This is a genomic window from Methylobacterium sp. (assembly GCF_028290105.1).
In the GTDB taxonomy this organism is placed as follows: Bacteria; Pseudomonadota; Alphaproteobacteria; order Rhizobiales; family Beijerinckiaceae; genus Methylobacterium.
Genome location: NZ_JAQGKL010000187.1, coordinates 1 through 46707, shown reverse-complemented (window position 1 = coordinate 46707; position 46707 = coordinate 1). Strand labels below are relative to the sequence as shown.

Genomic DNA, 46707 nt, shown 5'->3' with positions numbered 1-46707 from the left:
CAGCCGGTCTTCGCGGGGCGGCCACGTGACGGAGACCTCGGCCCGTGCGCCGAAACCTTGCGGCAGGCGACGCGAGGCGCGTCCGGACCCATGATCCTGGCGGACCCATCACCCCGGCGGACCTCGGGTGGAGACGAGCCGCTCCATCCGGCGTGTCAGGACAGGTCCTCGCGCGGATCGGGTGATCGCGCGGGGGCGACGAACGAAGCGACCACCGCCACGCGGTTTCCGGCATCCGTACCCCGACGCGCGGGCTTCCGATCGCGGTGGCGCGGCCTTCAGGCTAAGTACTCAGGCGAAGTGCTTCGACAGCTTCAGCCCTTGGGCCTGATAGTTCGAGCCGGCGCCCGTCCCGTAGAGCGTGGCAGGGCGCTCGATCATGCGCTCGTAGACGAGACGGCCGACGATCTGCCCGTCCTCCAGGAGGAACGGCACGTCGCGCGAGCGCACTTCGAGCACGGCGCGCGCGCCCGATCCGCCCGCGGCGGCAAAGCCGAAGCCCGGATCGAAGAAGCCCGCGTAATGGACCCGGAACTCTCCCACCAGGGGGTCGAAGGGCACCATCTCGGCGGCGTAATCCGGCGGCACCTGCACCGCCTCCTTCGAGGCCAGGATGTAGAACTGGCCCGGATCGAGGATCAGCGCCCGCGAGGCGTCGGCCCCAAGGGGCTCCCAGAAATCGGCGGTGCGATGGGCGCCCGGGGCATCGACGTCGACGAGGCCGGTGTGGCGCCGGGCGCGGTAGCCGACGAGCCCCGAGAAGCCAGAAAGATCGATGGAGACGCCGATGCCGCCCTGGAAGGTCGGGGCCGGGGCGTCGACCAGGGGCGAGACGGCATGGAGCCCCGCGAGGTCCGCGTCGCTGAGGCGGGGCTCGCCCCGGCGGAACCGGATCTGCGAGAGGCGCGATCCGGTGCGCACCTTCACCGGGAAGGTGCGGGGCGAGATCTCGGCATAGAGCGGCCCGTGATAGCCGGCCTCGACCTGGTCGAACGCCGCGCCCCGATCGGTGATGACGCGGGTGAACACGTCGATGCGGCCCGTCGAGCTCTTCGGGTTGGCGCTGGCCGCGAGGTCGGCCGGCAGGGCGAGGTGCTCCTGCAATTCGGCGATGTACACGCAGCCCGTCTCCAGCACGGCCCCCTCGGTCAGGTCCATCGCGTGCAGCACGAAGGCCTCGATGCAGGCGGCCACCGTGCGGGTGCCGGGCAGGAAGCTGGTGCGCACGCGGTAGACCTTGGCGCCGAGGCGCAGGTCCAGGCTCGCGGGCTGGATCTGGTCGGCGGCATAGGGCGTGTCGGGGAGAATCGCGCCCGAGCGCGTCAGGGCCTCGATCCCTTGCGCCGCCAGAATCCCGTGACGGCTCTTCGCTGACGTCTCTCGCGCTGACGTGTCCTGCATCCGCTTGGGCCCTACCCGCTCACGACTCGGGTGCCACCCCGCCGGACGGGGCGGGAACGCCGCATGGGCCGCGAGTGTCGCGTCGATTGGGCTAAGACCGGGTTAAGCCTCTGGTTCCTCGCGGATGCGCAGGACCATCCAGGCGAGGACGAGGCGGGCGATGGCGCCCATGGCGACGAGCCCCGCGAGCGCGCTGGCGAGCGGCGGAAAGCCGGCGGGCCAGGCCAGCAGCGCCAGGGCGAACAGCACCGTGCCGAGGCCGGCCCCCGGGCCGAAGGCGAGCACCAGGGAGGGCAGGCCGGCGATGCGCGGCGGTCCCCCGCCGCGCCGGGCGAGCCAGGCTCCCGCGAGCCGCGCCAGCCCGTCGAGGCCGAGGGCGAGGGCAAGGGCGAGAGCGGCCCAGCCGTTCCGCTCGGGCGCCTGCCACGCGAAGGCGCAAGCCAGGACCGCGATCCCGAGGCTGGCGAGGAGGGCCCGGCCGGGGAGCGGAACGGCGCTGCGCGAAACGGTCTCCTCGACCACGGGGACAGACCTCGATTTTTTCTGCGGGCACCCCCGCATTCGTCACGATTGACGCGGTTTTCGCAGGGCCGTACCACGGCGCCCTGGGCTTGTCGCGGACTCAGCGCGCTCGGGGTTCAGGTCCGGCCAGGGAGGCATGACGGCGATGTACAAGGCTCAGACGCGCGGAATCAGCGTGACCGTGATGCCGCGCTTCGTCGAGGAAGAGTCGTCGCCGGCCGAGAGCCGCTACTTCTTCGCCTATACGGTCGAGATCGTGAACAACGGCTCGGAGCAGGTGCAGCTGCGCTCGCGCCACTGGCGCATCGTCGACGGGCGCGGAGAGACGCAGGAGGTGCGCGGCGCCGGCGTCGTCGGCAAGCAGCCGGTGCTCGAGCCCGGCGAGTCGTTCAGCTACACCAGCGGCTGCCCGCTCACCACGCCGGACGGCCTGATGGCCGGCAGCTACACCATGGCGACGGATGCGGGCGAGAGCTTCGAGGCCGAGATCCCGGCCTTCTCCCTCGATTCGCCGCACGTTCGCCGCAGCGTGCACTGAAACGATGCCCGCCGAAGGCCCGCGTTCGGAAACCCTCGACTGGCTGGCGCGGCTCGTGGCCTTCGACACCGAGAGTTCGAAATCGAACCTCGCGCTCATCGACAGCGTGGCGGCCTCCCTCGGCGATCTCGGCGTGCCCTTCGTCCGCGTTCCGAACGCCGCCGGCGACAAGGCGGCTTTGTTCGCAACCATCGGTCCGGCCGTCGATGGCGGCATCGTGCTCTCCGGCCATACCGACGTGGTGCCGGTGACCGGCCAGGCCTGGAGCAGCGATCCCTTCGCCCTGCGGGTGGCGGACGGACGCGCCTACGGGCGGGGTGCCGTGGACATGAAGGGCTTCTGCGCCCTCGCGCTGGCGGCGATCCCGGATTTCCTCGCCGCCGACCTCAAGCGCCCGATCCACATCCTCCTGTCCTACGACGAGGAGACCACCTGCCTCGGGGTGGCCGACACCATCGCGCGCTTCGGGGCCGACCTGCCGCGCCCGGGGGCCGTCATCGTGGGCGAACCCACCGACCTGGAGGTCGCCGACGCCCACAAGAGCATCGTCACCTACTTCACCACGGTGCATGGGCACGAGGCGCATTCGGCCAAGCCCATGCTGGGCGCCAACGCCGTCATGGCGGCGGCCGACCTCGTCTCCGAGCTGAACCGCATCGCCGACGCGATGATCGCGCGGGGTGACGCCTCCGGGCGTTTCGACCCGCCCGCCACCACCGTGCACGTGGGCACGATCTCGGGCGGCACGGCGCGCAACATCCTGCCCAAGGTCTGCACCTTCCACTGGGAATTTCGCGGCCTGCCCGACCTCGACATGGGCGAGATCCCCGCCCTGTTCGAGGCGAAAGTCGCCAGCGTGCTGCGGGACCGGCTCAACCGCTACGGCGAATACGGGCGCATCGAGACGCTGGAGGAGGTCTCGGTGCCGGGCCTCGCGCCGGAGCCGGGCTCGGTCGCCGAGCGCCTGGCGCTTCGGGTGGCGGGGCGCAACCACACCATCTCGGTGCCCTACGCGACGGAAGCCGGTCGCTTTCAAGGAGCGGGCATCCCGACGGTGGTCTGCGGTCCCGGCTCCATCGACCAGGCCCACCAACCCGACGAATACATCACGCTGGCGGCGCTACGGGCCGGCGAGGCCTTCATGGACCGCCTCATCGCGGAATGCGTGAGACCATGACGGGACCCGCGCCCGTGAGCGCCTTCATCCCCCGGACCATCGCGGCGGACGGCCCGGTGAAGCTGCGCCCCCTGGAGCGCGAAGACCTGATGTTCGTGCATCAGCTCAACAACAACGACAGCATCATGCGCTACTGGTTCGAGGAGGCCTACGAGTCCTTCGCCGAACTCGCGCAGCTCTACGAGCGCAACATCCACAACCAGACCGAACGACGCTTCATCATCGCGAATTCGGATGGCGCGCCGGCCGGCCTCGTGGAGCTCGTGGAGATCAACCACCTGCACCGGCGCTGCGAATTCCAGATCGCGATCCACCCCGCCTTCCAGGGGCAGGGCTATGCCCCGCGCGCCACGCGTATCGCGATGGATTATGCCTTCAGCGTGCTGAACATCCACAAGCTCTACCTGCATGTCGACAAGGACAATGCCCGCGCGGTGCGGATCTACGAGCGGTGCGGCTTCGTGCCGGAAGGCATCCTCAAGGACGAGTTCTTCGTCAACGGCAAGTACCGCGACGCGGTGCGGATGTGCCTGTTCCAGCCGGAATATCTCGCCCGCCGGGCGGGGGCCGACATCGCAGACCCGGTCTTGAAGGCCTGAACGCCTTCGGTTCGGCCCTGCCCCCGAATAGGGCGTGCCGGGCCCTCCGCGAGGGCCCGGCACTGATGTTTCCGGCACGTTGAGTTCGCGTCGCCGGGTTCAGTTGCGGCTCGCGCCACCCTGGCCGCCGCTGCGCTCGCCGGAGCCGGCGCCGTTCGAACCGCCGCCCATGCCGCCACGCTCGGAGGTTCCACGTTCGGAACCGCCGCCGCTTCGGCTGCCGGTGTTCATGGTGCCGCGCTCCGCCCCGCCGGACCGGTCGGCCGCGTTGCGGATGCCCGAGCCCTCGCCGCCGCGCTTGCCGTTCTGATCCCGGTCGGCGGATTGGTGGTTGCGGTCACGCTCACCCGTCTGGCGGGTGTCGGCGTTACGGATGCCATCTCGCGATTCGCCCTGGGTGGAGCGCACGTTTCGCGTGCCCCGCTCCTCGGTACGGGACGAGGACGAGACCGCGTTGCCACGCAGACCACGCTCCTCGAAGCGCGCTCCGACGCGGCCGCCACGGTGCTCGGTCACGGTGAGGCGACGGTATTCCGGCGAGCCGTAGAGCACGCGCTGCCCGCGCACGACCACGTAGCGGGTTCCGGGGCGGCGCGTCGTCGTCTCCTCGACGCTGACGAGGCGGCGGTACTGGGGCGAACCGTAGAGCACGCGCTGGCCCCGGATGGTCACGTAGCGCCGACGCGAAAGCTCGACGACGCGGTCGCCGCCACGATGCTCGACGCTCACGAGACGCCGGTACTGAGGCGAGCCGTAGACGACGCGTTGGCCGCCGATGAACACGAAGCGCCCGGAGCGGCGTCCGCCCTCGAAGCGCTCGCTGCGCGAGTCCGTGCGGGCATTGACCGAGACCCGGTCGTGCCGCTCGCGGCCGCCACCGCGCTCCTCGCGCGCCGCGTTGCGGGTCCCCCGGTCGCCGGAGCGGTCACCGCGCTCGCCCGAGCGCTCGGCGCGCGCCCCCGTGTCGCCACCGCGATCCGCGCTGCGGTTCTGCGAATCCCGGCCTTGCTGGGCCGCCGTGTCACCGCGATCGCCGGACTCGTTGCGCGTGCCTGCGTCGCGCCGGCCGCCGGCCTCGGCCCGGCCCCCCATCTCGCCACGGGCACCCGCACCCTCGGTGCCGCCACCCTGACCCCGGGCGGTGGCGCCGGAGCGGCCACCGGCCTCGCCGGCCCCGACGGAGGCGCCCGCCTGGCCCGCGCCCTGCGCGTAAGCCGACGTCGTCATCAGCAGTGCCGTCAAACCGACCACGAATTTCTTCATCGACGTTTCTCCTGAGTTCTCATTGAGCACACTTGAGAAACCTCAAACGTCGAAAGCTTGGAAACGGTTCAAACGTAAGTTTCGGCTGTGGCCTCCGACCTTTGGACCATGTTGCTCTGCACTATGGCCAAGCTTGTCGATACTGACTTGGCCCTTGCTCGGCTGCTCCGTATCAATGGTTCGATTGCGCGGCGACCTCGGCCTCGACGGCCTCCGGATCGAGATCGTAGCGGCGCGAGCAGAACTCGCAGGTGATGCCGATGCGGCCATCGTCCGCGATCATGTCCCGGCGCTCCTGGGCCGAGAAGGCGACGATCATGCCCATCACGCGTTCGGGCGAGCAGCGGCACTGCTCGTGGACCGCTTGGCCCTCGAAAACCCGCACCCCGCGCTCATGGAACAGGCGATAGAGCAGGCGCTCGGCGGAGACCTCCGGGTCGACGAGCTCGTGGTCCTCGATGGTGGAGACCAGGCTGCGCGCCTCGACCCAGGCATCGTCCTCGGGCGCCCCGTGCGCATCGAAATGCACGTGGCCCTCCGGGATGTCGCCGGGGGGCAGGTCGGCCAGCCGCGCCCGGTCGATGGACTGGGGGAGGAACTGCACGAGGAGGCCGCCCGCCCGGTAGGTCGTGATGCCCCCCGCATATTGCTCGGCCACCGCGAGGCGGACCTGGGTCGGGATCTGCTCGGACTGGCGGAAATACTGGTGCGCCGCCTCTTCCAGGCTCTGGCCTTCGAGTGCGACGACGCCCTGGTAGCGGCTGCTGGCCGGGCCCTGGTCGATGGTCATGGCCAGATGCCCCTGCCCGATCAGGTCCTGATCCTGCAGCGGACCCGGGCCGAGGGCCTCCACCCGCGCGGTGTCGAAGCGCGCGGTGGCGCGCAGGCGGTCGGGCGCCTCGAAATCGACCACGATCATCTCGACGGGGCCGTCGGTCTTGGTCTGGAGCTGGAAGCGTCCCTCGAACTTCAGCGACGAGCCGAGGAGCACGGTGAGGGCGGCGGCCTCGCCGAGCAGACGCGCCACCGCGTCGGGGTAGCCGTGCCGGCGCAGGATGGTGTCGACGGCGGGGCCGAGGCGGACCACGCGGCCGCGGACATCGAGCGCCTCGACGGCGAACGGCAGCACCACGTCGTCGTCGCCCTCGATGAGGGGCGCGAGCGCGTGTTCAGGGGTCGGTCCAGCGGGAATTCCAGAGGTCATGGCGGCTCCGATCGGGCTCGACGAACGCGAGGGCTGGGCCACGGACCTCTCGGGCCCCGGCGAAGGCCAAGGCGAGGGGATCGCCGACCGATGTCGGCGGTGCACCGGTCGGAACGGCCCGCGTTCGTCGCGAGGCCGCGCCCAACCCTCAAGGGAAGGATGAGCCCTATATAGGCCGTCCGGCGCTGCGGCGCGACAGGCCCGGCGCGCGGGTTCGCGCCGGCGCCCTCAGAGGCCGTTCGCCCGCAGGCACCAGGCCAGGATGCCCTTCTGCGCGTGCAGGCGGTTCTCGGCCTCGTCGAAGATCACCGATTGCGGGCCGTCGATGACCTCCGCGGTGACCTCCTCGCCGCGATGGGCCGGCAGGCAATGCATGAAGATCGCGTCCTTGGCCGCGGCCGCCATCAGCCGGGCGTCGACCCGGTAGGGTACGAGCAGGTTGTGGCGGTGCTGGTCGTCCTCGTCGCCCATCGAGACCCAGCAATCGGTCACCACGGCGTCCGCCCCGTCGACCGCCTCGTAGGGATCGGTGGTGACGTTGAGGGTGGCGCCCTGAGCGCGGGCCCAGTCCAGAAGCGGCTGGGGCGTCGCCAGTTCCGGAGGGGCCGCGATGTTGAGGGTGAAGTCGAAACGCGCGGCGGCGTGCGCCCAGGAGGCGAGCACGTTGTTGGCGTCCCCCGACCACGCGATGGTGCGGCCCTTGATCGGCCCGCGATGCTCCTCGAAGGTCAGGAGGTCGGCCATGATCTGGCAGGGATGCGAGACCTTGGTGAGCGCGTTGATCACCGGCACGGTGGCGTATTCGGCCAATTCCAGCATCAGGTCGTGGTCGAGGATGCGGATCATGATCGCGTCGACGTAGCGCGAGAGCACGCGGGCGGTGTCGCCCACGGTCTCGCCCCGGCCGAGCTGCATCTCGCTGCCCGTCAGCATCAGGGTTTCGCCGCCGAGTTCGCGCATGCCGACGTCGAAGGACACGCGGGTGCGCGTCGAGGGCCGGTCGAACACCATCGCGAGCGTCTTGCCGATGAGCGGCCGGTCCTCGGCGAGTTCACCTTTGCGGCGGCGCGCCTTGATGCCGGCTGCGGCATCCAGGATCGTGCGCAGCTGCTCGGACGAGAAATCCTTGAGGTCGAGGAAATGGCGGGTCCCGTGCCCGGTCCCGGTGGGCGTCGTCGTCATCGGTCCGTTCTTTGTATGCGAGGTGCCGGCCTTCGTATGCGAGGCGCCGGTCTTCGAAGTGCCGGTCTTCGAGGTCCCGGCGGGCAGGGGCCCGGTCGCGAGGGATCCGGAGGTCACGCGGCCGCCCCGCGCAGGCGCGCCGCGAAGCGGCCCGCCGTGGCGTCGAGGCGCTTGGCCGCCTCCGCCACGTCGGCCTCGGTGATGATCAGGGGCGGCAGCAGGCGCACCACGTTGTCGCCGGCCGGGATCACCAGCAGGTGCTCCTCGCGCGCGGCCGCCGCGAATTCGGCATTGCGCACATGGAGCTTGAGGCCGAGCATCAGACCCTCGCCGCGGATCTCGGCGATGACGTCCGGGTGCCGGTCCTGCACGGCGGCGAGCCGCTGCTTCAGGAGGATGCCCATCGCCGAGACGTGCTCGAGGAAGCCGTCGGCCAGCACCACGTCGAGCACCGCGTTGCCCACCGCCATGGCCAGCGGATTGCCGCCGAAGGTGGTGCCGTGGGTGCCCGCCGTCATGCCGCGCGCGGCGTCGGCCGTCGCGAGGCAGACGCCGAGCGGGAAGCCGCCGCCGATGCCCTTGGCCGCGCTCATGATGTCGGGGGTGGCCCCCGACCATTCATGCGCGAACAGCCGGCCCGTGCGCCCGACCCCGGTCTGGACCTCGTCCATGATCAGCAGGATGCCGTGCTCGTCGCAGAGCGCGCGCAGGCCGCGCAGGCATTGCGGCGGCACCGGGCGCACGCCGCACTCCCCCTGGATCGGCTCGATCAGGATGCCCGCCGTCTCCGGGCCGATGGCCGCGCGCAGGGCCTCGTGATTGCCGAAGGGGACCTGGTCGAAGCCGTCGACCTTCGGGCCGAAGCCCTCAATGTATTTCTGCTGGCCGCCGGCCGCGATGGTGGCCAGGGTCCGCCCGTGGAAGGCGCCCTCGAAGGTGATGATCCGGAAGCGCTCCGGGTGCCCCGCCACGGCGTGGTACTTGCGCGCCATCTTGATGGCGGCCTCGTTGGCCTCGGCACCGGAATTGGCGAAGAACGCCACGTCCGCGAAGGTCGCATCGACGAGGCGCCGCCCCAGCCGCTCGCCCTCCGGGATCTCGAACAGGTTCGAGGTGTGCCAGAGCTTCTGGGCCTGGGAGGTCAGGGCCTCGACGAGGTGCGGATGGGCGTGGCCCAGCGCGTTCACCGCGATGCCGGCGCCGAAATCGAGGTATCGCTCACCCCCGCGCGCCACGAGCCATGCGCCCTCGCCACGCTCGAAAGCGATGGGGGCCCGGGCATAGGTCGGCAGAAGGGCGGATGTCACGATCCCGTCTTCCCGTGTCTCTGGCGGGCCCGCACCGCGAGCGACCGCACCAAATGAAAGTGCCGCCTCGGATGGGGCGGCACGCGCGCGATTACTAGAGAAAAGCCCAATTCTGTCAACGACGGAGCCCCTTCACATCCCTGACATGCCTGCCAATTAGGCTTTGACGGGCGGCCTCCGCGCCATGCCTTGCGCCTTTCTCCCGGAAATGCTCAGAGCCGCGCCATGCCGGCCGGGCGATCCGGCCTTTTCGACGAGGAACCGCACGCATGAGCACCGTCACGGAACGCCTGGAGGCCCTCGGGCTCGCCCTGCCGAAGGCGGCGGCCCCCGTCGCGAATTACGTGCCCTTCGTGCGCAGCGGCAACCTCGTGGTGATCTCGGGCCAGATCTGCTTCGGCCCGGACGGCACCCTCGCCGACGCGCACAAGGGCAAGCTCGGCGCCGAGGTCTCGGTGGAGGACGGCATCGCGGCGGCCCGGCTCTGCGCCCTCAACGTGCTGGCGCAGGCGCAGGCGGCGGTGGGCGATCTCGACCGGGGCGTCGTGCAATGCGTGCGGCTGGGCGGCTTCATCAACGCAGTCCCGACCTTCGCGGGGTTGGCCGGCATCATGAACGGCGCCTCCGACCTCATGGTGGCGATCCTCGGCGAGCGCGGACGCCACGCCCGCTCCACGGTCGGGGTCGCCGAACTCCCCCTCGACGCGGCCGTCGAGGTCGAGGCGATCTTCGAGGTCAAATGAGCCCCAACGCCCCCGCCTGGCTCACCGCGCGGCCCATCGCCCATCGCGGCCTGCACGACCGGGCGGGCGGCGTGCCCGAGAATACGCTTGCCGCCGCCGAGGCGGCGATCCACGGGCGCTACGCCATCGAGTGCGACGTGCAGCGCAGCAGCGACGGCGAGGCGATGGTCTTCCACGACGAGACCCTGGGCCGCCTGACCTCCGCCGTGGACGCGGTCGGCGCGCGCAGGGCCGCGGATCTCGCCGCCCTGACCGTGGCGGGCAGCCCGGAGCGGATTCCCACCCTGCCGGAGTTCCTGGCGCGGATCGGCGGGCGCACGCCCCTCGTGATCGAGGTGAAGTCGCGCTACGGCGGGGATCTCCGGCTGATGCAGCGGGTGGCCGAATGCGTCGCCGCCTATGACGGCCCGGTGGCGGTGAAATCCTTCGACCCGCAGCTCGTGGCAGCCTTGCGCGACCTCCTGCCCGGCATCCCGCGCGGCATCGTCGCCGAGACGCGCCAGGACGATCCGGCCTACGCGGCGCTTCTCCCGAGCCTGCGGCGCTCGCTCTCCGACCTGCTGCATTTCGGCGAGACCCGGCCGGACTTCCTGTCCTGGCGCGTGGACGACCTACCCTGCGCGCCGACCGTCCTGTGCCGGCTCCTGGGCCACCGGCCGGTGATGGCCTGGACCGTGCGCAACCCCGACCAGCGCCGCCTCGCCGGGACGCATGCCGACCAGATGGTGTTCGAGGGGTTCCATCCCTGACGCCTGCGACGGCACGCGGCCCCGCGCCGCCCTTGGCCCGCTCGGGCTGGGGGACTAGATTGCCGGGCAATGGATATTCCCGGCGAAACACCCGGCGCTCCGGCCGAGACCGTGACGGAACTGCAGGTGCGCGCGGTGCCGGGGCTGACCGGGATCGCCGCCTCCGAGTGGGATGCCTGCGCCACCTCGCCCGAGACCCTCTCGGGGGGCGACGAGACCCACAACCCGTTCATCTCGCACGCCTTCCTCTCATCGCTGGAAGAGTCCGGCTGCGTTTCCCGCAAGACCGGCTGGCTGCCCCTCCACGTGGCGGTGGAGCGCGAGGGCCGCCTCGTCGGGGTGGCACCCTGCTACCTGAAATCCCATAGCCAGGGCGAATACGTCTTCGACCACGGCTGGGCCGACGCCTACGAGCGCGCAGGGGGCAGCTACTACCCGAAGCTCCAGGTCAGCGTGCCCTTCACCCCCGTCACCGGCCCGCGCTTCCTGATCGCCCCGGGAAGCGACGTGAACGAGGCGGCCTCCGCCCTCGTCGCCGGCCTGCGGGCGCTGCGGGCCGAGACCAAGGCCTCCTCGATCCACGTCACCTTCATGCAGGAACGGGAATGGGAACAGGCCGGGGCGCTCGGCTTCCTGCAGCGCATCGACCAGCAGTTCCACTGGGACAATGCCGGCTACGGCACCTTCGAGGATTTCCTCGGTGCATTGGCCTCCCGCAAGCGCAAGGCGATCCGGCGCGAGCGCCGCGACGCGCTCGGCCCCGGCATCACCATCGAGCACGTCACCGGGGCCGACCTGACGCCCGCCCACTGGGACGCGTTCTACGAATTCTACGCCGACACCGGCGCGCGCAAATGGGGCAGGCCCTACCTCAACCGCCGGTTCTTCAAGCTCCTCGGCGAGCGCATGCCCGAGCGGGTGCTGCTGGTGATGGCGAGGCGCGAAGGCCGCTACGTGGCCGGTGCCATCAACCTCATCGGCGATGTCGCCCTCTACGGCCGCAACTGGGGCTGCGTCGAGGACCATCCCTTCCTGCATTTCGAGGTCTGCTACTATCAGGCCATCGACTTTGCGATCGCGCGCGGGTTGAAGCGTGTCGAGGCCGGCGCCCAAGGCGAGCACAAGCTCGCGCGCGGTTACCGGCCAGTCCTGATGCACTCGGCCCATGATATCGCCGACCCGGCCCTGCGTCGGGCCGTGGCCGATTACCTGCGGCGCGAGCGCGAGCACGTGATCGAGGCGGCCGACGTCTTGGGGACCCTGACGCCGTTCCGGCGCGAAACCGGCGAGTGCCCGGCATCCGACTTGCCTGAGGCCCCGCCGGAGGCGAAAGCTTCCGCGCACGCGACACAGAAGCCCAAGGAAAAGCCGTGAGTCCCATCGATCGCATCAAGACCTTCGCCGACGACCTCGTCGCGATCCGCCGCGACTTCCACGCCCATCCCGAACTCGGCTTCGAGGAGGTCCGCACCTCCGGCATCGTGGCGCAGGAACTCGCGCGCTACGGGGTCACCGTCCACCGGGGCATCGGCGGCACGGGCGTGGTCGGGGTGCTCGAGGGGCGCACGGGCTCGGGCCGGCGCATCGCGCTCCGCGCCGACATGGACGCGCTGCCGATCGAGGAGGAGACCAACCTGCCCTATCGCTCGACGGTGCCGGGCAAGATGCACGCCTGCGGGCATGACGGCCACACCACCATGCTGCTGGGCGCGGCGCGCTACCTCGCCGAGACCCGCGACTTCGACGGCACGGCCCTGTTCGTGTTCCAGCCGGCGGAAGAGGGCCAGGGCGGCGCCCGCGCGATGATCGCCGACGGGCTCTTCGAAAAGTTCCCCTGCGACGAGATCTACGCGATCCACAACCAGCCCAACGGCCCGCACGGCAAGATCAAGCTGCGCCCCGGCCCCGCCATGGCGGCGGCGGACTTCTTCGACATCCGCATCACCGGGCGCGGCGCGCACGCGGCCCAGCCCCAGCAGGGCATCGACCCGATCATCGTGGGTTCCACCCTGGTCCAGGCCCTGCAATCGATCGTCTCGCGCAATGCCGATCCGCTGAAGAGCGCGGTCCTGTCCGTGACGCAGTTCCACGCGGGCGCCGCCTACAACGTGATCCCGGAGGGCGCCCACATCACCGGCACGGTGCGGACCTTCGACGCGGACCTGCGCACCCTCGTCTCGGCGCGCATCCGCGAGATCGCCAAGGGCATCGCCGTGGCCTACGGCGCCACCATCGACGTCGAGATCCGCGACGTGTTCTCGGTGCTGATGAACAGCCCCGAGCACGCGGCGGCCGCGGCCGAGATCGGGCGCGAGCTGTTCGGGCCCGAGGGCGTCGACGACGCGTCCCGGCCGCGCATGGGCAGCGAGGATTTCGCCGACATGGTGGCGCGGGTTCCCGGCGCCTATGCGTGGATCGGCGCGACGCCGGGCCCCGGCCTGCACAATGCCAGCTTCGACTTCGACGACAGCATCATTCCGCTGGGCTCGGCTTTCCTCGCCCGCCTCGTCGAGCGCCGCAGCGCCGCCTGACCGTGGGCACCCTGCACGATCTGACCCCGAACGCCGCGGACGGCACGCCCTATCCGCTGGCGCAGCATCGGGGCCAGGTCGTGCTCATCGTCAATGTCGCCTCGAAATGTGGCTTCACGCCCCAATATGCCGGTCTGGAGGCGCTCTGGCGCCGCCACCGTGCGCGAGGCCTCGTCGTGCTGGGCTTTCCCTGCAACCAGTTCGGCGCGCAGGAGCCCGGGAGCGCCGCCGAGATCGCCGGCTTCTGCGACCTGACCTACGGGGTGAGCTTCCCGATCCTGGCCAAGGTCGCGGTGAACGGGTCGCAGGCCGACCCGGTCTTCTCGCACCTGACGCAGGCGAAGCCCGGCCTTCTCGGCAGCCGCCCCGTCAAGTGGAACTTCACCAAGTTCCTCGTCGGACGGGACGGCCGGGTCATCGCCCGCTACGCGCCGCAGACGAAGCCCGAGGCGCTCGAGGCGGACGTCGCCGCCGCCCTGGCGGAGCCGGCGCCCTGAGGATCAGGCGACGGCGGTGACCGGGTCGGCCGTGGCGCCCGCCCGGGCCTGGACCTCGATGAACACCCGGGTCACGTCGGGGCTGCGCGCCCGGAGCTTCCCCTCGATGCGCTCGACCATGGCCTCGATCTGCCCGGCGCTGAGGTCGTCGTCCATGTCGAGGCTGACATTCACGAGGACGTCGGAGGGCCCGAGATGCTGGGTCAGCACGGCGTTGACGTGGTGTACGCCCCGCTCCCCGCGCACCACCGCGCGGATCGCCGCCACGAGTTCGGGATCGGCCGCCTCCCCGATGAGGAGGCCATGCGTCTCGATCATCAGGAAGATCGCCATGCCGACCAGGATCAGGCCGATGCCGATGGAGGACCAGCCGTCGAGCGCGGGCATGTCGAGGACGCGGGCGAGGATTACGCCGGCGAGCGCCACCACGAGGCCGAGCAGCGCGGCGACGTCCTCCGCCAGCACCGTGAACAGGGCCGGATCCTTGCTGCGCCGAATGGCGGAGAGCGGCGGGCGGCTGCCCTTCTCGGCCCAGAACGCCTTCAAGGCGACGTAGCAGGAATAGCCCTCGGCGAGCACCGAGAAGCCGAGGATCGCCACGTTCACCCAGAAGCCGGAGATCTGGTGGCCGAAGAGCGTCGCATCCGCCGACGGTTCCGGATGCTGGAGCTTGTGGATGCCCTCGTAGATCGCGAAGGCGCCGCCCCCGAGGAAGATGAACAGCGCGACGATGAAGGCGTAGAAATAGATCTCGCGGCCATAGCCGAACGGATGCTTCTCCGTGGCGGGGCGGCCCGCCCGCTTCATGCCGATGAGGAGCAGGATCTGGTTGGTGGTGTCCACGATCGAGTGCACGCCCTCCGCCAGCATGGCCGAACTGCCCGTGAGGAAGGCGCCGACGAACTTGGCCGCCGCAATGGCGAGGTTGGCCCCGGCCGCGGTGTAGATGGCGCTGGTGCTCTCATGGGCCATGCTGGGGTGGATCTCTCGACGGTTGGGACGTGTGCGGGACGGGCGGTGTATCGCCCGGGATCGCTCCGGAGCGTTGCGGTTAAGTGGTGCGCCCGGTCCGAAGCGCATCCAACGCACGGAGTGGGGCCAAGGTTCTGGGCGCTGTGCGGGATGGCGGCAGGCCGGGCTGTGGACGCCGCGTGGGGGCCTGTGCAACCTGCCGCCGATCGCGTGACCCCCGGAACCGGAGACCGCCGCCATGACATCCAGCATGACATCCGCCACGACATCCCCGCGCCCCGCGCCCGCCTACGATTCCGACAACGTCTTTGCGAAGATCCTGCGCGGGGAGATCCCGGCCGAGCGGGTCTTCGAGGACGCCGACACCCTCGCCTTCATGGACGTGATGCCCCAGGGGGACGGCCACACCCTGGTCATCCCCAAGGCCCCCGCGCGCGGGCTCCTCGACGCCGATCCGGAGACGCTCGCCGCCGTGGCGCGCACGGTGCAGCGCGTCGCCCGCGCGGTGAAGGCGGCCTTCGGGGCCGACGGGCTGACGGTGTTCCAGTACAACGAGCCGGCGGGCGGGCAGACGGTGTTCCACCTGCACGTCCACATCCTGCCTCGCTTCGAGGGCGTGCCGCTGCAGCGGCACACAGGGGGCATGGCGGACAAGGGCCTGCTCGCCGAGCACGCCGCGCGCATCCGGGCGGCACTGGGAAGCGAGGCCGCGCCGGGATAGGGGCGTTCAGGCGGCGCTGGCGGGCAGGCTGGTGAGCAGCCGGCGCAGGGCGGCGTTCTCGGCCTCGAGTTCGCTGATCCGGCGCACCAGCGCCAGGACCGAGGCGGTGTCGTCCGGTGCCGTGGCGGCGGCGGGCACCACCGCCGATGCCATGAGCGTCGGCGCGGTGGCCTGCGGGCCGGGCGCGGTCTCGTCCGTGAAGGTGATGCCGATGCCGTCGGCCCGGCGCCAGCACAGGTTCGCGCGGTAGGTCCTGTCCTTCTGCGGGATGTAGAGGTCGAAGCTCTCGGGCAGGGTCGAGGTCTCGCTCAGGGCGAGGCGTGCGCCGGTGGCGGACATGTCCCGCACCAGGCAATCCATGCTCGAGGCGCCCTTGTTGAAGAGGATCCGTCCCTTCAGGAAAGTCCTCTGGCGAATTTCGCTGCGATGCTCCGACATGGCCTTCTCCGACATGGCCTTCTCCCACGTGGGGTCGGTCTCCAAAACCGGTCTCCCCAGGATGCCGCATCCTGGCACGCCGCCCCTTAAGGAATGTTCGCCGCGATGCGCGACTCGACGACGAGCGCGCAGCCGGGAGCGTCATCTCAGGGCATCTTGCCAACGCCCGAGCGCGCCCGCCCGCGATCCGACGGCCCCGCCGGCCGCCGGGATCAATGAAAGCGGCTGTCCATCGTCTGGAACAGGTAGAACCCGTTGAAGCGCACCGCCGTCTCGGCCGCGCGGTCGTCGAAGTCGGCGGGGGCGTCGCCGGGTAGGCCGAGTTTGCCCCCGAAGGCCCAGCGCCCGCTGCCGAGGAAGGTGGGCACCACCCGGCTCTCGGGCACGGCGCAGCACAGGCCCTCGACGCTTCGGAAGCAGAAAACGTTGTAATTCTGCATCGGTCAATCTCCGATTCGCCCGCCTGAGGCTACGCTCTATGGGGCCAATCGGACAGCACTGTGTCGATCAGGTCTCCGGAACGTTGCGGGCGAGTTCGTCGAGCCAGGGCCGGGCGCTGCCATCGGAGGGCGCGCGCCAGTCCCCGCGCGGGGACAGGGAGCCTCCCGCCGAGACCTTCGGGCCGTTGGGCAGGGCCGAGCGCTTGAACTGGCTGAAGCCGAAGAAGCGCTTGAGGAAGACTTCGAGCCAGCGCCGGATCTCGGGCAGGTCGTAGGCGCCGCGCTCGCGCTCGGGGAAGTCCGGTGGCCAGGCCCCGCGCGCCGCGTCGCCCCAGGCCCGGAGGGCCAGGAAGGCGATCTTCGAGGGCGGGAAGCCGTAGCGCAGCGTATAGAACAGGGTGAAGTCCTGGAGCGCGTAGGGTCCGATCACGGCCTGCGTGCTCTGGGGCGTGGCGCCCGCCGCCACCGGCACGAGTTCGGGCGAGATCTCGGTGTCGAGGATCGCTCCGAGCGTCGCGCCGACCTCCGGCGCGAACTGGCCCGTGCCGATGACCCAGCGGATGAGGTGCTGGATCAGGGTCTTTGGCACCCCCGCATTGACGCCGTAATGGCTCATCTGGTCGCCGACGCCGTAGGTGCACCAGCCGAGCGCCAGTTCCGAGAGGTCGCCGGTGCCGATGACGATAGCGCCGTTCTGGTTGGCCAGCCGGAACAGGTAGTCGGTGCGCAGGCCCGCCTGCACGTTCTCGAAGGTGACGTCGTAGACCGGCTCGCCCCGTCCGAACGGGTGCTCCATCGCGGTGAGCATCACGCCCGCGGTCTCGCGGATGTCGATCTCGCGGGCGGTGGTGCCGAGGGCGTCCATCAGCGCGTGGGCGTTGGCCTTGGTGCCCTCCGAGGTGGCAAAGCCCGGCAGCGTGTAGGCCAGGATGTTGGCGCGCGGCAGCCCGAGCCGATCCATCGCTTTGGCCACCACGATCAGGGCGTGGGTGGAATCGAGGCCGCCGGAGACGCCGATGACCACCTTCCGGGTGCCCGTCGCCTCCAGGCGCTGGGCGAGGCCCGCCACCTGGATGTTGTAGGCCTCGTAGCAATCCTGCGCGAGGCGGCCCGGATCGGCGGGCACGAAGGGGAAGCGCTCGACCCGGCGTATCAGGCCGAGATCGCCGGCCGGGGGATCGAGCCGGAAGGGGACGCGGCGATAGGTGCGGGCCTGTCCGCGCCCGGAATCGTCGAAGCTGCCCATCTGGAGGCGCTCCTGCGCCAGGAGCCCGAGGTCGATGTCGGCGAGCGTCATCACGGGCTCGTCGGGGAAGCGCGGTCCTTCCGCGAGGCGCACGCCGTTCTCGTCGATGCTGGTCTGCCCGTCCCAGGACAGGTCGGTGGTGGATTCGCCCACACCCGCCGCCGCGTAGACGTAGGCGCACAGGCAGCGCATCGAGGCCGCGCGGGTGAGCATGGCGCGGGATTCCGCCCGGCCCACCGTGATCGGGCTCCCCGAGAGGTTGGCGAGCACCGTGGCGCCGGCGAGCGCCGCCTCGGTGCCGGGGGAGGCGGGCACCCAGAGATCCTCGCAGACCTCGATGCCGAGCACGAGGCCCGGCAGGTCTTGCGCCTGGAACAACAGATCGGTGCCGAAGGGCGCGTCCAGGCCCGCCACACGGATCGTCTCGCCCGTGATCCCGGCCCCGGAGGCGAAGTGGCGCTTCTCGTAGAATTCCCGGTAGTTCGGCAGGAAGCTCTTGGGGATCACCCCGAGCAGGCGGCCGCGGTGGATGGCGAGCGCGCAATTGTAGAGCCGGTGGCCCCAGCGCAGGGGCGCGCCGACGACGAGGACGGGCTGGAGCGAGGCCGAGTCCGCGACGAGCCGGGCGACCGCTGCCTCCACCGCGTCGAGCACCGTGACCTGCAGGAACAGGTCCTCGACGGCGTAGGCCGAGACGCAGAGTTCGGGAAACACCGCCAGGGCGGCGCCGGCCGCGTCGCAGGACCGGGCGAGGTCGAGGATCGCCTGCGCGTTGCGGGCGGGGTCCGCCGGGTGGCTGCGGGTGGTGCAGGCGGCCACCCGGGCGAAGCCGTGCCGGTAGAGGGAGTGGAAGTTCGGATCGCGCGGGGGCGGGGCCGAGGCTGGCGCGGGCGCCGAGGGGTTGGACAAGGGGCGGGGCTCCGGGCTGATCGCAGGCGCACCTTAACCCCTGGCGCCATCCGCCTCCAGCGCAAGGGTTCACGGCAAGGGTTCAGCGCAAGGGTTCAGGGCAAAGGTTCAGGGCAGGGGGCCCGCAAATGGCGCGCCGGGCGCGGGATCCGGTCAAGCGTCTGTTAACGACGATGCCGCTAACTCTTGGCCGAACCGCGCCGCTCCCGGCGGCGGACCCGTTTTGAGTACATCCGGCCAATCATGCGCGCATCGGGACGGCTCCCCTACTCCCATCGTGATCCTTCGCGCCCCGTTCGCGGCGGCGACCGCCTCGGCCTGTCGATCGGCGCCCTCGCGCATCGGTTGATGAACCTGCGGGCCACCCTCTCCCGGCGCCTCGGGGGCTCCCCCCAGAGGCCGGACTACACGGTCGCCGCCACCCGCCCGGCCCCGAGCTGGATGACGAGTCCGCAGACCCTTGTCGGCAGGGGCGAAGTCGGGCGTGGCGAAGTCGGGCGTGGCGAAGTCGGACGTGGCGAAGTCGGGCTTGCCTTCCGGCCGGCCCCGGCGATCCAGGCCTGGCCCGCCCAGGTCTTCGACGACCGCGCCACCCTCGACATGATCCCGGCCCGCGCCGTGGCGGCCCGGCACGACGACGCATTCCTGGAGGGCGAGACGCCCGTCCCGCGCGTGCTGCTGCGGACGCCCCGCCGGCCTGCCGCGATCATGCCCGAGGCCGGTCAGGCCCCGGCCTATCCCGCCACGCCGGCGATGCCGGAGCCGGGCCCGGCCGTGCGCTACACCCGCACCCCCGATCCGGTCCTGCACGAGCGGCGCCAGCGCGCCCTGGACGCCGAGCGTGCCGCCCGCGCGCAGGCCCATGCGGACGCCGAGGCCGAAGCGCTTCGCCTCCAGGCCGATCAGGATGCGGTCCGCGCCGACATCGAGGCCCGTGAGCGCGCCGCGCAGGAGGCGCAGGCCCAGGCCGAGGTTCAGGCAGCGCAGGTGCCCGAGCCCCTGTGGCGCCAGCCCTTCGTCGCCCCCCCCGGCGTGCGCTTCTTCCGCAGCCCCGACCGCCGCCAGAGCCGCCCCGCGACCGAGGTTCCCCTGCCCGCGACCGAGGCGCCCCTGCCCGTGTCCGAGCCTGCGGAAATGGTGGCCGAGATCGCCGTTCCCGACGATCGCGACTGGTCGGACGTGCCGGACTGGTCCGAGGTCCATGCCTGGTTCGACGGCCGCGACGGCGCCGCCCTCGATGCCTGGTCGGCGATCCAGGCCGAATCCGCGCCGCTGCCGGCGTTCCAGGACGAGCCCGGGATCGTGGTGACGGACGCCGTCGCGGGCGTGGCCCCCGAGCCGGCCCGCCTGACCGCTCCGGCCTACCGCCTGGAGCACCTGGTCCGGTTCGAGCCCTTCGGCCCGCCCCGCCCCGTCGAGGGCCAGGACAACGCGCTGCCCGCGCCGGTCCGTTCGGCGCCGCTCCATGCCATGGCGGCGCGCGCGGCGATCCGCGCCGGCCGGCCGACGTCCCAGATCGCGGTGCAGCCCCTGCCCACCGCCGAGGCCGCGCTTCCGGCCCCCTCCCCTGCCCTGCCGGAGGCGACGCACTTCGTACCGGTCGCGCCCTTCGTGCCGGTTCCCTTCGCCCCGGAACCCCGCGCCCAGGCCCCCCGCGCGGACGCACCGGCCTTCGTGCCGGCCGCGATCCCGGCGCGCACGGTGCTGCTGCGCAACCCCAAGGGCGCGCCGAGCGCCGAGCCCGAGGCGCCGGTCGCGGCGCCGGAGCCCGAAATCGCCGAACTCGCGGTGATCGAGGTGGCGCCGGAGGCTCCGGCCACCGTGCCCACCGCCATCATGCCTTCCGTCAATATGCCGCGCGCGATCCTGCCCGAGCGCCCGCTCCTCATCCCGGCCGGCCGGCACATGCCGATGTCGCTCGTGGAGAACGCGGATTACGAGCACCCCTCCCTCGAACTCCTGGCCGAGCCGCCCCTGAACGAGACGGAGGAGGTCGATGCCGACGTGCTGGAGCAGAACGCCCTCAACCTCCAGCAGACGGTGCAGGATTTCGGCGTGCGCGGCGACATCCTCGCGGTACGCCCCGGCCCGGTGGTGACGCTCTACGAGCTGGAGCCCGCCCCCGGCACCAAGTCGAGCCGCGTGATTTCGCTGTCCGACGACATCGCCCGCTCGATGTCGGCGATCTCGGCCCGCGTCGCCGTGGTCCCCGGCCGCAACGTCATCGGCATCGAACTGCCCAACGACACCCGCGAGACGGTGTACCTGCGCGAACTCCTGGCCTCGGCCGATTTCGGCATGAGCAAGCACAAGCTCGCCCTGTGTCTCGGCAAGAACATCGGCGGCGAGCCGATCATCGCCGATCTCGCCAAGATGCCCCACCTGCTGGTGGCGGGCACCACGGGCTCTGGCAAGTCGGTGGCCATCAACACGATGATCCTGTCGCTCCTCTACCGGATGAAGCCGGAGGAGTGCCGCCTGATCATGGTCGATCCGAAGATGCTGGAGCTGTCGGTCTACGACGGCATCCCGCACCTGCTCTCCCCCGTCGTGATCGACCCGAAGAAGGCGGTGATCGCCCTCAAATGGGCCGTGCGCGAGATGGAGGAGCGCTACAAGAAGATGTCGAAGATCGCCGTGCGCAACATCGACGGGTACAACGCGCGCATGGCGGAAGCCCGGGCCAAGGGCGAGGTCATCACCCGCGAGGTCCATACCGGCTTCAACCGCGAGACCGGACAGGCCGTCTACGAGACGGAGGAGATGGACCTCTCGGCCCTGCCCTACATCGTGATCGTGGTCGACGAGATGGCCGACCTGATGATGGTGGCGGGGAAAGACATCGAGGGCGCGATCCAGCGTCTGGCCCAGATGGCGCGGGCCGCCGGCATCCACCTGATCATGGCGACGCAGCGTCCCTCGGTCGACGTGATCACGGGCACGATCAAGGCGAATTTCCCGACCCGGATCAGCTTCCAGGTCACGAGCAAGATCGACAGCCGCACGATTCTCGGCGAGATGGGCGCCGAGCAGCTTCTCGGCCAGGGCGACATGCTGTTCATGGCGGGCGGCGGGCGCACGACCCGCGTGCACGGGCCGTTCTGCTCGGATTCGGAAGTCGAGAGCGTGGTCGCCCACCTCAAGCGCCAGGGCCGGCCCTCGTATCTCGAGGCCGTCACGGCGGACGATGGCAGCGGCGACGAGAAGCCGGCCAAGGGCTCGAAGGCGGACAAGGCCGACCGGGCCGAGAAGGCCCAGGCCGCCGAGATCGAGGACCTCGACGCCCCGATCTTCGACGCCGGGGCCTATGCGGGCAGCGGCGGGATCGACCCCGGCGCCGAGCTCTACGACCAGGCGGTGCAGGTGGTGATGCGCGACCGCAAGGCCTCGACGAGCTACATCCAGCGCCGTCTGCAGATCGGCTACAACCGCGCCGCCTCGATCATGGAGCGGATGGAGATGGAGGGCATCGTCGGCCCGGCCAACCACGCCGGCAAGCGCGAGATCCTGATGGAGGGCGGTCACGCCGCCTCCGGCATGATGTACGACGACGATTGAGCCTCCCGGCCGCGACCCGCGGCGGGCCCCCTCCTTCCAGGCGAGGGGCCCGTCGCGGACCATCGATCCGGCCTCATGGACCGGCGCTCCGCGAGGTTCACGCCCACCCGTCGCATATTCGCCACAGGGCGGGCTTCTAAGCGGGCACCACCCGCACCGTTCGAACCGCTTCAGGAGAGCGTCCCGATGATCGGCCGCCGTCACCGCCTCGCCGCCGGTCCGCTGCTCGTCCTGGCGGCGGGCCTCGCCCTGCCGCAGCCGGCCTCCGCCCAGGTCTCCTCGTTCCTCGACGGCCTGTTCGGCCGCAAGGAGCAGCCGGCCCCCGCCCCCGAGCCGGAGCCCGCCCCGGCGGCCCCGCCCGCCGCGCCGAAGAAGCCCGTGGCCCAGGCGCCCAAGCCGGCCAAGTCTGCGACCGACAAGTCTGCCGCCGACAAGACCGCGACGGACAAGGCTTCCGCGCCGAAGTCGCCGGACGCGAAGGCGGCCGCCAAGGCGCCGGATGCGCAAAAGAACCCCGCCAAGGTCGCGGCGGTCGGCGCGCCCGCCGCCGCCCTCGGGGCGGAGGCGGACGACGCCACCGTGCTCGCGCAGGCCAACGCCTACTTCAACGGCATCACGACGCTCACCGGCAGCTTCGTCCAGATCGGCCCGGACGGGCGGCGCATCGGCGGCAAGATCACGTTGGCCAAGCCCGGGCGCCTGCGCTTCGACTACGACCAGCCCTCGCCGCTCGAGATCGTGGCGGACGGCACCTCGGTGGCGGTCAAGGACCGCAAGCTCGGCACCCAGGACCTCTACTTCATCTCGCAGACGCCCCTGAAATTCCTGCTGCGCGAAAAGATCGATCTGGCCAAGGATCTCACCGTCAACGACGTGTCGAACGATCCGGGCGGGGTGCGGATCTCGATGGAGGATCGCGCGACGCTCGGCGGCACCTCGAAGATCCAGCTGTTCTTCGACGCCGAGGTGAAGACCCTGAGCCAGTGGCGGATCACCGACCCGCAGGGCTACCAGACCACCGTGCAGCTCTCGAACCTGCAGAAGGGCCGCGCCGTCGAGGGCGGGGCGTTCTTCATCAATTACGGCCGCGCCGAGGACAAGGCGGCCGAACGCCAGATCCGCGCGCAGTAGCGCAGCGTTTCCCGGCCCGACCTTGTCGGGCCGGTGCCGATGCGGCAAAGCGTCGGGCTCGCTTCACGACGAGCCGAGCCATGCACGACATCCGCGCCATCCGCGAGAATCCGGACGCCTTCGACGACGCCCTGCGCCGGCGCGGGCTGGCGCCGCTCTCGGCCGAGCTCGTCGCCCTGGACGACGCGCGCAAATCCGCGATCTCGGCGGCCCAAGCCAACCAGGAGCGCCGCAATGCCCTCGCCAAGGAGATCGGCGGCGCCAAGAAGGCGAAGGACGAGGCCCGGGCGCAAGGTCTGATGGCCGAGGTCGCGCGCCTGAAGGACGAGGCGCCGGCGCTGGACGCGGCTCAAGCAGAAGCCGCCCAGGTCCTCGACGAACGCCTCGCCGCGATCCCGAACCGCCCGAACCCGGACGTGCCCGAGGGCGCCGACGAGCACGGCAACGTCGAGTATCGCCAGTTCAAGGCCCACCGGCCGCAACTCGCCACGGGCAAGCAGCATTTCGAGATCGGCGAGGCTTCGGGCCTGATGGATTTCGAGGCCGCCGCGCGCATGTCCGGCGCGCGCTTCGTGGTGCTGAAAGGCCAGCTCGCCCGGCTGGAGCGGGCGCTCGGCCAGTTCATGCTCGACCTGCATACGGGCGAGCACGGCTACACGGAGGTGGCGCCGCCGATCCTCGTGCGCGACGAGGCGATGTTCGGCACCGCGCAGCTGCCGAAGTTTCGCGACGACCAGTTTCAGGCGGGCGAGCACTGGCTCATCCCCACGGCGGAAGTCCCCCTCACCAACCTCGTGCGCGAGTCGATCCTGCGCGAGGAGGAACTCCCCTTGCGCTTCACCGCCCTCACCCCGTGCTTTCGCGCCGAGGCCGGCTCGGCGGGGCGGGACACCCGCGGCATGCTGCGCCAGCACCAGTTCAACAAGGTCGAGCTCGTCTCGATCACCACGCCGGAGCAGTCGGCGCAGGAGCACGAGCGCATGCTCGGCTCGGCCGAGGCGGTGCTGAAGAAGCTCGACCTGCCCTACCGGATCATGACGCTCTGCACCGGCGACATGGGCTTCGCCTCCCAGAAGACCTACGACATTGAGGTCTGGATGCCGGGCCAGGAGACCTTCCGCGAGATCTCGTCCTGCTCGGTCTGCGGCGACTTCCAGGCGCGGCGGATGAACGCGCGCGTCCGGGCCAAGGATGGCAAGGCGGTGAATTTCGTCCACACCCTCAACGGCTCGGGTGTCGCGGTCGGCCGCGCGCTCATCGCCGTGATGGAGAACTACCAGAACCCGGATGGCAGCGTCACGGTGCCGTCGGTGCTCAAGGCCTATATGGGCGGGATCGACCGGATCGAGGGATTGAAGAGCTGATGCGCATTCTCGTCACCAACGACGACGGCATCCACGCGCCGGGGCTCGAGACCCTCGTGGGCATCGCCAGCGCCCTCTCGGACGACGTCTGGGTGGTGGCGCCCGAGACCGACCAGTCCGGCGTCTCGCACTCGCTCTCCCTGAACGACCCCTTGCGCCTGCGGGAGGTCTCCGAGAAGCGCTTCGCCGTGAAGGGCACGCCCTCCGACTGCGTGATCATGGGGGTGCGCCACATCCTCAAGGACCATGGGCCGGACCTCGTGCTCTCGGGCGTCAACCGGGGCCAGAACGTCGCCGAGGACGTGACCTATTCGGGCACCATCGCGGCGGCGATGGAGGGCACGATCCTCAACGTGCGCTCGATCGCCCTGAGCCAGGCCTACGGGGCGGGTGGGCGCGGCGCCATCAAGTGGAACTGCGCCGCCGAGCACGGGCCGGGTGTCGTCCGAAAAATCCTGGAGATCGGGATCGAGCCCGGCATCGTCGTCAACGTGAACTTTCCCGATTGCGAGCCGGGGGAGGTCCAGGGCGTTGCGGTGGCGGCGCAGGGGTTCCGCAACCAGGCGCTGCTCGCCATCGACGCGCGCCAGGACGGGCGCGGCAACCCGTATTTCTGGCTCGCCTTCGCCAAGGCGACGTTCCAGCCCGGCCACGGCACCGACCTCAAGGCCATCGCCGAGAAGCGCATCTCGGTGACCCCCTTGCGCCTCGACCTCACCGACGAGCCGAGCCTGACCCGCTTCGCGCAAGGGTTTTCGGCGTAAGCCCACGCCCGTCTCGACGCGCGAAGGGCGGTCGGATCCAGCCATGACGACCGAGAACTCGATCGAGGATGCCGCCTTCGTCATGGCCCTTCGGGGCCGGGGCGTGCGCGACACCGACACCCTGCGGGCGATGGAGCGGGTGCCGCGCGAGCGCTTCGCGCCGGCGCCCCACCGCGACCTCGCCCGGCGCGATCTCGCGCTGCCCCTCCCCTGCGGCCAGACCATGACGGCGCCCACCACGGTCGCGGGCATGCTGACGGCGCTCGCCGTGCGCCCGGGCGCCCGCATCCTCGAAATCGGCACGGGCTCCGGCTACGTCACCGCCCTGCTGATCCGCCTCGGCGCCCGCCACGTCCACAGCGTCGAGCGCTACGCCACGCTTGCCGAGGACGCGCGCAACAACCTCGTGCCGGAGGACCGGCCGCTCGCCGGGATCGTCCTCGGCGACGGGCTCGACGCGGGGACGCTGGCGCAGGCCGAGCCCTTCGACCGCATCCTCCTCAACGGCACGGTGGCGGTGATTCCCGATCACCTCGCCCGGCTGCTGGCACCCGGCGGCCGCCTGGTGGCCCCCGTCGGCGGCCCGGAGGCGGCCGCGCTCCTGACCCTGGTCCGGCGTGCCGACGGCAGTCTCGAGGCGCGCCCCGGCGTGCCCCTGCGTCTCGCCCCCCTCACCCCCGGCCGTGCCCGCGTCCTGTAGGTCACAGGCGGGCCGAGCAAGGTTTCCGCGACGCTGTTCGTGGCGCAAACGTGGTGAATCGGAACGGTCCCTTAACCTGAATCCGCTTTGAATGACGTCATCAAGTTGCGTCAGGCAAACAGGTGCGTCGATGCGGGTTCGCGGGACTGGTCGAGGGTTGAGGACGCTGTCGCGCTTCGCGCTCATCGGCGTGATTGGGGGCGGTGCGGCCGCTTGTTCTTCGGATGCGTCCCGATTGGGCGATCCCTTCGGGAACCCCTTCGCGTCGAATATTTCGAGCGAGCCATCCGCCACGGGCAGTCTGCCCGACGGCGAGATCGCTCCGGCGCCGGTGGTGCGCACCAGCCGCATCCAGTCCCAGGCGCTCGGCGCCCCGGGCGTCGCGATGTCGCCGCGCCCCATGGCCGCCGCGCCCGTCCCGGCCCGGCCCCAGACGAGCCGCCTCGCCTCCACCGAGCCGGTCTCGGGCGGCATGGCGTCCGGCGGCGGGGTCTCGGGCATGAACCCGGATGCCGGCCGCGGCATGACCACCCGCGCGGTGCCGCTCGCCCCCGCCCCGAAGGCGATCGACCGCGCCGCCGAGAAGCGCGCCGCCGATGCCCGCCGCGAGGCCGAGGCCCGCGAGGCGGCCGAGGCGAAGCGGGAGGCCGAGGCCGCCAAGCTCGCGGAGGCCCACAAGCTCGCCGAGGCCAGGAAGGCGTCCGAGAAGGCCGCGAATGCCGGCAAGCTCGCCGAGGCGAAGAAGCTGGTCGAGGCCCGCAAGGTCGCCGAGGCCAAGGCGGAGAAGGCCGCCGCGGATGCCAGGAAGGCGCATGTCCGCCCCGGCCAGGCCGTGGCCAAGGTCGAGGACAAGCCGGTCCGCAAAATCGAGATCAAGGAAGCCAAGGCCGAGGCGAAGGCCGACACGTCCAAGGTGGACGCGGCCAAGGCCGAGGCCGCCAAGAAGGCTGAAGCGTCCCGGAAGGCCGCCGACGCCGAGGCCAAGCTCGCCAAGGCGGACGCCGCAAAGGACGCCGCCCGCAAGGTTGCCGAGGCGAAGGCCGCCGAGGCCACGGCCAAGGAAGCCGCCAAGGAATCGGCTAAGGCGCCCGTGAAGGTCGCGTCCGTCGAGGCGCCGAAGGCCGAACCCGCGACCACGAGTTCGGTGGCCGCCGAGCAGTCCTTCCGCTGGCCCGCCAAGGGCCGGGTGATCTCGGGCTACGGCTCGTCCGGCAACGAGGGCATCAACATCTCGGTGCCCGAGGGCACGGCGGTGAAGGCCGCCGAGGACGGCACCGTGGCCTATGCGGGCTCTGACGTGAAGGGCTATGGCAAGCTCGTCCTGGTGCGCCACACCAACGGCTACGTCTCGGCCTACGCTCACAATGGCGAACTCGACGTCCGCCCCGGCGAGAAGGTCAAGCGCGGCCAGACCATCGCGAAGTCCGGCGCCTCCGGCAACGTGACCTCGCCCCAGCTCCACTTCGAGATCCGCAAGGGCGCGACCCCGGTCGACCCGATGCCGCACCTCGCCAGCAACTGATTTCATCGTCACCGACGACACGGCACGGCGGCCCCTCGGGGCCGCCGTTTCCGTTTGCGTGCACCGCCGCGCGTCAGCGCCCGGTGCGCACCCGCGTCCAGCTGCGGGTGACGAAGCGCTGGGTGCGGTCGTCCCAGGCGGTGTTGCTGGAGAGGCGCTGCATCGTCGCCTCGTCCGGGTAGATGCCGGTATTGGCCAGGATCTCGGGCTTCACGAACTTCTTGGCCGCGCCGTTGCCGCTGGCATAGGAGACGAAGTTGGTGTTGGCCGCCGCCACCTCGGGCCGCATCATGTAGTCGAGGAAGGCGTGGGCTTCGGCCGCGTGGGGGGCGTCCTTGGGGATCGCGAGGGCGTCGAACCACATCAGCGCACCCTCGCGCGGGACCACATAGGCGATCTCGATGCCGTTCTTGGCCTCATCGGCGCGTTTTTTCGCCTGCATCACGTCGCCGGAATAGCCCACCGCGAGGCACAGATCGCCGTTGGCGAGCCCGTTGATGTATTCCGAGGAGTGGAACTTGCGCACCGAGCCCCGCACCTTGAACAGGGCGTCGGTGACCTGGGTGATGTCGTCCCAGCGCTTGGAATCCGGCTTGAAGCCGTAGAACGGCAGCATGCTGGGGATCAGGTCCTCGGGCGAATCGAGCAGCATCACCCCGCAATCCTTGAGCTTGGCCATCAGGCCCGGAGTGAGGACGAGGCTCCACGTGTTGAGGGGCTGGCCGGCGCCCAGGCGCTCGCGCACGAGGCCGAGATTCACGCCGATGCCGGTGGTGCCCCACATGTAGTCCACGGCGTAGGTGTTGCCGGGGTCGTAGGTGGCCAGCCGCGCCGCGATCTCCGGCCAGGCATGGACGAGGTTGGGGACCTTCGCCTTGTCGAGGGGCTGGAACACGCCCGCCCGGATCAGCCGCTGCAGGAACGGTCCCGAGGGCGCCACCACGTCGTAGCCCGAGCGCCCGGCGAGCAGCTTCGTCTCCAGGATCTCGTTGTTGTCGTAGGTGTCGTAGACGACCTTGATGCCGGTTTCCTTCGTGAAGGCCTCCAGCACCTTGGGGTCGATGTAGTCCGACCAGTTGTAGATGTTGACGACGCGCTCGCCCTTCGGCGCGGAGCCTTGCGCCCGCGCCGAAGGGCCGAGCACCAGGGCGGCGAGCGCCCCGGCGATCAGCCCCCCGGACAGGAGGGCGCGGCGGGTGCCGGCCCCCATCATGCCTTTGCGTGTCCTCATGCCGTGGCGTGTCCCTTGGCCGCCACCACCACGATCTCGACCCGGTATTCGGGGGCGGCGAGCTTGGCCTCCACCGTGGCGCGGGCCGGCGGGTTGTCCTTGGCCACCCAGGCGTCCCAGGCCGCGTTCATCTCGGCGAAGGTGGCGATGTCGGCCAGATAGATGGTGGCGGTGAGGATGCGGCTCTTGTCGGTGCCGGCGGCCGCCAGCAGGCGGTCGATCTCGCCGAGGATCTCCTGCGTCTGCGCGGTGACGCCGGCGCCCACCACGGTGCCGGCGACCTGGCCCGCGAGGTAGACCATGTCGCCGTAGGTGACGGCCTGGCTCATGCGCGGACCGGATTCGAAGCGCTGGATCGTCATGGTCGGGAATCGTGCCTTGTCGCGGGCCGGATCGGGCGCCCCCATGGCGCCCGGGCTCGGGGCAAGCGTTGTGCCGCGCCGAAGCCCCAACCGTAAAGGGGGACGGGTTCCCGTGTTCCCGGACGGCGATCGTTCGGGTGCCACGCGACAAAGTCGCCTCTTGCAGCGCAACTCATCCCACGGATGCGGCGTTCTCCCCGCAGGCGCAAAGGCCAAGGCTACAAGGCCGGCCGGTTCGGCCACGTTCGAGGATCAGCTCATGGGTATCATCTGGACCATCATCATCGGCTTCGTCGCCGGTCTCATCGCCAAGTTCATCATGCCGGGTAACAACGAGCCGTCGGGCTTCATTCTCACGACGATCCTCGGCATCATCGGCGCCTTCGTCGCCACCTTCCTCGGCCAGGCGCTCGGCTGGTACGGACCGAACCAGGGCGCGGGCCTCATCGGCGCCGTCGTCGGTGCCATCGTCGTGCTGGCGATCTACGGCTTCATCCAGGGCCGCCGCTCGACCACCGTTCTCTGAAGGTCGGACACGGTCCGGACCTGACGAAGAAGGGCGCCTCGTCGAGGCGCCCTTTTTTATTGCTTTCGATGATCGAAACGCCCGATGCCGGAGGGCACCGGGCTTGGCCCGGATCAGGCGTCGTGCGTCACGGCCTTCACGGCGCAGTGGCCGGTGGCGCCGCGGATCGCCAGGCCGGCACCGACCACGAGGGCGGCGAGGCTCAGCCACTTGTTGGGGCGCGGCTGCGCGGCGGCGGCGGCGATGCCGAGCCCGAGCACCACCGAGACGGCGCGTTCCGTGGTGGTCAGGTTCGGGGTTCCGCTGAAGATGTCCTGGATCATCGCATTGGCCATGGCTGGCGTCTCCTATGCTGCGTCGCGGGGCGAACGCGGCGGAGGTGAGGGCGTTCCACGGTGCCGAGCGGATGCGGTGCTGCGCGGCACGCGCAGATCCACCCCTTAGCACCTACCGCTCGTTCGGCAGCCGGACCTTGACGTTGGCCCCCTGCTCTGGCGCGGCCGGCGCCTCTCCGCCCCAGCGCGTCGCCTCGATCCGCACCGTGCCCCAGCCGGTGGCCACCGAGATGGAGACGGGCAGCAGGAGCGTGCCGTCGAGGATCGGCGCGAAGCGCACGCGCAGGTCGTCGTTCTCGGCCATGCGGCGGACGTTGGCGCCTTGCGCCCGGTGTCCCGAGACCGGCACCCAGCGCACCCGGCAATCCAGGGCCGGGCCGCGATAGGCACCCTCCGTGACCTCGACCACGCTCCCGCGCGACAGCATCAGGTCGGCCCGCATCGCCCCGTCGAAGACGGCGATGCGCCGGTCGCAGAGGGCCGCCTCCAGGGCGGAGGTCTTCAGGGAAATCGTCAGCATGGTCAGGGGGTCGACCACGCCGATCAGGTCGTCCGGCGCCACGGGGACGCGGTCCGGGCGCGGCGTCGGGGGCGGCTCGACCATGGTGCTGCGCACGCGCCCGCCGGCAAGCTCCAGCGAAACGGCGACCGGCTTGCCGGCATAGCGGCTGTCGACCCGGAACGTGGCCGCCCCGCCGCGCGCGGTCGACCCCGCGACCGTGGCCTTGCCCGCGCCGTCGAGGAAGAAGCCCGCCAGCCCGCGCAGGCCCGCCTCGAGTTCGAGGGCGTAGCGCTCGCCCGCCCGCTCGACGGCGAGCGTCGCCTCCCCGACCCGCAGGTTCAGGAAGCTCAGGCCGTAGGCGACGGTGAAGCGGCGCGTGGGCGCGTCCCCGGCGGCGTTCGCGGCGGGAGCGCCGGACAGGAGCCCGACGAGCGCCAGCGCCACGGGCATCCCGCGCCTGCGACCGGACACCACCCTCATGCCTGACCTCGCCGCGTGTGACGCCGGAAGCCGGGGCGGCCGCCCCGGCTCATCATGTCCTGCACCCGGCAGGCTCCGTTCCAGAACGCGCTTGTCATATCAGCGTCGGGTCCGCCACCTATGAGCGCTTCGGCACCCCGCGCGACGAGAACAGACCCATCGTGGACCGCCCCGCCCGCTACGCCCTGTACTTCACCCCGGCGCCGGGGTCGGCCCTGGCCGCCTTCGGGGAGGCGATCCTCGGCGCGGGCCACCTGCCCGGCCCGGGGGCGCTTCGGGCCTTCCTTGCCGCCAACACCGAGGAGCCGCGCGTCTACGGCTTCCACGCCACCCTGAAGGCGCCGATGCGCCTGAGGACGGGGGTGACGCAGGCCGACCTCCTCGCCGCCATCGGGGATCTGGCGGCGCACCGGGCCCCCATCCCCGTCGGGCGTCTGCGCGTCGCGGCTCTCGGCGATTTCGTCGCCCTGGTGCCGGAGGCGCCGCCGCCCGCCCTCGGCCTCCTGGCCGCCGAGTGCGTGGCCGCCCTCGATCCCTTGCGCGCGCCGCTCAGCGAGGCGGAACGCGCCAAGCGCCGCCCCGAGCGGCTCGACCCGCGCGGGCGGGCGCTACTGGAGCGCTGGGGATATCCGCACGTCTTCGAGGCGTTCCGGTTCCACATGACGCTGACCGGCCGCCTCGCCCCGGAGGACCGCGAGGCGTTCCTGCCCCTGCTGGCGGAGGCCGCCGCGGACCTGCCGGACCTCGCCATCGACGCGGTGAGCCTGGTGATCCAGGAGGACGCCGGGCCTTTCCGCCTCCTGCGCCGCATTCCCTTCCGGCCCTGATCCCTTCCAGCCTCGATCCCCGCCGGCCCTGATCCCTGCCAACCGTGAGGAGCACGCGATGGTGTCCGACCGCCTCGGCCTCGAACCGGCCGTCCACCCCACCGCCCAGGTCTCGGAATGCCGCCTCGGCCGTTACACGGAGGTCGGCGCGCGCACGCGGCTGAGCGAGACGGTGCTCGACGATTATTCCTACATCGTCGAGGACGGGCAGGCGAACTACACCCGTATCGGCAAGTTCTGCTCCATCGCCTCGCACGTCCGGATCAACCCCGGCAACCACCCGATGGAGCGGGCCTCGCAATCCCACTTCAGCTACCGCGCCAGTGCCTACTGGCCGGGGGAGGCGGACGAGCCCGCCTTCTTCGCCCGGCGCCGGGCCCTGCCCGTCCGCATCGGCCACGACGTCTGGATCGGCCACGGCGCCGTCATCCTGCCCGGCCGCACGGTGGGCACCGGCGCGGTGGTGGGCGCGGGCACGATCCTGACCCGGGATGTCGCGCCCTACACCATCGTGGTCGGCAATCCCGGCCGCGTGGTGCGCCGGCGCTTCCCCGAGCTCATCGCCGAGCGCCTGCAGGCCCTAGCCTGGTGGAACTGGGACCACGACCGCCTGCGCCAGGCTCTGCCGGATTTCCGCTCTCTGCAAATCGAGGCATTTCTCGAACGTTACGAAGCGCAAGCACAATAGTGCCGGCTCATCATTAGCCGGACAACTGTCATTCTTCTGTCGCGCGGGGCGGGTTTACCGTGGCTCATCGCTCCTGCCGGACAGTCTCATGCTGGTTCTCGAAGATCTGAGCCGTCGCTACGGTGATCGCTGTGCGGTGGACGGCGTCTCCCTCGCCATCCCGCGCGGCCGCTTCGTGGGTGTCATCGGGCGCTCGGGCGCGGGCAAGTCGACCCTGCTGCGGATGATCAACCGCCTCGCCGAACCGACGGGCGGGCGCATCCTGTTCGACGGCCTCGACGTCACGGCCCTGCGTGGCCGCGACCTGCGGCGCTGGCGGGCCCGCTGCGCCATGATCTTCCAGCAGTTCCACCTCGTCGGCCGCCTCGACGTCCTGAGCAACGTCCTGATGGGGCGCCTCTCGGAGGTGCCCAGGCACCGCTCGCTCCTCAAGCTCTGGTCGGAGCATGAGCGCGCCCTGGCGCTCGCCGCCCTCGACGAGTTCGGCATGGGCGATTTTGCCGGCCACCGGGCCGACCAGCTCTCCGGCGGCCAGCAGCAGCGCGTCGCCATCGCGCGGGCGATGATGCAGGCTCCCGACCTCATCCTGGCCGACGAACCCGTGGCCTCCCTCGATCCGCGCAACACCCGGATCGTCATGGACGCGCTGGCCGAGGCCAACCGGCGCCACGGCATCACCGTGCTGTGCAACCTGCATTCCCTGGATCTGGCCCGCGGCTACTGCGACCGCCTGATCGGCCTCGCCGACGGGCGCCTCGTGTTCGACGGCGCGCCGGCCGAGCTGACCGAGGACGTCGCCCGCCGGCTCTATGGGCTCGAGGCCGGCGAGGTGCTCGACGCGCCCGCGCCCGCACCCGTCGTCAAGGCCTACCCCACCGCCCTCGTCGCCTGATCCGTCTCGCCTTCGGGAGAACCCCATGCTGAACCGTCGTACCCTCGCCGGCGCCCTCGCGCTCGCTCTCCTCGCCCTGCCCGCCGCCGCGCAGGACTGGAAGGCGGCCTATCCGGAGCTGACCCTTGCGGTGATCCCGGCGGAGAACGCCTCCGGCACGAGCGACCGCTACGCGCCGCTCACCGCCTACCTGACCCGGAGCCTCGGCGTGCCGGTCAAGCTGCGCATCGCCAACGACTACGCCGCGGTGATCGAGAGCCAGCGCGCCGGCAACGCCCAGCTCGCCTTCTACGGCCCCGCCTCCTTCGCCCGCGCGGTGATGACCGGCGTCAAGGTCGAGCCCATCGTCAACCAGACGCACGACACCGGCGCCTCGGGCTACTATTCGGTGATCTACGTGCGCGCCGACAGCCCGTACAAGACGATCGCGGACCTGAAGGGCAGGAACCTCGCCCTGGTCGACCCGAACTCCACCTCCGGCAACCAGGCGCCGCGCTTCTTCCTGCACAAGGCCGGCCACCCGGTGGACGCGTTCTTCGGCAAGACCGTCTATGCCGGCAGCCACGAGAACGCCGTCCTCGCCCTCGTCCAGGGCACGGTGGACGCCGCCGCCAACCTCTACAACACCGACACCGACACCATGGTCACCCGCATGGCCGCCAAGGGCATGCTCAAGAAGCCCGACGGCACGGCGATGAGCCAGGCCGATTTCCGCGTGGTGTTCAAGTCGGACTTCCTGCCCGAGGGCCCCTTCGCCATGCTGGCGAGCCTGCCCGACGACCTGAAGGCGAAGGTCCGCCAAGCCCTGGTGGACCTGCCGAAGGCCGACAAGGCGGCCTTCGACCGGCTCTCCGACGGCAAGGACCTCGGCCTCAACCCTGTGACCTTGAAGGACTACCAGCCGGTCATCGAGATGCTGAAGTTCAACGACGACCAGCGACGCAAGTCGTAAAATCACAAGTCCCGATCCGCGCAGCACCCCCGGGGCCTTCGTCGACCGATGCTCATGGTCAAGCCCATCACGCCCCTGCCCCCCGACCGCGCCGCCGCCCTGGCGCAGGCCTATGACGGCGCCGTCGCGGCGAGCCGGCGGCGGGTCTGGGCCGGCCTCGCGGTGCTCGTCGTCCTCACGGGGCTCGCCGCGAAGGCCGCCGAGGTGCGCCCCTGGGTCCTGGCGGGCAACATCGGGAAGTTCACGGACTACCTTGCCCAGATCCTGCCGGCCCTGAGCCTCGGGAACCTCGGGGGCGACCTCGCCGAATGGTACTGGGGTTGGCCGAAATGGCTCGCGCTCCTCGGCGAGACCCTCCTGATGGCCTATCTCGGCACCCTGCTCGGGGCCATCGGCGGCTTTCTCCTGTGCTTTGCCGCCGCCGGCAACGTGGCGCGCAGCCGGGCCGGATGCTTCCTCGTCCGGCGCGCCCTCGAATTCTGCCGAACGGTGCCGGAGATCGTGTTCGCGCTGATCTTCGTCATCGCCTTCGGCCTCGGGCCGATGGTGGGGGTGCTGGCGCTGGCGATCCACACCACGGGGGCGCTCGGCAAGCTGTTTGCCGAGGTGGTCGAGAACATCGACATGAAGCCGGTGGAGAGCCTCACCGCCGCGGGTGCCGGCCGGATCGAGACCCTGCGTTTTGCCGTGCTGCCCCAGGTGCTCTCGAACTTCGTCTCCTACGGGCTGCTGCGCTTCGAGATCAACGTGCGGGGCGCGGGCGTGATGGGTTTCGTCGGCGCCGGCGGGATCGGGCAGGAACTCCTCGTGGCGATCCGCAACTTCTACTACGCCGATGTCAGCGCGATCCTGGTCCTGATCATCCTCACCGTGATGGCGATCGACCTCGGGACCGAGCGCCTGCGCCATCACCTCCTCGGAGGCCTGCGATGACGCCCCGCGAGCCTGCGATGACGCCCCGCGACCTGAATCCGGCCGAGATCGCGGCTCTGCGCCAGCGCTACCCCGGGGCCTTCCGGTCGGCCCGGGGGCCTCGCCTCCTGGCCGGCCTCGCGGTCGCCGGCCTCCTCGCGCTGGCGGGCGACGCGATGGTGCGGCTCGACTTCTCCGTGATCCGCCTCCTCGCCGGCCTCGGGCGGCTCGGCGAATTCAGCCTGATGCTGCTGCCGCCCGATCCCGCCGGGCAGGCCTGGACCTTCCTGCGGGCGCTGGCCGAGACCCTCGGCATCGCCTTCATCGGCACCCTCGCGGCGGCGCTGCTTGCCTTTCCGATGGCGTTCCTCGCCGCCCGCAACGTGGTGCCGAACCCCTTCGTCCACTTCACCCTCCGCCGCGGCCTCGACGTGATGCGCTCCGTCGACGTGCTGATCTGGGCGCTGATCTGGATCAACGTCGTCGGGCTCGGCCCCTTCGCGGGGGCGCTCGCCATCGCCTGCGCGGATTTCGGGGCGCTGGGCAAGCTGTTCTCGGAGGCCGTCGAGACCGTGGACGCCAAGGCCGGCGAGGGCGTCTCCGCGTCGGGCGGCGCCGAACTGCACCGCATCCGCTTCGGCCTCATCCCGGCGGTGCTGCCGGTGCTCGGCAGCCAGGTGCTGTACTTCTTCGAGTCGAACACCCGCTCGGCCACCATCATCGGCATCGTCGGCGCGGGCGGCATCGGCCAATACCTCACCGAACTGATCCGCGTCCTCGAACTGCGCCAGGTCGCCTTCCTGATCCTGATGATCCTGGTGACCGTGGCGGCCATCGATGCCGTCTCCACCCGCCTGCGCCGGGCGCTGATCGGCGGCGCCTCGCGCCAGGGCCGGAACCTGATCGGCTTGAACGTGTGAGGGGCCGCCATGCGTGCCGGGGGCAAATGTTTGCCGATGGTCAGCGGGATAAGGGGGCGTTTTTCGAAATAGAATATCGTGCGAAAATGGCCGATCCGCCGTAACGCGCGTTAGCCTGAGGGATGAATACCTCGAGGGAACGCCGATGAAGACATTTCGCATGCTGATATTTTCTATCAGCGCCCTGCTGACAACGATGAGCGGAGCGCGTGCGGAACCGCCGAAAGCTGCGGTCTTCGACTTTCAGCTTGCGAACCTTGGGATCCAGGGGCCGACCGATGCCGACACGGCACGCCTGAAGCCGCTCAGCGACCAGCTTCGTTCGCTGCTGTCGGAGAGCGGGCATTATTCCATCGTGTCGACGGACCCCGTCAGGGAACGGGTCACCAAGGGGCCGGGCCTGCGCAACTGCAACGGCTGTGCCGAGGAATACGCGAAGACACTCGGTGCGGACGTCGCCATCACGGGTGAAATACAGAAAGTCTCCAATCTGATCCTGAACATCAACGTCTATGTCAAGGATCTCAGGAGCGACAAGCCCGAGCAGGCTTACAGCGTCGACATCAGGGGCGACAACGACGTCTCCTTTGATCGCGGCATCCGATATCTCGTCAAGAACAACATGGCGTCCAAGCCATAGGATCGGTCGACGGCCTGTCCTTGCCGCCGCCGTGTCCGGACGCCGGATCTTCGATCTGTCGGGAGGCCGCCTGGAGATTGGCGATGCGCGCTGACCGTCCGGGGACAGCCCTCGCCCGGTGGCCGCGTGTCGACACGTCGGTCAAGGTCGATCACTCGACCACCAGCTCCACCCGGTCGGCGGCGAACAGGCTGCGGGTGGCCTGGATGCGCTGGCCCGCCCCGTCCACGTTCACGCTGGTCAGCGCGATCAGGGTGCGCCCCGGGGCGATGTCGAGGCGCCCGGCCTCCGCCACCGTGGCGGGGCGCGCGCCGATCCGCGTCGAGAGCCGGGTGTAGTCGGCGACCCCGAACTGCGCATAGGCGCGGGTGATCGAGCCGCAGGCGGCGTAGGCGGCGTCGAAGCCGGCGAATCGCGGCAGCGGCAGGCAGGTCCGTGCCGTCGAGATCGGGGCGCCGTCGGCCAGGTGGCGCGTCAGGAGTTCGAGGATGGGCGCGCCGGGGGCGAGCCCCAGGGCCTCCGCCCACTCGGCATCCGCCGGCACGGCGGCGGACGAGACGAGGTCGCCCCAGGCCTCGCGGCCGGCCCGCGAGACGATCTCGGAGAACCGGGTGCGGGGCCCGATCGGGTAGGTGAGCGGCCCCTGCTCCACGAAGGTGCCCTTGCCCTGGGACGTCCGCACCAGCCCGCCCTCGGCCAGCACGCCCAGCGCCCGGCGCACCGTGTGCCGGTTCACGCCGAAGCGCGCGGCCAGCGCGGATTCGGCGGGAAGCTGCGCCCCGGCGGCGAATTCCCCGCTGCGGATCGCCTGGGCCAGCGCATCCGCGATCTGGCGCCAGGCGGCGAGGCCGCCCCCGCGCTGGAGGGACGTCACGCCCGTGTCGTTCGCATCCTGCATGACGTGATCGAAAATCCCTTGTGCCAGCCGATCCACATGTCTATACATATAGACATGTTGGAAGAGAGGCCCCGATGCCGAGCGCCAGCCAAACACCACCTGATCCCGGGATGCCAGACCTAGCGATGCGCCGGCGCGCGATGGCGCGGGCGGGCGCTGCGACGGAGAGCGAATTGCGCGCGGCCTTGGCGCAGGCGGGCGTCGCGCCCGAGGCGGAGGATCTGCGCGCGCCGGAGACCGGCCTCGTCATGGTGCGCGGGCGCATCGGCGGCGACGGCCGGCCCTTCAATGCCGGCGAGGCCACGGTGACCCGGGCGGCGGTGCGCCTGCCCGGCGGCGAGACGGGGTTCGCCTACCATCTCGGCCGTGACCGGACGCGGGCCCGCCTCGCCGCCATCCTCGACGCCCATTGGCAGCGCCCGGAGGCGCGGCCCGCCCTCGATGCGGCGCTGGCGGGAATCGCCGAGCGCCGGGCGCACGCGGCGGCCCTCGCCGCCCGTAAGGTCGCGGCGACGCGGGTGAACTTCTTCACCCTGGCCCGGGGAGAGGATTGATGGCCCAAGCTCACGCTCAACCCCTCGCCCGCGGCTTCGCCGACCCCGTACACGAGGGGCAGGCGGTGTTCCGCGCCGTGATGGAGGCCCTGAGCCGGCCCGGCCGCCTGCGCCCCCTCGTCACCGCCCTGGCGCCCCCTGCCCCGCTCACGCCCGAACTCGCCGCCCTTGCGCTGGCGCTGACCGATGCCGACACGCCGGTCTGGCTCGACGCTCCCTTGGGCGCGAACCCGGCGGTCGCGGCCTTCCTGCGCTTCCACACCGGGGCGCCGATCGTGGACGAGCCGGGGCGGGCGGCCTTCGCGCTGATCGCCGACCCCGCCCGCTGCCCGGCCTTCACCGCGTTCGCCCAAGGCTCCCTCGCCTATCCGGACGCCTCCGCCACCCTGATCCTCGCCGTCGCGACCCTGTCGGACGGGACGGGCCTCGCCTTCGAAGGGCCGGGCATCCGGGGGACGGCGCGCCTCGACGCGGCGCCCCTGCCTGCGGACTGGCCCTCGCGGCTGGTTCGCAACCACGCCGGCTTCCCGCAAGGGATCGACCTCCTGTTCGCCGCGCCCGGACAGCTCGCTGCGCTGCCCCGCTCCGCCCGTCCGCTCATCCCGGAGGCCTGATCATGTATGTCGCCGTGAAGGGTGGCGAGGCCGCCATCGACAACGCCCACCGGCTGCTCGCCGAGGCCCGGCGCGGCGACCCGGCCGTGCCCGATCTGACCGTGGCGCAGATCCGCGAGCAGATGCGCCTCCTCGTCGACCGGGTGATGACCGAGGGCTCGCTCTACGACCCCGATCTGGCCGCCCTCGCCCTGAAGCAGGCGCGCGGCGACGTGGTCGAGGCGGTGTTCCTGGTGCGCGCCTACCGCACCACGCTGCCGCGCTTCGGCGCGACGGAGCCCGTCGATACCGGTGCGATGACCCTGAGCCGCCGGATCTCCGCCACCTTCAAGGACCTGCCCGGCGGACAGGTGCTCGGCCCGACCTTCGACTACACCCACCGCCTCGTGGACTTTTCCCTGGGCGACGGGACCCTCCCCGCGCCCGCCGCCGAGGCCGAGCCGGCCGCCGATGCCGCCGCCTGCCCGCGCGTCACGGACCTCCTCGGCCAGGCCGGCCTGCTCGAACCCTCGCCGGAGGATCTGGGCGCGCCGGTCGGCGACCTCACCCGCGAGCCGGTGGATTACCCGGCCGACCGGGCCCTGCGTCTCCAGGCGCTGGCGCGCGGCGACGAGGGCTTCATCCTGGCGCTCGGCTACTCGACGCAGCGCGGCTACGGCCGCACCCACCCCTTCGTGGGCGAGATCCGGGTCGGCGCGGTGGAGCTCGACATCACACCGGAGGAACTCGGCTTTCCCGTCGGCCTCGGTGCGGTGGACATGACCGAGTGCCAGATGATCAACCAGTTCCACGGGAACGGCCCGGTGCCGCCGCAATTCACCCGGGGCTACGGCCTGGTCTTCGGCCAGGGCGAGCGCAAGGCCATGGCCATGGCGCTCGTCGACCGCTCCCTGCGCGCGGCGGAACTCGGCGAGGCCGTGGTGGTCCCCGCCCAGGACCAGGAATTCGTGCTGGCCCATTGCGACAGCCTGCAGGCGACGGGCTTCGTCGAGCACATGAAGCTGCCGCACTACGTCGACTTCCAGGCCGAGCTCGACCTCGTCCGGCGGCTGCGCGCCGAGCACGCGGCACGCGCCGCCGAGCCCGAAGAACCCATCCTGCGGGAGGCCGCCGAATGAACGCGCAAGCGACGAACCCGGACATCACGGTCTCCGCCGGCAGCGGCTACAACTTCGCCTATCTCGACGAAGGCACGAAGCGGATGATCCGCCGGGCCATCCTGAAGGCCATCGCGATCCCCGGCTACCAAGTGCCCTTCGCCGCCCGCGAGATGCCGATGCCCTATGGCTGGGGAACCGGCGGGGTGCAGGTCACGGCCGCGATCCTGGGGGCGTCGGACGTGCTCAAGGTCATCGACCAGGGCGCCGACGACACCACCAACGCGGTCTCGATCCGCCGCTTCTTCACCGCCACGGCGGGCATCGCCACCACGACCCGGACGGCGGAGGCGAGCGTGATCCAGACCCGCCACCGCATCCCGGAGGCGCCGCTGTCCGAGGGGCAGGTGCTCGTCTACCAGGTGCCGATCCCCGAACCCCTGCGCTTCCTCGAGCCGCGCGAGACCGAGACGCGCCAGCTCCACGCGCTCGCCGAATACGGCCTGATGCACGTCAAGCTCTACGAGGACATCGCCCGCCACGGCCACATCGCCACCACCTACGCCTACCCGGTGGAGGTGGCCGGCCGCTACGTGATGGACCCCTCGCCCACCCCGAAATTCGACAACCCGAAGATGGACGATTGCCCCGCGCTCCAGCTCTTCGGCGCGGGCCGCGAGAAGCGCATCTACGCGATCCCGCCCTACACGCGGGTGCGCAGCCTCGACTTCGAGGACCACCCCTTCCGGGTCCAGAGCTTCGAGCGCCCCTGCGCCCTCTGCGGGGCGCGCGCCATCTACCTCGACGAGGTGGTGCTGGACGATGCCGGCGGCCGGATGTTCGTCTGCTCGGACACCGACCATTGCGAGACCCGCCGCGCCGATGGCCACACGGGGGAGGCCGCATGAGCGAATTTCCGACGACCGAGCCGCTGCTCACGGTCAGCGGCCTGACCAAGCGCTACGGCCGGCGCCTCGCCTGCGACCGGATCGACGTTTCCCTCGATCCCGGCGAGGTGCTGGCGGTGGTCGGCGAATCCGGCTCCGGCAAGTCGACCCTGCTCTCGCTGATCGCGGGCGAGGTCGCGGCCGATGCGGGCTGCGTCTCCTACCGCATGCGCGACGGCGCCACCCGCGACCTCGCCGCCCTGAGCGAGGCCGAGCGCCGGGCCCTGATGCGCACCGACTGGGGTTTCGTGCGCCAGGACGCGACGCAAGGGCTGCGCATGGCCGTCTCGGCCGGGGGCAATGTCGGCGAGCGCCTGATGGGAATCGGCGACCGCCATTACGGCCGCATCCGCGCCACCGCCCTCGACTGGCTCGCCCGCGTGGAGATCGCGCCCGACCGGGTCGACGATCCGCCGACGCGGTTTTCCGGCGGCATGCGCCAGCGCCTGCAGATCGCCCGCAACCTCGTCACATCGCCACGCCTCGTGCTGATGGACGAGCCGACCTCGGGCCTCGACGTCTCGGTCCAGGCCCGCCTCCTCGACATGATCCGGGGGCTGGTGGCCGAACTGGGTCTCGCCGTGATCATCGTCACCCACGATCTCGCCGTGGCGCGCCTGCTCTCGCACCGCGTCCTGGTGATGCGCGGCGGCCGGGTGATCGAGACCGGCCTCACCGACCAGGTCCTCGACGACCCGCAGGCCGCCTACACCCAGCTCCTCGTCTCCTCGGTCCTCGCCGCATGACACCGCCCCCCATGATGCCCCTGCTCGCCTTCCAGGACGTCGCCAAGAGCTTCACCCTGCACCTGCGCGGCGGGGCGGTACTCCCCGTCATCGCGGGAGCGACGCTGGCGGTCCATCCCGGCGAGTGCGTCGTGCTCGGCGGCGCCTCGGGGGCGGGCAAGTCCTCGCTCCTCAAGATGGCCTACGGCAATTACCGTTGCGCCACGGGCGCCATCCGGGTCCGCGACGGCGACCGGACCATCGATCTCGCCGCCGCGGCCCCCCGCGAGATCCTGCGCCTGCGCCGCACCACGCTGGCCTACGTCTCGCAGTTCCTGCGGGTGATCCCCCGCGTCGGCGCCCGTGCCGTGGTGGAGGCCGCCGGCATCGAGGGGGGCCTGGAACCGGAGGTCGCCCATGCCCGCGCGGGCGACCTGCTGGCGCGCCTCAACCTGCCCGAGCGCCTGTGGGCGCTGCCGCCCGCCACCTTCTCGGGAGGCGAGCAGCAGCGGGTGAACATCGCGCGCGGGCTCATCGCCGACCGCCCCATCCTGCTCCTCGACGAGCCCACCGCGTCGCTGGATGCCCGGAACCGGGCCGTGGTGGTGGACCTCATCGCCGAGAAGCGCGCGGCGGGCGCCGGCATCCTCGGCATCTTCCACGACGCGGATGTCCGCGAGGCGGTGGCGACGCGCATCGTCGACGTCGCGGCCTTTCGCGGGGCGATGGCGGCATGAACCGGGCAGCCATGAACCGGGCAGCCATGAACTGGCCGAGCAACAATTGGGAGCACGCCGCATGACGGACCGGGTCGAGATCCTCGAGAACGCGCGCCTGGTGCGCCCCGACCGGGTCGAGACCGGCTGGCTCGCCGTGGTCGACGGGCGCATCGCCGAGATCGGCACCGGCACCGCCCCCGAGCGCGGCCTCGATTGCGGCGGCGACACCCTCGTCCCCGGGCTCGTCGAACTCCACACCGACCACCTCGAGAGCCACTACGCGCCGCGCCCCGGCGTGCGCTGGCACCCCCTCGGGGCGGTGCTGGCCTACGACGCGCAGATCGCGGCCTCCGGCATCACCACGGTGTTCGATTCGCTTCGCGCCGGCACCGACCCGGACGGCAGCGGCCTCGGCACCGAACTGGAACTCCTCGCCGCCGCCCTGGCGGAGGCGCAGGGGGCGAACCTGTTCCGGGCCGAGCACCGCACGCACCTGCGCTGCGAGATCCCTAGCCCCGACGTGGTCGACACCGTGCGGGCGTTCGCCGAGCGCTACACCATCGGGCTCCTGTCGCTGATGGACCACACGCCGGGCCAGCGTCAGTTCCGGGATGTGGCCAAGTACTACGTCTATGCCGGGCGCGGCGGCCGCTCGCTGGAGGAGATCAAGCTCAGCACCGAGCGCAAGATGCGCGACGGCCGCGCCCTCAACGCGGTGAACCGGCCCGTCCTCGTCGCGCTGGCACGCGAACGCGGGATTCCACTGGCCAGCCACGACGACACCACGCTGGCCGACGTGGCGCTCTCGCGCGAGGAATCGGTGGCGCTCGCCGAGTTCCCCACCACCCTGGAGGCGGCCGAGGCCTCGCACGCGGCCGGCATCACCGTGATGATGGGGGCCCCCAACCTGATCCGGGGCGGCTCGCATTCCGGCAACGTCGCGGCCCACACCCTGGCGGAGGCCGGCACCCTGCGCATCCTGTCCTCGGATTACGTGCCGGCGAGCCTGCTGATGGCGGCCTTCCTCCTGCCGGAGCGGGTGCCGGGCATCACCCTGCCCGACGCCATCGCCACCGTGACCGCCAACCCCGCCCGCGCCACCGGCCTCACCGATCGCGGGCGGCTGGAGCCGGGCCTGCGCGCCGATCTCGTTCGCGTGCGCCTCGCCCGAGGCGTGCCGGTGGTGCGCCAGGTCTGGCGCGCCGGCGAGCGGGTGGTGTGATGGCGGGCGGCTTCGTCCTCGTCGTCGGCCCGAGCGGGGCCGGCAAGGACACCCTGCTGCGGCTGGCGCGCAAGCGCCTGACCGGCGACCCCCGCTTCGTCTTCCCGCGCCGGCTCGTCACCCGGGCGCCCTCCGCGCACGAGGACAACCGCGAACTCGACGAGGCCACGTTCGCCGGGGGCGTGGCCTCGGGGGCCTTCGCGCTGCACTGGCGGGCGCACGGCCTCGGCTACGCGATTCCCTTCGAGACCCTGGCGCAGGCCGAGTCCGGACACGTCGTCGTCTGCAACGTCTCGCGCCGCATCGTCGCGCAAGCCCGCCTTACCCTGCCCAGCGTCGGCGTCGTCACCGTCACGGCCTCGCCCGAGGTCCTCGCGCAGCGCCTCGCCGCGCGGGGCCGCCCCGAGGACGGGGACCTGCGGTCCCGCCTCGCGCGTCAGGCTCCGATCGAGGCCGAGTGCACGATCTGGAACGACGCCGACCCCGAGAGCGCGGCCGACCGCCTCGTGGCGTACCTGCGCGCGCGAGGCGCCTGAGCCCCGGACGCGGTGACTGACGCGAAGATTCCCACAGCCCAACAAAAAAGCGCGGCCCCGCCGGGACCGCGCTCTTCAACGTTCGTCCATCGGCGTTCCCGCCGATGGACGGGCCTTACGCCTCCTGGCGGGGTCCGCGGGCGCGGTCCTGCTCGGCGTTGCGCTCGGCCTTGAGCTTCTCGGTGAGGTCTTCGCCGGTCTCCTGGTCGACGACCTTCATGGAGAGGCGGATCTTGCCGCGGTCGTCGGCGCCGAGGAACTTCACCTTGACCTTCTGGCCGTCCTTGACGACGTCCGTCACCTTGGCGACGCGCTGGGCGGCGAGTTCCGAGATGTGGACGAGGCCGTCCTTGGCGCCGAAGAAGTTCACGAAGGCGCCGAACTCCATGCACTTCACCACCGTGCCGTCGTAGATCATGCCGACTTCGGCTTCCGCCACGATCGAGCGGATCCAGTTGTAGGCGGCCTTGATGGCCTTGCCGTCGCTGGAGGCGATCTTCACCGTGCCGGTGTCGTCGATGTTGATCTTGGCGCCGGTCTTCTCGACGATCTCGCGGATCACCTTGCCGCCGGTGCCGATCACTTCCCGGATCTTGTCGGTGGGGATCTGCATGGTCTCGATGCGCGGCGCGTACTCGCCGAGCTCCGGACGGGCATCGGTGAGCGCCTTCGACATCTCGCCGAGGATGTGCACGCGGCCTTCCTGCGCCTGGTGCAGGGCGACCTTCATGATCTCCTCGGTGATGCCCGCGATCTTGATGTCCATCTGCAGCGAGGTGATGCCGGCTTCCGTGCCCGCCACCTTGAAGTCCATGTCGCCCAGGTGATCCTCGTCGCCGAGGATGTCGGACAGGACCGCGTAGCGCTCACCCTCGAGGATGAGGCCCATGGCGATGCCGGCCACGGGACGGCGGAGCGGCACGCCCGCATCCATCAGCGACAGCGAAGCGCCGCAGACGGAGGCCATCGAGGAGGAGCCGTTCGACTCGGTGATCTCGGACACGACGCGGATCGTGTACGGGAACTCGTGGGCCGGCGGCAGGACGGGGTGCACGGCGCGCCAGGCGAGCTTGCCGTGGCCGATCTCGCGGCGGCCGGGCGAACCCATGCGGCCGGTCTCGCCCACCGAGTAGGGGGGGAAGTTGTAGTGCAGCAGGAAGGTCTCCTTGTAGGTGCCTTCCAGCGCGTCGATGAACTGCTCGTCCTCGCCGGTGCCCAGCGTGGCCACGACCAGGGCCTGGGTCTCGCCGCGGGTGAACAGCGAGGAGCCGTGGGCGCGCGGCAGCACGCCGACCTGGGACTCGATCGGGCGCACGGTGCGGACATCGCGTCCGTCGATGCGTGAACCCGTGTCGAGGATGTTCCAGCGCACGACCTTGGACTGCGCTTCCTTGAACGCGGCCTTGACCTTCTCGGGGGCGAAGCGCTGCTCGCCTTCCGCCGGGCAGAGCGCCGCGACCACCTTCGCCTTCACGGCGTCGACGGCGGCATAGCGCTCCTGCTTGATCGTGTTCTTGTAGGCCTGACGGAGTTCCGCCTCGCAGACTTCGAGCACGGCGGCTTCCACGTCGCCGTTCTCGGGCGCGGTGAAGTTGCGGGGCTCCTTGGCGGCCTTCTCGGCGAGACGAATGATCGCCTCGATCACCGGCTGGAAGTGCTTGTGGCCGAACATCACGGCGCCGAGCATCACGTCTTCGCCGAGCTCCTTGGCCTCGGACTCGACCATCAGGACGGCGTCCTGCGTGCCGGCGACGACGAGGTCGAGGGTCGAGGCCTCGAGGTCGGCCACGTGCGGGTTCAGGGTGTACTGGCCGTTGACGTAGCCGACGCGGGCGGCGCCGATCGGGCCCATGAAGGGCACGCCCGACAGGGTCAGGGCGGCGGAGGCCGCGACCATCGCGAGCACGTCGGGATCGTTCTCGAGGTCGTGGGTCAGCACGGTGACGACGACCTGGGTGTCGTTGCGCCAGCCCTCGACGAAGAGGGGGCGGATCGGACGGTCGATCAGGCGGGAGACCAGGGTCTCCTTCTCGGAGGGACGGCCCTCGCGCTTGAAGTAGCCGCCGGGGATGCGGCCGGCGGCGTAGGCGCGCTCCTGGTAGTTCACGGTGAGCGGCAGGAAGTCGATGCCCACCTTGGGCTCCTTGCCGGACACGACGGTGGCGAGCACCGAGGTCTCGCCGTAGGTGGCCATCACCGAGCCGTCGGCCTGGCGGGCGACCTTGCCCGTCTCGAGGACGAGCTTGCGGTCGCCCCACATCAGCTCTTCACGTTGTACGTCGAACATATTGCAACCCTTCCTGCGGTCGGGCGAACCCGGCGGCGCCCGGGGGCAAGATGGCGCGGGGCGTTCGATCCGAACGCCCCGCGCGATCCTGTCCCCGATGCATCCGCCTTCAAGTCGCCCGGGTCTTCTCGGAGGCCGGACCCATTCCGGCAGTCCGAATCGTGAGAACGCGGCTCCGGGCCGGGCCCGGAACCGCGTGGACGCCGCGTCTTAGCGGCGGATGCCGAGACGCTCGATGAGGCTGCGGTAGCGGGCCTCGTCCTTGCGCTTGACGTAGTCGAGCAGCGAGCGGCGCTGCGAGACCATCTTCAGGAGGCCGCGGCGGGAATGGTTGTCCTTGCCGTGGGTCTTGAAGTGGCCGGT

At 71.0% G+C, this 46707-nt stretch carries 48 protein-coding genes; 31 read left to right on the top strand and 17 right to left on the bottom strand.

What is annotated here, in order from left to right; genetic code table 11:
- Positions 1–291: 291 nt before the first annotated feature.
- Positions 292–1401 carry a 2'-deoxycytidine 5'-triphosphate deaminase gene (locus JWQ05_RS13445; protein WP_299658987.1) on the bottom strand — a complete coding sequence of 370 codons (1110 nt, stop codon included), beginning with the start codon at positions 1399–1401 and terminating at the stop codon, positions 292–294.
- 102 nt (positions 1402–1503) lie between these two features.
- Positions 1504–1923 carry a hypothetical protein gene (locus JWQ05_RS13440; RefSeq protein ID WP_299658985.1) on the bottom strand — a complete coding sequence of 140 codons (420 nt, stop codon included), beginning with the start codon at positions 1921–1923 and terminating at the stop codon, positions 1504–1506.
- A gap of 145 nt (positions 1924–2068) precedes the next feature.
- Between JWQ05_RS13440 and apaG the strand changes: the two genes are divergently transcribed.
- Genes apaG through speG form a run of 3 tightly spaced genes read left to right on the top strand, consistent with a single transcriptional unit; the run spans position 2069 to position 4237 of the window.
- Positions 2069–2461, top strand: a complete 393-nt coding sequence (gene apaG / locus JWQ05_RS13435; RefSeq protein WP_299658983.1) for a Co2+/Mg2+ efflux protein ApaG — start codon at positions 2069–2071, stop codon at positions 2459–2461.
- Between the two features lie 4 nt (positions 2462–2465).
- Complete coding sequence (argE, locus tag JWQ05_RS13430) at positions 2466–3638, top strand: acetylornithine deacetylase (RefSeq protein WP_299658981.1); 1173 nt, start codon at positions 2466–2468, stop codon at positions 3636–3638.
- A gap of 14 nt (positions 3639–3652) precedes the next feature.
- A complete protein-coding gene (gene speG, locus JWQ05_RS13425) occupies positions 3653–4237 on the top strand; it encodes a spermidine N1-acetyltransferase (RefSeq protein ID WP_299658979.1) in 585 nt (194 codons plus the stop codon).
- Positions 4238–4336: 99 nt separating this feature from the next.
- On the opposite strand, the gene JWQ05_RS13420 is transcribed toward speG, so the two are convergent.
- The 4 genes from JWQ05_RS13420 to JWQ05_RS13405 all read right to left on the bottom strand — a co-directional run bounded on the left by JWQ05_RS13420 (position 4337) and on the right by JWQ05_RS13405 (position 9193).
- The gene (locus JWQ05_RS13420) at positions 4337–5500 is read right to left on the bottom strand and encodes a hypothetical protein (RefSeq protein ID WP_299658977.1); all 1164 of its coding nucleotides are present in this window, start codon (positions 5498–5500) and stop codon (positions 4337–4339) included.
- Positions 5501–5672: 172 nt separating this feature from the next.
- Complete coding sequence (locus JWQ05_RS13415; protein ID WP_299658975.1) at positions 5673–6704, bottom strand: Hsp33 family molecular chaperone; 1032 nt, start codon at positions 6702–6704, stop codon at positions 5673–5675.
- A 228-nt stretch (positions 6705–6932) separates the two neighbouring features.
- Positions 6933–7886: an ornithine carbamoyltransferase gene (argF, locus tag JWQ05_RS13410; RefSeq protein WP_299659001.1), complete on the bottom strand. Its 954-nt coding sequence runs from the start codon at positions 7884–7886 to the stop codon at positions 6933–6935.
- Between the two features lie 113 nt (positions 7887–7999).
- Complete coding sequence (locus JWQ05_RS13405) at positions 8000–9193, bottom strand: aspartate aminotransferase family protein (protein WP_299658973.1); 1194 nt, start codon at positions 9191–9193, stop codon at positions 8000–8002.
- Between the two features lie 269 nt (positions 9194–9462).
- Between JWQ05_RS13405 and JWQ05_RS13400 the strand changes: the two genes are divergently transcribed.
- The 5 genes from JWQ05_RS13400 (at position 9463) to JWQ05_RS13380 (ending at position 13713) form a co-directional block, all read left to right on the top strand.
- Positions 9463–9936 carry a RidA family protein gene (locus JWQ05_RS13400; protein ID WP_299658971.1) on the top strand — a complete coding sequence of 158 codons (474 nt, stop codon included), beginning with the start codon at positions 9463–9465 and terminating at the stop codon, positions 9934–9936.
- Entirely contained in the window at positions 9933–10685 is a 753-nt protein-coding gene (locus tag JWQ05_RS13395) for a glycerophosphodiester phosphodiesterase family protein (protein WP_299658969.1), read from the top strand. The genes JWQ05_RS13400 and JWQ05_RS13395 overlap by 4 nt, the downstream gene beginning before the upstream one ends.
- Before the next feature lie 69 nt (positions 10686–10754).
- Entirely contained in the window at positions 10755–12059 is a 1305-nt protein-coding gene (locus JWQ05_RS13390; protein WP_299658967.1) for a GNAT family N-acetyltransferase, read from the top strand.
- Positions 12056–13216 carry a M20 aminoacylase family protein gene (locus JWQ05_RS13385; RefSeq protein WP_299658965.1) on the top strand — a complete coding sequence of 387 codons (1161 nt, stop codon included), beginning with the start codon at positions 12056–12058 and terminating at the stop codon, positions 13214–13216. The genes JWQ05_RS13390 and JWQ05_RS13385 overlap by 4 nt, the downstream gene beginning before the upstream one ends.
- Before the next feature lie 2 nt (positions 13217–13218).
- Entirely contained in the window at positions 13219–13713 is a 495-nt protein-coding gene (locus JWQ05_RS13380) for a glutathione peroxidase (RefSeq protein WP_299658963.1), read from the top strand.
- A 3-nt stretch (positions 13714–13716) separates the two neighbouring features.
- Here the strand turns inward: JWQ05_RS13380 and JWQ05_RS13375 are convergent, their stop codons facing one another.
- A complete protein-coding gene (locus JWQ05_RS13375; protein WP_299658961.1) occupies positions 13717–14685 on the bottom strand; it encodes a cation diffusion facilitator family transporter in 969 nt (322 codons plus the stop codon).
- Between the two features lie 238 nt (positions 14686–14923).
- Here JWQ05_RS13375 and JWQ05_RS13370 point away from each other — a divergent pair, with 238 nt between their 5' ends.
- The gene (locus tag JWQ05_RS13370; protein ID WP_299658959.1) at positions 14924–15406 is read left to right on the top strand and encodes an HIT family protein; all 483 of its coding nucleotides are present in this window, start codon (positions 14924–14926) and stop codon (positions 15404–15406) included.
- Positions 15407–15412: 6 nt separating this feature from the next.
- Here the strand turns inward: JWQ05_RS13370 and JWQ05_RS13365 are convergent, their stop codons facing one another.
- The 3 genes from JWQ05_RS13365 to JWQ05_RS13355 all read right to left on the bottom strand — a co-directional run bounded on the left by JWQ05_RS13365 (position 15413) and on the right by JWQ05_RS13355 (position 18439).
- The gene (locus tag JWQ05_RS13365) at positions 15413–15844 is read right to left on the bottom strand and encodes a PilZ domain-containing protein (protein ID WP_299658999.1); all 432 of its coding nucleotides are present in this window, start codon (positions 15842–15844) and stop codon (positions 15413–15415) included.
- A gap of 212 nt (positions 15845–16056) precedes the next feature.
- Positions 16057–16284, bottom strand: a complete 228-nt coding sequence (locus JWQ05_RS13360) for a hypothetical protein (protein WP_299658957.1) — start codon at positions 16282–16284, stop codon at positions 16057–16059.
- Positions 16285–16351: 67 nt separating this feature from the next.
- Positions 16352–18439, bottom strand: coding sequence for an NAD(+) synthase (locus JWQ05_RS13355; protein ID WP_299658955.1), 2088 nt, complete (start codon positions 18437–18439; stop codon positions 16352–16354).
- 348 nt (positions 18440–18787) lie between these two features.
- Between JWQ05_RS13355 and JWQ05_RS13350 the strand changes: the two genes are divergently transcribed.
- The 6 genes from JWQ05_RS13350 to JWQ05_RS13325 all read left to right on the top strand — a co-directional run bounded on the left by JWQ05_RS13350 (position 18788) and on the right by JWQ05_RS13325 (position 27478).
- Positions 18788–21997: a DNA translocase FtsK gene (locus JWQ05_RS13350; RefSeq protein WP_299658997.1), complete on the top strand. Its 3210-nt coding sequence runs from the start codon at positions 18788–18790 to the stop codon at positions 21995–21997.
- A gap of 186 nt (positions 21998–22183) precedes the next feature.
- On the top strand, positions 22184–23128 hold the full coding sequence (locus JWQ05_RS13345) for an outer membrane lipoprotein carrier protein LolA (RefSeq protein WP_299658953.1): 945 nt from the start codon (positions 22184–22186) through the stop codon (positions 23126–23128).
- Between the two features lie 80 nt (positions 23129–23208).
- Positions 23209–24492, top strand: coding sequence for a serine--tRNA ligase (gene serS, locus JWQ05_RS13340; protein WP_299658951.1), 1284 nt, complete (start codon positions 23209–23211; stop codon positions 24490–24492).
- A complete protein-coding gene (surE, locus tag JWQ05_RS13335) occupies positions 24492–25256 on the top strand; it encodes a 5'/3'-nucleotidase SurE (RefSeq protein WP_299658949.1) in 765 nt (254 codons plus the stop codon). The genes serS and surE overlap by 1 nt, the downstream gene beginning before the upstream one ends.
- A 43-nt stretch (positions 25257–25299) precedes the next feature.
- A complete protein-coding gene (locus tag JWQ05_RS13330; protein ID WP_299658947.1) occupies positions 25300–25956 on the top strand; it encodes a protein-L-isoaspartate O-methyltransferase in 657 nt (218 codons plus the stop codon).
- A 130-nt stretch (positions 25957–26086) separates the two neighbouring features.
- The gene (locus JWQ05_RS13325) at positions 26087–27478 is read left to right on the top strand and encodes a peptidoglycan DD-metalloendopeptidase family protein (RefSeq protein WP_299658945.1); all 1392 of its coding nucleotides are present in this window, start codon (positions 26087–26089) and stop codon (positions 27476–27478) included.
- Between the two features lie 73 nt (positions 27479–27551).
- On the opposite strand, the gene JWQ05_RS13320 is transcribed toward JWQ05_RS13325, so the two are convergent.
- Complete coding sequence (locus tag JWQ05_RS13320) at positions 27552–28709, bottom strand: polyamine ABC transporter substrate-binding protein (protein WP_299658943.1); 1158 nt, start codon at positions 28707–28709, stop codon at positions 27552–27554.
- Positions 28706–29071 carry a RidA family protein gene (locus tag JWQ05_RS13315; RefSeq protein WP_299658995.1) on the bottom strand — a complete coding sequence of 122 codons (366 nt, stop codon included), beginning with the start codon at positions 29069–29071 and terminating at the stop codon, positions 28706–28708. Before JWQ05_RS13315 ends, JWQ05_RS13320 begins: the two co-directional genes overlap by 4 nt.
- A gap of 259 nt (positions 29072–29330) precedes the next feature.
- Here JWQ05_RS13315 and JWQ05_RS13310 point away from each other — a divergent pair, with 259 nt between their 5' ends.
- A complete protein-coding gene (locus tag JWQ05_RS13310; RefSeq protein WP_299658941.1) occupies positions 29331–29597 on the top strand; it encodes a GlsB/YeaQ/YmgE family stress response membrane protein in 267 nt (88 codons plus the stop codon).
- A gap of 113 nt (positions 29598–29710) precedes the next feature.
- Here the strand turns inward: JWQ05_RS13310 and JWQ05_RS13305 are convergent, their stop codons facing one another.
- Together JWQ05_RS13305 and JWQ05_RS13300 are read right to left on the bottom strand one after the other, a co-directional pair.
- On the bottom strand, positions 29711–29932 hold the full coding sequence (locus tag JWQ05_RS13305; protein WP_299658939.1) for a DUF2892 domain-containing protein: 222 nt from the start codon (positions 29930–29932) through the stop codon (positions 29711–29713).
- Positions 29933–30044: 112 nt separating this feature from the next.
- Complete coding sequence (locus JWQ05_RS13300) at positions 30045–30914, bottom strand: DUF3108 domain-containing protein (protein WP_299658937.1); 870 nt, start codon at positions 30912–30914, stop codon at positions 30045–30047.
- A gap of 161 nt (positions 30915–31075) precedes the next feature.
- On the opposite strand from JWQ05_RS13300, the gene JWQ05_RS13295 reads away from it, so the two are divergent.
- The 7 genes from JWQ05_RS13295 to JWQ05_RS13265 all read left to right on the top strand — a co-directional run bounded on the left by JWQ05_RS13295 (position 31076) and on the right by JWQ05_RS13265 (position 36745).
- Positions 31076–31741 carry a DUF1045 domain-containing protein gene (locus tag JWQ05_RS13295; RefSeq protein WP_299658935.1) on the top strand — a complete coding sequence of 222 codons (666 nt, stop codon included), beginning with the start codon at positions 31076–31078 and terminating at the stop codon, positions 31739–31741.
- A 58-nt stretch (positions 31742–31799) separates the two neighbouring features.
- On the top strand, positions 31800–32429 hold the full coding sequence (locus JWQ05_RS13290) for a DapH/DapD/GlmU-related protein (RefSeq protein WP_299658933.1): 630 nt from the start codon (positions 31800–31802) through the stop codon (positions 32427–32429).
- Positions 32430–32517: 88 nt separating this feature from the next.
- Positions 32518–33321, top strand: a complete 804-nt coding sequence (gene phnC / locus JWQ05_RS13285; RefSeq protein WP_299658931.1) for a phosphonate ABC transporter ATP-binding protein — start codon at positions 32518–32520, stop codon at positions 33319–33321.
- Positions 33322–33346: 25 nt separating this feature from the next.
- On the top strand, positions 33347–34273 hold the full coding sequence (gene phnD, locus JWQ05_RS13280; protein WP_299658928.1) for a phosphonate ABC transporter substrate-binding protein: 927 nt from the start codon (positions 33347–33349) through the stop codon (positions 34271–34273).
- A gap of 54 nt (positions 34274–34327) precedes the next feature.
- Entirely contained in the window at positions 34328–35206 is an 879-nt protein-coding gene (gene phnE, locus JWQ05_RS13275; protein ID WP_299658926.1) for a phosphonate ABC transporter, permease protein PhnE, read from the top strand.
- Positions 35207–35223: 17 nt separating this feature from the next.
- Complete coding sequence (gene phnE / locus JWQ05_RS13270; RefSeq protein ID WP_299658993.1) at positions 35224–36105, top strand: phosphonate ABC transporter, permease protein PhnE; 882 nt, start codon at positions 35224–35226, stop codon at positions 36103–36105.
- A 145-nt stretch (positions 36106–36250) separates the two neighbouring features.
- Entirely contained in the window at positions 36251–36745 is a 495-nt protein-coding gene (locus JWQ05_RS13265; protein WP_299658924.1) for a DUF3280 domain-containing protein, read from the top strand.
- Between the two features lie 151 nt (positions 36746–36896).
- Here the strand turns inward: JWQ05_RS13265 and phnF are convergent, their stop codons facing one another.
- On the bottom strand, positions 36897–37643 hold the full coding sequence (gene phnF, locus JWQ05_RS13260) for a phosphonate metabolism transcriptional regulator PhnF (protein WP_299658921.1): 747 nt from the start codon (positions 37641–37643) through the stop codon (positions 36897–36899).
- A gap of 110 nt (positions 37644–37753) precedes the next feature.
- Here phnF and phnG point away from each other — a divergent pair, with 110 nt between their 5' ends.
- The 8 genes from phnG to phnN all read left to right on the top strand — a co-directional run bounded on the left by phnG (position 37754) and on the right by phnN (position 44057).
- On the top strand, positions 37754–38197 hold the full coding sequence (phnG, locus tag JWQ05_RS13255; RefSeq protein ID WP_299658919.1) for a phosphonate C-P lyase system protein PhnG: 444 nt from the start codon (positions 37754–37756) through the stop codon (positions 38195–38197).
- Positions 38197–38811, top strand: coding sequence for a phosphonate C-P lyase system protein PhnH (gene phnH, locus JWQ05_RS13250; protein WP_299658917.1), 615 nt, complete (start codon positions 38197–38199; stop codon positions 38809–38811). The genes phnG and phnH overlap by 1 nt, the downstream gene beginning before the upstream one ends.
- A 2-nt stretch (positions 38812–38813) precedes the next feature.
- The gene (locus JWQ05_RS13245; RefSeq protein WP_299658915.1) at positions 38814–39929 is read left to right on the top strand and encodes a carbon-phosphorus lyase complex subunit PhnI; all 1116 of its coding nucleotides are present in this window, start codon (positions 38814–38816) and stop codon (positions 39927–39929) included.
- Positions 39926–40816 (top strand): alpha-D-ribose 1-methylphosphonate 5-phosphate C-P-lyase PhnJ, encoded by an 891-nt coding sequence (locus JWQ05_RS13240; protein ID WP_299658913.1) that lies wholly within the window; start codon positions 39926–39928, stop codon positions 40814–40816. Before JWQ05_RS13245 ends, JWQ05_RS13240 begins: the two co-directional genes overlap by 4 nt.
- Positions 40813–41601, top strand: coding sequence for a phosphonate C-P lyase system protein PhnK (gene phnK, locus JWQ05_RS13235; protein ID WP_299658911.1), 789 nt, complete (start codon positions 40813–40815; stop codon positions 41599–41601). The genes JWQ05_RS13240 and phnK overlap by 4 nt, the downstream gene beginning before the upstream one ends.
- Positions 41602–41612: 11 nt before the next feature.
- Positions 41613–42317, top strand: coding sequence for a phosphonate C-P lyase system protein PhnL (gene phnL / locus JWQ05_RS13230; protein ID WP_299658991.1), 705 nt, complete (start codon positions 41613–41615; stop codon positions 42315–42317).
- 61 nt (positions 42318–42378) lie between these two features.
- Entirely contained in the window at positions 42379–43521 is a 1143-nt protein-coding gene (locus JWQ05_RS13225) for an alpha-D-ribose 1-methylphosphonate 5-triphosphate diphosphatase (protein ID WP_299658909.1), read from the top strand.
- Positions 43521–44057, top strand: coding sequence for a phosphonate metabolism protein/1,5-bisphosphokinase (PRPP-forming) PhnN (phnN, locus tag JWQ05_RS13220; protein WP_299658907.1), 537 nt, complete (start codon positions 43521–43523; stop codon positions 44055–44057). The genes JWQ05_RS13225 and phnN overlap by 1 nt, the downstream gene beginning before the upstream one ends.
- Positions 44058–44172: 115 nt before the next feature.
- Here the strand turns inward: phnN and pnp are convergent, their stop codons facing one another.
- Both pnp and rpsO read right to left on the bottom strand, forming a co-directional pair.
- Complete coding sequence (gene pnp, locus JWQ05_RS13215) at positions 44173–46344, bottom strand: polyribonucleotide nucleotidyltransferase (RefSeq protein WP_299658905.1); 2172 nt, start codon at positions 46342–46344, stop codon at positions 44173–44175.
- A 210-nt stretch (positions 46345–46554) separates the two neighbouring features.
- Positions 46555–46707: 30S ribosomal protein S15 (rpsO, locus tag JWQ05_RS13210; RefSeq protein WP_299658989.1), on the bottom strand; the 153-nt coding region annotated here is incomplete at its 5' end.

Bases quoted from the DNA above. Each gene is read 5' to 3' on its own strand.
- pnp (WP_299658905.1), bottom strand. From the start codon at position 46,344: ATGTTCGACGTACAACGTGAAGAGCTGATGTGGGGCGACCGCAAGCTC.
- phnN (WP_299658907.1), top strand. From the start codon at position 43,521: ATGGCGGGCGGCTTCGTCCTCGTCGTCGGCCCGAGCGGGGCCGGCAAG.
- JWQ05_RS13310 (WP_299658941.1), top strand. From the start codon at position 29,331: ATGGGTATCATCTGGACCATCATCATCGGCTTCGTCGCCGGTCTCATC.
- JWQ05_RS13365 (WP_299658999.1), bottom strand. From the start codon at position 15,844: ATGTCGGAGCATCGCAGCGAAATTCGCCAGAGGACTTTCCTGAAGGGA.
- apaG (WP_299658983.1), top strand. From the start codon at position 2,069: ATGTACAAGGCTCAGACGCGCGGAATCAGCGTGACCGTGATGCCGCGC.
- phnG (WP_299658919.1), top strand. From the start codon at position 37,754: ATGCCAGACCTAGCGATGCGCCGGCGCGCGATGGCGCGGGCGGGCGCT.
- JWQ05_RS13240 (WP_299658913.1), top strand. From the start codon at position 39,926: ATGAACGCGCAAGCGACGAACCCGGACATCACGGTCTCCGCCGGCAGC.
- JWQ05_RS13315 (WP_299658995.1), bottom strand. From the start codon at position 29,071: ATGACGATCCAGCGCTTCGAATCCGGTCCGCGCATGAGCCAGGCCGTC.
- phnF (WP_299658921.1), bottom strand. From the start codon at position 37,643: ATGCAGGATGCGAACGACACGGGCGTGACGTCCCTCCAGCGCGGGGGC.
- JWQ05_RS13320 (WP_299658943.1), bottom strand. From the start codon at position 28,709: ATGAGGACACGCAAAGGCATGATGGGGGCCGGCACCCGCCGCGCCCTC.
- JWQ05_RS13415 (WP_299658975.1), bottom strand. From the start codon at position 6,704: ATGACCTCTGGAATTCCCGCTGGACCGACCCCTGAACACGCGCTCGCG.
- JWQ05_RS13350 (WP_299658997.1), top strand. From the start codon at position 18,788: ATGAACCTGCGGGCCACCCTCTCCCGGCGCCTCGGGGGCTCCCCCCAG.
- JWQ05_RS13445 (WP_299658987.1), bottom strand. From the start codon at position 1,401: ATGCAGGACACGTCAGCGCGAGAGACGTCAGCGAAGAGCCGTCACGGG.
- phnH (WP_299658917.1), top strand. From the start codon at position 38,197: ATGGCCCAAGCTCACGCTCAACCCCTCGCCCGCGGCTTCGCCGACCCC.
- JWQ05_RS13300 (WP_299658937.1), bottom strand. From the start codon at position 30,914: ATGAGGGTGGTGTCCGGTCGCAGGCGCGGGATGCCCGTGGCGCTGGCG.
- JWQ05_RS13325 (WP_299658945.1), top strand. From the start codon at position 26,087: ATGCGGGTTCGCGGGACTGGTCGAGGGTTGAGGACGCTGTCGCGCTTC.
- argE (WP_299658981.1), top strand. From the start codon at position 2,466: ATGCCCGCCGAAGGCCCGCGTTCGGAAACCCTCGACTGGCTGGCGCGG.
- JWQ05_RS13370 (WP_299658959.1), top strand. From the start codon at position 14,924: ATGACATCCAGCATGACATCCGCCACGACATCCCCGCGCCCCGCGCCC.
- JWQ05_RS13345 (WP_299658953.1), top strand. From the start codon at position 22,184: ATGATCGGCCGCCGTCACCGCCTCGCCGCCGGTCCGCTGCTCGTCCTG.
- phnC (WP_299658931.1), top strand. From the start codon at position 32,518: ATGCTGGTTCTCGAAGATCTGAGCCGTCGCTACGGTGATCGCTGTGCG.
- JWQ05_RS13225 (WP_299658909.1), top strand. From the start codon at position 42,379: ATGACGGACCGGGTCGAGATCCTCGAGAACGCGCGCCTGGTGCGCCCC.
- JWQ05_RS13395 (WP_299658969.1), top strand. From the start codon at position 9,933: ATGAGCCCCAACGCCCCCGCCTGGCTCACCGCGCGGCCCATCGCCCAT.
- phnE (WP_299658926.1), top strand. From the start codon at position 34,328: ATGGTCAAGCCCATCACGCCCCTGCCCCCCGACCGCGCCGCCGCCCTG.
- JWQ05_RS13400 (WP_299658971.1), top strand. From the start codon at position 9,463: ATGAGCACCGTCACGGAACGCCTGGAGGCCCTCGGGCTCGCCCTGCCG.
- JWQ05_RS13245 (WP_299658915.1), top strand. From the start codon at position 38,814: ATGTATGTCGCCGTGAAGGGTGGCGAGGCCGCCATCGACAACGCCCAC.
- JWQ05_RS13420 (WP_299658977.1), bottom strand. From the start codon at position 5,500: ATGAAGAAATTCGTGGTCGGTTTGACGGCACTGCTGATGACGACGTCG.
- serS (WP_299658951.1), top strand. From the start codon at position 23,209: ATGCACGACATCCGCGCCATCCGCGAGAATCCGGACGCCTTCGACGAC.
- argF (WP_299659001.1), bottom strand. From the start codon at position 7,886: ATGACGACGACGCCCACCGGGACCGGGCACGGGACCCGCCATTTCCTC.
- JWQ05_RS13375 (WP_299658961.1), bottom strand. From the start codon at position 14,685: ATGGCCCATGAGAGCACCAGCGCCATCTACACCGCGGCCGGGGCCAAC.
- JWQ05_RS13360 (WP_299658957.1), bottom strand. From the start codon at position 16,284: ATGCAGAATTACAACGTTTTCTGCTTCCGAAGCGTCGAGGGCCTGTGC.
- phnL (WP_299658991.1), top strand. From the start codon at position 41,613: ATGATGCCCCTGCTCGCCTTCCAGGACGTCGCCAAGAGCTTCACCCTG.
- JWQ05_RS13330 (WP_299658947.1), top strand. From the start codon at position 25,300: ATGACGACCGAGAACTCGATCGAGGATGCCGCCTTCGTCATGGCCCTT.
- phnK (WP_299658911.1), top strand. From the start codon at position 40,813: ATGAGCGAATTTCCGACGACCGAGCCGCTGCTCACGGTCAGCGGCCTG.
- JWQ05_RS13290 (WP_299658933.1), top strand. From the start codon at position 31,800: ATGGTGTCCGACCGCCTCGGCCTCGAACCGGCCGTCCACCCCACCGCC.
- phnE (WP_299658993.1), top strand. From the start codon at position 35,224: ATGACGCCCCGCGACCTGAATCCGGCCGAGATCGCGGCTCTGCGCCAG.
- JWQ05_RS13390 (WP_299658967.1), top strand. From the start codon at position 10,755: ATGGATATTCCCGGCGAAACACCCGGCGCTCCGGCCGAGACCGTGACG.
- JWQ05_RS13305 (WP_299658939.1), bottom strand. From the start codon at position 29,932: ATGGCCAATGCGATGATCCAGGACATCTTCAGCGGAACCCCGAACCTG.
- surE (WP_299658949.1), top strand. From the start codon at position 24,492: ATGCGCATTCTCGTCACCAACGACGACGGCATCCACGCGCCGGGGCTC.
- JWQ05_RS13265 (WP_299658924.1), top strand. From the start codon at position 36,251: ATGAAGACATTTCGCATGCTGATATTTTCTATCAGCGCCCTGCTGACA.
- phnD (WP_299658928.1), top strand. From the start codon at position 33,347: ATGCTGAACCGTCGTACCCTCGCCGGCGCCCTCGCGCTCGCTCTCCTC.